Source organism: Treponema parvum, from assembly GCF_017893945.1.
In the GTDB taxonomy this organism is placed as follows: Bacteria; Spirochaetota; Spirochaetia; order Treponematales; family Treponemataceae; genus Treponema_D; species Treponema_D parvum_A.
Genome location: NZ_CP054257.1, coordinates 1,903,161 through 1,960,831 on the forward strand (window position 1 = coordinate 1,903,161; position 57,671 = coordinate 1,960,831).

General features: G+C 46.3%; 45 protein-coding genes and 1 tRNA gene (2 of these 46 cut by a window edge). 16 read left to right on the forward strand and 30 right to left on the reverse strand.

The features are described 5' to 3' along the window. On the forward strand, positions 1-1,007 hold the 3' portion of the coding sequence (locus HRI96_RS08410; protein ID WP_210116934.1) for a hypothetical protein. It extends 499 nt beyond the left edge of the window; the window shows 1,007 of its 1,506 coding nt (coding positions 500-1,506); its start codon lies beyond the left edge, outside the window; it ends in the stop codon at positions 1,005-1,007. An 85-nt stretch (positions 1,008-1,092) separates the two neighbouring features. Here HRI96_RS08410 and nagB read toward each other — a convergent pair whose 3' ends face one another. Beyond that, the gene (gene nagB / locus HRI96_RS08415; protein ID WP_210116935.1) at positions 1,093-1,887 is read right to left on the reverse strand and encodes a glucosamine-6-phosphate deaminase; all 795 of its coding nucleotides are present in this window, start codon (positions 1,885-1,887) and stop codon (positions 1,093-1,095) included. Between the two features lie 205 nt (positions 1,888-2,092). Between nagB and HRI96_RS08420 the strand changes: the two genes are divergently transcribed. Genes HRI96_RS08420 through HRI96_RS08435 form a run of 4 tightly spaced genes read left to right on the forward strand, consistent with a single transcriptional unit; the run spans position 2,093 to position 6,631 of the window. Continuing rightward, complete coding sequence (locus HRI96_RS08420; protein WP_210116936.1) at positions 2,093-3,124, forward strand: BMP family ABC transporter substrate-binding protein; 1,032 nt, start codon at positions 2,093-2,095, stop codon at positions 3,122-3,124. Positions 3,125-3,174: 50 nt separating this feature from the next. After that, positions 3,175-4,758: an ATP-binding cassette domain-containing protein gene (locus HRI96_RS08425; protein WP_210116937.1), complete on the forward strand. Its 1,584-nt coding sequence runs from the start codon at positions 3,175-3,177 to the stop codon at positions 4,756-4,758. Beyond that, on the forward strand, positions 4,755-5,807 hold the full coding sequence (locus HRI96_RS08430; protein ID WP_210116938.1) for an ABC transporter permease: 1,053 nt from the start codon (positions 4,755-4,757) through the stop codon (positions 5,805-5,807). The genes HRI96_RS08425 and HRI96_RS08430 overlap by 4 nt, the downstream gene beginning before the upstream one ends. Beyond that, a complete protein-coding gene (locus tag HRI96_RS08435; protein WP_210116939.1) occupies positions 5,804-6,631 on the forward strand; it encodes an ABC transporter permease in 828 nt (275 codons plus the stop codon). Before HRI96_RS08430 ends, HRI96_RS08435 begins: the two co-directional genes overlap by 4 nt. 137 nt (positions 6,632-6,768) lie before the next feature. Here the strand turns inward: HRI96_RS08435 and lysS are convergent, their stop codons facing one another. The 15 genes from lysS to HRI96_RS08510 form a co-directional block, all read right to left on the reverse strand. Then, positions 6,769-8,367 carry a lysine--tRNA ligase gene (lysS, locus tag HRI96_RS08440; RefSeq protein WP_210116940.1) on the reverse strand — a complete coding sequence of 533 codons (1,599 nt, stop codon included), beginning with the start codon at positions 8,365-8,367 and terminating at the stop codon, positions 6,769-6,771. A 38-nt stretch (positions 8,368-8,405) separates the two neighbouring features. Then, the gene (locus HRI96_RS08445; protein WP_210116941.1) at positions 8,406-9,476 is read right to left on the reverse strand and encodes an SPOR domain-containing protein; all 1,071 of its coding nucleotides are present in this window, start codon (positions 9,474-9,476) and stop codon (positions 8,406-8,408) included. 9 nt (positions 9,477-9,485) lie between these two features. After that, on the reverse strand, positions 9,486-9,812 hold the full coding sequence (locus tag HRI96_RS08450) for a hypothetical protein (RefSeq protein ID WP_210116942.1): 327 nt from the start codon (positions 9,810-9,812) through the stop codon (positions 9,486-9,488). A 247-nt stretch (positions 9,813-10,059) separates the two neighbouring features. Beyond that, positions 10,060-11,634 (reverse strand): glutamate--tRNA ligase, encoded by a 1,575-nt coding sequence (gltX, locus tag HRI96_RS08455; protein WP_210116943.1) that lies wholly within the window; start codon positions 11,632-11,634, stop codon positions 10,060-10,062. 182 nt (positions 11,635-11,816) lie between these two features. Then, the gene (locus HRI96_RS08460) at positions 11,817-13,481 is read right to left on the reverse strand and encodes an insulinase family protein (RefSeq protein ID WP_210116944.1); all 1,665 of its coding nucleotides are present in this window, start codon (positions 13,479-13,481) and stop codon (positions 11,817-11,819) included. Between the two features lie 6 nt (positions 13,482-13,487). Continuing rightward, entirely contained in the window at positions 13,488-13,679 is a 192-nt protein-coding gene (locus HRI96_RS08465; protein WP_210116945.1) for a heavy-metal-associated domain-containing protein, read from the reverse strand. 44 nt (positions 13,680-13,723) lie between these two features. Continuing rightward, a complete protein-coding gene (locus HRI96_RS08470; RefSeq protein ID WP_210116946.1) occupies positions 13,724-14,062 on the reverse strand; it encodes a metal-sensing transcriptional repressor in 339 nt (112 codons plus the stop codon). 9 nt (positions 14,063-14,071) lie between these two features. After that, positions 14,072-16,546, reverse strand: a complete 2,475-nt coding sequence (locus HRI96_RS08475) for a heavy metal translocating P-type ATPase (RefSeq protein WP_210116947.1) — start codon at positions 16,544-16,546, stop codon at positions 14,072-14,074. A gap of 180 nt (positions 16,547-16,726) precedes the next feature. Beyond that, positions 16,727-18,181, reverse strand: coding sequence for an ATP-binding cassette domain-containing protein (locus tag HRI96_RS08480; RefSeq protein ID WP_210116948.1), 1,455 nt, complete (start codon positions 18,179-18,181; stop codon positions 16,727-16,729). After that, positions 18,178-18,984 carry a hypothetical protein gene (locus HRI96_RS08485; RefSeq protein ID WP_210116949.1) on the reverse strand — a complete coding sequence of 269 codons (807 nt, stop codon included), beginning with the start codon at positions 18,982-18,984 and terminating at the stop codon, positions 18,178-18,180. Before HRI96_RS08485 ends, HRI96_RS08480 begins: the two co-directional genes overlap by 4 nt. Beyond that, positions 18,968-19,852: an ABC transporter permease subunit gene (locus HRI96_RS08490; RefSeq protein WP_210116950.1), complete on the reverse strand. Its 885-nt coding sequence runs from the start codon at positions 19,850-19,852 to the stop codon at positions 18,968-18,970. The genes HRI96_RS08485 and HRI96_RS08490 overlap by 17 nt, the downstream gene beginning before the upstream one ends. 8 nt (positions 19,853-19,860) lie before the next feature. Continuing rightward, positions 19,861-21,453 (reverse strand): ABC transporter substrate-binding protein, encoded by a 1,593-nt coding sequence (locus HRI96_RS08495; RefSeq protein WP_210116951.1) that lies wholly within the window; start codon positions 21,451-21,453, stop codon positions 19,861-19,863. After that, the gene (locus HRI96_RS08500) at positions 21,453-22,904 is read right to left on the reverse strand and encodes a hypothetical protein (RefSeq protein WP_210116952.1); all 1,452 of its coding nucleotides are present in this window, start codon (positions 22,902-22,904) and stop codon (positions 21,453-21,455) included. Before HRI96_RS08500 ends, HRI96_RS08495 begins: the two co-directional genes overlap by 1 nt. Then, positions 22,901-24,526, reverse strand: coding sequence for a formylglycine-generating enzyme family protein (locus HRI96_RS08505; RefSeq protein WP_210116953.1), 1,626 nt, complete (start codon positions 24,524-24,526; stop codon positions 22,901-22,903). The genes HRI96_RS08500 and HRI96_RS08505 overlap by 4 nt, the downstream gene beginning before the upstream one ends. Before the next feature lie 232 nt (positions 24,527-24,758). Next, a tRNA-Pro gene (locus HRI96_RS08510) sits at positions 24,759-24,832 on the reverse strand. Between the two features lie 378 nt (positions 24,833-25,210). Between HRI96_RS08510 and HRI96_RS08515 the strand changes: the two genes are divergently transcribed. Further along, complete coding sequence (locus HRI96_RS08515; protein ID WP_256729195.1) at positions 25,211-26,341, forward strand: 30S ribosomal protein S1; 1,131 nt, start codon at positions 25,211-25,213, stop codon at positions 26,339-26,341. A gap of 57 nt (positions 26,342-26,398) precedes the next feature. On the opposite strand, the gene HRI96_RS08520 is transcribed toward HRI96_RS08515, so the two are convergent. Beyond that, positions 26,399-28,537 carry a methyl-accepting chemotaxis protein gene (locus HRI96_RS08520; RefSeq protein WP_210116954.1) on the reverse strand — a complete coding sequence of 713 codons (2,139 nt, stop codon included), beginning with the start codon at positions 28,535-28,537 and terminating at the stop codon, positions 26,399-26,401. A gap of 238 nt (positions 28,538-28,775) precedes the next feature. On the opposite strand from HRI96_RS08520, the gene HRI96_RS08525 reads away from it, so the two are divergent. The 4 genes from HRI96_RS08525 (at position 28,776) to HRI96_RS08540 (ending at position 35,017) form a co-directional block, all read left to right on the forward strand. After that, positions 28,776-30,860, forward strand: coding sequence for a sodium-translocating pyrophosphatase (locus HRI96_RS08525; RefSeq protein WP_210116955.1), 2,085 nt, complete (start codon positions 28,776-28,778; stop codon positions 30,858-30,860). 6 nt (positions 30,861-30,866) lie between these two features. After that, complete coding sequence (rsgA, locus tag HRI96_RS08530; RefSeq protein WP_210116956.1) at positions 30,867-31,829, forward strand: ribosome small subunit-dependent GTPase A; 963 nt, start codon at positions 30,867-30,869, stop codon at positions 31,827-31,829. A 6-nt stretch (positions 31,830-31,835) separates the two neighbouring features. Next, complete coding sequence (locus HRI96_RS08535) at positions 31,836-34,301, forward strand: endonuclease MutS2 (RefSeq protein WP_210116957.1); 2,466 nt, start codon at positions 31,836-31,838, stop codon at positions 34,299-34,301. A 245-nt stretch (positions 34,302-34,546) separates the two neighbouring features. Next, the gene (locus HRI96_RS08540) at positions 34,547-35,017 is read left to right on the forward strand and encodes an arginine repressor (protein ID WP_210116958.1); all 471 of its coding nucleotides are present in this window, start codon (positions 34,547-34,549) and stop codon (positions 35,015-35,017) included. A 37-nt stretch (positions 35,018-35,054) separates the two neighbouring features. Here the strand turns inward: HRI96_RS08540 and HRI96_RS08545 are convergent, their stop codons facing one another. The 3 genes from HRI96_RS08545 to relB form a co-directional block, all read right to left on the reverse strand. Next, a complete protein-coding gene (locus HRI96_RS08545; RefSeq protein WP_210116959.1) occupies positions 35,055-35,924 on the reverse strand; it encodes a TatD family hydrolase in 870 nt (289 codons plus the stop codon). A 298-nt stretch (positions 35,925-36,222) separates the two neighbouring features. Then, entirely contained in the window at positions 36,223-36,483 is a 261-nt protein-coding gene (locus HRI96_RS08550) for a type II toxin-antitoxin system RelE family toxin (protein ID WP_210116960.1), read from the reverse strand. Continuing rightward, a complete protein-coding gene (gene relB / locus HRI96_RS08555; RefSeq protein ID WP_210116961.1) occupies positions 36,480-36,713 on the reverse strand; it encodes a type II toxin-antitoxin system RelB family antitoxin in 234 nt (77 codons plus the stop codon). Before relB ends, HRI96_RS08550 begins: the two co-directional genes overlap by 4 nt. 160 nt (positions 36,714-36,873) lie before the next feature. On the opposite strand from relB, the gene HRI96_RS08560 reads away from it, so the two are divergent. Beyond that, entirely contained in the window at positions 36,874-37,878 is a 1,005-nt protein-coding gene (locus tag HRI96_RS08560) for a class II fructose-bisphosphate aldolase (RefSeq protein ID WP_210116962.1), read from the forward strand. Between the two features lie 238 nt (positions 37,879-38,116). Here HRI96_RS08560 and HRI96_RS08565 read toward each other — a convergent pair whose 3' ends face one another. Continuing rightward, positions 38,117-39,400, reverse strand: coding sequence for an NCS2 family permease (locus tag HRI96_RS08565; protein WP_210116963.1), 1,284 nt, complete (start codon positions 39,398-39,400; stop codon positions 38,117-38,119). 581 nt (positions 39,401-39,981) lie between these two features. Between HRI96_RS08565 and HRI96_RS08570 the strand changes: the two genes are divergently transcribed. After that, the gene (locus HRI96_RS08570) at positions 39,982-41,394 is read left to right on the forward strand and encodes a D-alanyl-D-alanine carboxypeptidase family protein (RefSeq protein WP_210116964.1); all 1,413 of its coding nucleotides are present in this window, start codon (positions 39,982-39,984) and stop codon (positions 41,392-41,394) included. A gap of 21 nt (positions 41,395-41,415) precedes the next feature. Here HRI96_RS08570 and HRI96_RS08575 read toward each other — a convergent pair whose 3' ends face one another. From HRI96_RS08575 to HRI96_RS08585, 3 genes are read right to left on the reverse strand one after another with little or no spacing between them, the layout of a single operon-like run. Beyond that, complete coding sequence (locus HRI96_RS08575; protein WP_210116965.1) at positions 41,416-43,674, reverse strand: polysaccharide deacetylase family protein; 2,259 nt, start codon at positions 43,672-43,674, stop codon at positions 41,416-41,418. Continuing rightward, complete coding sequence (locus tag HRI96_RS08580) at positions 43,671-43,916, reverse strand: hypothetical protein (RefSeq protein ID WP_210116966.1); 246 nt, start codon at positions 43,914-43,916, stop codon at positions 43,671-43,673. The genes HRI96_RS08575 and HRI96_RS08580 overlap by 4 nt, the downstream gene beginning before the upstream one ends. An 8-nt stretch (positions 43,917-43,924) precedes the next feature. After that, positions 43,925-44,947, reverse strand: coding sequence for a peptidoglycan DD-metalloendopeptidase family protein (locus HRI96_RS08585; RefSeq protein WP_256729196.1), 1,023 nt, complete (start codon positions 44,945-44,947; stop codon positions 43,925-43,927). A gap of 263 nt (positions 44,948-45,210) precedes the next feature. On the opposite strand from HRI96_RS08585, the gene lepB reads away from it, so the two are divergent. The 4 genes from lepB (at position 45,211) to HRI96_RS08605 (ending at position 51,396) form a co-directional block, all read left to right on the forward strand. Continuing rightward, positions 45,211-45,720: a signal peptidase I gene (gene lepB, locus HRI96_RS08590; RefSeq protein ID WP_210116968.1), complete on the forward strand. Its 510-nt coding sequence runs from the start codon at positions 45,211-45,213 to the stop codon at positions 45,718-45,720. Continuing rightward, on the forward strand, positions 45,711-47,585 hold the full coding sequence (locus HRI96_RS08595; protein ID WP_256729198.1) for a penicillin-binding protein: 1,875 nt from the start codon (positions 45,711-45,713) through the stop codon (positions 47,583-47,585). Before lepB ends, HRI96_RS08595 begins: the two co-directional genes overlap by 10 nt. Then, positions 47,566-49,416: a motility associated factor glycosyltransferase family protein gene (locus tag HRI96_RS08600; RefSeq protein WP_210116969.1), complete on the forward strand. Its 1,851-nt coding sequence runs from the start codon at positions 47,566-47,568 to the stop codon at positions 49,414-49,416. The genes HRI96_RS08595 and HRI96_RS08600 overlap by 20 nt, the downstream gene beginning before the upstream one ends. 756 nt (positions 49,417-50,172) lie before the next feature. Beyond that, complete coding sequence (locus HRI96_RS08605) at positions 50,173-51,396, forward strand: HD-GYP domain-containing protein (RefSeq protein WP_210116970.1); 1,224 nt, start codon at positions 50,173-50,175, stop codon at positions 51,394-51,396. A gap of 287 nt (positions 51,397-51,683) precedes the next feature. On the opposite strand, the gene HRI96_RS08610 is transcribed toward HRI96_RS08605, so the two are convergent. From HRI96_RS08610 to argC, 6 genes are all read right to left on the reverse strand, one after another. Further along, the gene (locus HRI96_RS08610; RefSeq protein WP_210116971.1) at positions 51,684-52,448 is read right to left on the reverse strand and encodes an aldo/keto reductase; all 765 of its coding nucleotides are present in this window, start codon (positions 52,446-52,448) and stop codon (positions 51,684-51,686) included. A gap of 15 nt (positions 52,449-52,463) precedes the next feature. After that, positions 52,464-53,903: a glycine--tRNA ligase gene (locus HRI96_RS08615; RefSeq protein WP_210116972.1), complete on the reverse strand. Its 1,440-nt coding sequence runs from the start codon at positions 53,901-53,903 to the stop codon at positions 52,464-52,466. A 248-nt stretch (positions 53,904-54,151) separates the two neighbouring features. Continuing rightward, positions 54,152-54,946 (reverse strand): ABC transporter ATP-binding protein, encoded by a 795-nt coding sequence (locus HRI96_RS08620; RefSeq protein ID WP_210116973.1) that lies wholly within the window; start codon positions 54,944-54,946, stop codon positions 54,152-54,154. Further along, on the reverse strand, positions 54,946-55,860 hold the full coding sequence (locus HRI96_RS08625) for an ABC transporter permease (RefSeq protein WP_210116974.1): 915 nt from the start codon (positions 55,858-55,860) through the stop codon (positions 54,946-54,948). The genes HRI96_RS08620 and HRI96_RS08625 overlap by 1 nt, the downstream gene beginning before the upstream one ends. A 228-nt stretch (positions 55,861-56,088) precedes the next feature. Beyond that, positions 56,089-57,042, reverse strand: coding sequence for an ABC transporter substrate-binding protein (locus HRI96_RS08630; RefSeq protein WP_210116975.1), 954 nt, complete (start codon positions 57,040-57,042; stop codon positions 56,089-56,091). 252 nt (positions 57,043-57,294) lie between these two features. Beyond that, positions 57,295-57,671: the 3' portion of an N-acetyl-gamma-glutamyl-phosphate reductase gene (argC, locus tag HRI96_RS08635; RefSeq protein ID WP_256729199.1), read on the reverse strand. Its footprint extends 715 nt past the window's final position; only the last 377 of its 1,092 coding nucleotides appear in the window; its start codon lies beyond the right edge, outside the window; its stop codon occupies positions 57,295-57,297.

Sequence of the window (57,671 nt, forward strand, 5' to 3'; positions counted from 1 at the left end):
CAAAGTCGAGCGCAGTACGTTTCTTTCCGGGAAATTTTACATTCGAATGCGTTTGCTTTGACGATTCGCGGTTCTTATTTTCCGGCGCTTACACTTTTAAATACGGCAATAGACCGCTTATTAAAACAAGCCTTTCAGGCGGAAGATTTTATATCGAAGGCAAACAAGCGGATTCCTGGTTCGTCGATTCCAGAATGTTTTCTTCCGGATGGTACGACGGCGCAGTTTTTGAAATTCTGATTTCACTTCCCGCTCTGAAAAACCAATTTTCCGCAGGGATCCACAGAAACCCTTTCGGGAATTTCAGATCTTGGTTTAGAAATGAAAACAGAATGATTTTCGGCCCGTTTTTGCTAAAGACGGACTTGTTTGCAGCCGACAATTATATTTTTTCGGATGAAAAAGAAGGATTTTACGCAGCGGACGGCAAACTTAAAAAGACCGTAGCGCAAATAAGAATAAATCCTCAGATACGGCACAATTTTTCACCCGGCAACCTGCAACTGTGCGCGGGAATTGCGGCTGCAGCGGAAATCGAGCGGCAAAATCTTATGCCCATAGAACAAAATGTAAATTTAGGCACAAGCGCGGCGTTAGAAATAACGTCGAGAAAGTCTGCACTGGAATTCAATACAAGAGTCGACGGACTCCAAAACATGATTCCATGGGAAATCCCGCACGAAAATTTTAAAAATTCAAAAGAAAGCAAAACAGTTTACGCGATAGATCTTAAAGGCTCCCGTGCTTTTTCAAAGTGGAAGGCCTCAGCAAAAATAGGCTTTTCACGGACACAAAACGATTCGGGGTCGAAAGACGTTCAAAAATATTTTTTTTACGCCAGCTTTCCTAAAAAGTTTATTTCTTCAATATCGGCGGGAACCGTCGTCACGGATCAAACCAAGGAAAAAAAAGCGGACACGGAAATAAATCTTGCGATGAGAAAGGACGACGGAAAAATTCGTTTTAAAGGGAAACTGGGAATTATGCTTAGGCGGCAAATATTGTAAGAACCTGTGCCGGCGAGCAGCGCAATGCGGGTCGACAAAAATGCCGTGCCGACACAGGCGTCAAGTTTTCAAAACAGCGCCGGGACTAAAACTTTGAATCGCGTTCCATCTCTTTAAAATATTTTACAGTGTTCACTTTAAGCTCCCCAACGGCGTCTTCGTCGCAGACAATTATTGCATTTTTATGGAGCTGCAATACCGTTATAGGCCACATCTGAGAAACGGAATCCTCTACCGCATGCGCGAGCGCATAGGCTTTAGCCCGTCCCGTTACCAAAAACAAAAGTTCGTCCGCATCGCATATAGTGCCGATTCCTACGGTAAGAGCGCGCTCCGGAACCCTTGAAACATCGCCGCCGAAAAAGCGGGAATTCACAATTCGCGTATCTTCAGTCAAAAGCTGCACGTGCGTGCGAGAAGAAAGAGACGTACCGGGTTCGTTAAAAGCTATGTGCCCGTCGTTTCCCACGCCGCCCATAAAAAGCCTTATTCCTCCGGCTTTTTCAATCGCCTTTTCATAATCGCCACATTCTTTGGAAAGATCGGAAGCGCATCCGTTAAGCACATGAGTATTCGGCTTTTTTATATCGACGTGATTGAAAAAAGTGTGATCCATAAAATACCGGTAGCTTTGATCGTTATCGGGGGGCAGGCCCTCGTATTCGTCCATGTTGAAGGAAACTACGTCTTTAAACGAAATCTCTCCCGCCTTGCATTTTTTTATCAGGTTTTCATACGTACCGATCGGCGTGCTTCCCGTAGGAAGACCTATAACGAAGGGCTTACTTTCGGATGGACTAAAGGTTTTTATGACATGGGCGATATGGTCGGCCGCCCAAGAAGAGCATTCGTCATAATTTTTTTTGATGATTAAACGCATAGAATTTCTCCTTAAAGGATCGGGGCAAACGGCAGAAAAGTCAAACGCGTGTCCGGATCGGCAGGATAATAATACTGCTTGATAAACCCGCGAATCAAGTAGGTCGAATTATTGGCAGTAGGTCGAATATCGGGTTTTCAAAACTCGCCGTTGCTCGGGCTTAAAATGATTTGACATTTGTTTGATATAAAACTATATTTACCGTATGAAAAGAAAAATATTTTTTTGCAAAACAGCCGGCCGGAAAACCCTTTTATCGATTCTACTGATTTTATCGGCCTTATTTACCGCATGCAGCGGAAAAAAAGACAAACAGATATCCGTTGCCGTCTTCGCACCGGGCATCTTATCGGACAGTCCGATCTACCAAATGCTCGCCGACGGAGTAAAAGAAGCGGCGGATGAATACAACGGTAAAAAAGGGACTTCCGCCGTCTTAGTGACAATTTTGGAGGCAGGAACAAATCAGGCCGAATGGAGCAGCAAAATCACTTCGCTCGCGGCCGCAGGCAATTTCGACGTGATAATTTCATCAAACCCTTCTTTACCCGATATCGTCCGCCCTCTCACCCGTCAGTTTCCCAATCAAAAATTCATATTGCTTGACGCATACGAGCAGGGAAATCCAAGCGTGGCGACGGTACGTTATAATCAAAGAGAGCAGTCTTATATCACAGGTTACATGGCGGGCCTCATGTCCAAGACCAATAAGATCGGCCTTTTGGCCGCACAGGAATATCCGGTGATGAACGACGTCATCCTTCCCGGCTTTAAAGAAGGAGCTGAAAGCGCAAATAAAGACATTTCTGTGGATTTTAGAATTGTGGGAAACTGGTACGACGCGTCCAAAGGCGCGGAATTGGCGGCGGCCATGTACAATTCAGGATGCGACGTTATTCTTCCGATCTGCGGAGGCGCTTCACAGGGCGTAATATCGGCCGCAAACGAAAAGGGATTTTACATCACGTGGTTCGACAGCAACGGCTTTAACAAAGCTCCGGGAAGGGTAATTTCAAGCACTTCGATGAAGCAGCAACGCATGGCAAAAGAAATGACGAGTGAATTCCTTGAAGGGAAGACACAATGGGGAACGGCAAAAACTGTAGGAATTGAACAGGGATATATCGAATTCATACAGGACGATCCGCTTTACATAAGCGCCGTGCCGGAAGAAATAAGAAATAAAATGGCTAAAGTGATTCAATCATTGAACGACGGTTCGTTAAAATTACAGTAATATATTCCGCCGTTTAATTAACGCATTTAGTACCGATATAAGTACTGTTTATGACCGTTTCGCTTAAAAACATCACAGTGTCATTTCCGCGAAAAACTGCGCTGGATAATATATGCCTGTCGTTTACACCCGGCAAAATCCACGCGCTTTTGGGCGAAAACGGAGCCGGAAAATCAACTCTCGCTTCGATCTTGTCCGGCGACATAAGGGCGACATCGGGTCAAATCGTCATAGACGGCGCCGAAGTCGTGTTTAAAGACCCAAGGCAGGCGGCCGATAACGGAATTCAAATAGTTCGGCAACGCCCTCTTTTAGCCCGCGATATAACGGCGCTTGAAAACATACTTTTGGGAAGCGAGCAGTGCAATATTTCCAACCGTTTTATAAAAAGCCGGATAGAGACGTATAAAAAATCTTGGGCGCCGTCGCTCAAAACCAATTTGCCGGTACGCGACATGGGCGGCGATGAAAGATTTTTCACGGCGCTTTTATGCGCCTTATGCAGAGAACCGAAAATTCTCATATTGGACGAACCTTCGGTGTTTTTAAACACGGAACAGCGCAGCCGCCTTTATAAAAATCTCAGAGAATCGGCGCAAAAAGGCGTTACGATCATAGTGATCACTCACAGCATGAGCGAAGCGCAAAACAACACGGACACGGTCACCGTTCTGGAAAAAGGCAAAATCATCGCTCGCTACGAAAACAGTTCGGATTTTAAAAGAGGGAGCGCCGGGTACTCAGACTTTGAAGTGAGGGCCGAAGAAACTTCATGCCGCATAAAAAATTTTCCGTTCAGCAAAAATTTTATTTCATTAAGCGGCGTAACTTTGCGGCCCGTGAACCGCCCCGCCCTATTCGACGTTTCCTTGACTGCAAAAAACGGAGAGATAACTCTCGTACAGGGGCTTTCGGAAAGCGGGCTTGGAACTCTTGAAGATCTCATGCTCGGGATGGAAGACACGCGCGGCAAAGGGAAGTTCACGCTAAGCTGCAGTACCGGCTTAGGCAAAAGCCGTTTAACGAGCAGGCGCCGCACAGCCGCCGAAGCTAAACCTTCATTCATTGTCAACCTTGCAAAAAAAAATCTTACTTCGGCAATGCTGCGCGGAAAAAAATACGCGACGTGCGCGATGATTCCGTCGGACAGAGTTTTCAGAGCTTCAAATCCCGAACTCACCGTCGAACAGATTCTCACGGTCTATTACAAGGGAAATAATCCTGTGCAATACGCCGATTCCCTTATAAAAAAAGCGAACGTTTTTATTTCTCCGACGGAAAAGGCCGTAAATCTTTCGGGCGGAATGCTGCAAAGACTGATTTTAGCCCGCGAAATGGAACAAAATCCTGAATTTTTAATATTGTGCGAGCCGCTTCAGGGACTGGATTCGCACAGCGCCTCGGCTATGTGCGACAAACTTTTTAAATATGCCGAAGACGGAAAATGCGTAATAGTTTTATCGACACAGGATTTTCCGGAAAATTTATGCGGCCGCATATACGTACTTTCAGACGGAAGAATTAAACAAAAAATTCCAAGCCCTTTACGCGAAATTTCAAGCGGAGCTTCAAACAGAGCGCAGAACGCTACGCAAAACACTATAGACACAAATAATTCAGGATCTGAAAAATGACAAACTTTATCAAGTCGATAAAAAATTTAAAAGATAAAATCATAAAGACAAACATAAAAACAAGCGCGGCTGCGGTATCAGCGGGAATTATAATTTCAATCGCATTCCTTTTGCTTTTTTCAAAAAATCCTGCTCGGGCGGCGATAGATTTTGTCACGGGGACTGCGACTTCGCGCTATTACTTGGGGAGTTTTTTAAATACAGCCGTTTTATTAATCGTCGCAGGATTGGGCGCAAGCATCGCGGTAAAAGGCGGTAATTTAAACCTTGGGGGCGAAGGGCAAATATATGCCGGCGGTTTTTTTGCGGCGATCATCCTTACCCTGCCCCTACCGTCGTCCGCCGCAATTATCATACCTGCCGCAGTTTCAGCCGCGTGCGCCGCAGGCGCCTTTCAGGCAGTTCTTTCGGCCTTGCTCAGAAAGTTCAAAAAGGCGAACGTCCTTCTTACATCATTTCTAATCTCTGCAGCCGTAATCCCGTGCATAGATTCTTTGATCGCAGGAAAATTTCGGGATAAGACAGGAAATCTTTTAGCTACCCAATTCATTCCTGAAAATCTGCGGTTTGCACAGTTATTAAAACCTTCCCCCTTAAACATAAGCATTTTTGCGGCGCCCCTTCTTTGCCTGATCTTTCATTATTTTATCTACCGCACGGATGCGGGACGCAGATTGCGGATATGGGGAATAGCGCCGGAATTTGCGCGTTATTGCGGGTATTCGGAGGAAAAATCAATGTTTCTTTCTCTAGCCGCCTCCGGCGCGATGCACGGCCTTGCAGGAGCGATCGCCGTATGCGGAACATATTTTACATGTCATTCAGGATTTTATACCGGCATGGGTTGGAACGCCCTTTCATGCGCCCTCATAGCGCAATCGGAACCTCTTTTGCTGATTCCGGCAAGTTTAATTCTCTCATGGCTTTACACGTCGTCCGGCCGCGTTGCGCTGATGCAGGAAATACAGTTTGACATATCTTCGCTTATTCAGGGAATAATTCTTTTTTGCATCTCATTTAACTACGTTGCAAGGAGCCGACGCACATGAACTATGTTTACGGAATAATTTCTTTATCGGCGCCGCTGTTGTTGGCTTCAACAGGAGCCCTTATAAGCGAGTGGTCGGGCGGGATGGCCCTGTTTTTAGACGGAACGATAAACCTTGCGGCATTTTTATGCCTTGCAGGAACCGTGCTGTCCAAAAACTTTATCGGAGGGATCGCGTTATCTCTGACTTTTTGTACCGCATTTATTTTACTTTTTGCGCTGGCAGCCGAAAAATTCCATGCAAACCGTTTTTTAGCCGCCCTAGCTCTGAATCTCATATGTTCGGCGCTCACAAGCATATTGTCGTCCGTTTTTTTTAAGACAAGGGGAATAATAACTCACCCGGATTTTTACTTTTCAGCGGTAAAAACAAGACTCGTAACGACAATCTGCGCTTATCTTATGTTTTTATTGGGATGGGCGGCAATGAAATTTACAAGACAAGGTTTGTACATAAGAATTTCAGGCAGCGACGCTCCGGTTCTTCGCGCCAGAGGAATAAACGTATCGCATGTAAGGCTTTGGGCATGGGCGGCGGCGGCCGTGTTCGGAAGCGCGGCGGGATGTATCTTAAGCATGAGACTTTCGTCGTTTGTGCCGAACATTTCAAGCGGGACAGGCTGGACTGCCCTTGCCGCAGTCTTTTTGGGTAAAAAAAACACATACGCCATACTCGCCGCAGTCCTAATATTCGCCGCCGCCCAATACGTCGCAAACAACCTTCAAAATTTTTCGGTATTCGGTTCCGTGCCGGCGGCCTTTCTTCTTGCTCTGCCGTACATAAGCGCGCTGGTTATGATAGTTTTCGCTCCAAAAAAACCTTAAAGTCAAACTAAAGCAACAAGCGGCAAAGTCAGACCTCTACGGCGGGCTTTCGAAAATGGCCGCAGAATCATAGCAGTATATAACCAGGAAATCAGCGGCCTTATAAGTTATTCAAAAACCCGGCAACGGCAGCTTTTTTATAGATAAACTTCCAAAATGGACGCTAACTTGTCTTTGCCTATGATCTTCATAAAACTTGCAAGGCGCGGTCCCTGATCCTTTCTGATCAAAACCTGATACACGGCGCGGAACATTTCCTTCGGCTGCATGTTAAGCTCCGTCGCGATGTCAAAGATCTTTTGATTTAAATCGCTTTCATTCAGATCGTTCATCGAAGGAAGAACGTCATTGTACAATTTTTTTACGCAGCTTAGCTCGCCGTCGGAAAGCTCGGCCTTGCTTTTATCCGTGCAAAGAGCAAATTTAAATTCTTCGGGAGCGCATTCGGTCACCCAATACCACGCGCATTCGGCCCTTCGGCGCAAGGCGTCTTTTTGTTCCGGCTTTACACCGTTCAACGAAGCGATGACAGCGTCAATATCGCCGGAATAAGTCTGAAGCAGAGTAGTAAGAAGCCTGAAGCCCACTTGGAAAGGCATAACTTCGGGAATCTTGTTTTCAATCTGGGAAAGCATGTAAATTCTTTTTTCTTTGTTTAAAACATCGTCGTTCTTTGCTTTTTCAAGCTCCCAAACGATGCGCTCGGTCTTGTCGTAATCTTCGTATACTTTAATAACGTCCAGATCAAAACTTATGGAAAATTCCGTATTAGGCCGCGTACCGGCAAAGATGTAGCGTAAAACTTCAGGCTGATACACTTTTAAAGCGTCGGCAAGGGCTATGACATGGCCTTTGGATGAAGACATCTTTCCGGGAATACCTTTTAGCGTTACAAAATCATAACGCATTGTAACGGGCGCATCCCAACCATAGATCCTTTTTGAAATAAGCTTTGCGGTATCGTAGGAGCCGCCGGGGGAAATATGATCTTTTCCGCCGGGTTCGAAAACAACTTTTTCTTCACTCCAACGCATAGGCCAATCTACGCGCCAGCCAAGTTTAAAGCCTTTAAACGAACGAATATCGGCCGTCTCTGAGTGTCCGCATTCACATTTATATGAAAGATTGTATTCATCGTCGTAGCCGGTTATCGAAGTGGTGTCTCTATTGCACTTTGAACAAAAGGCGGAGACGGGCCAATATTCTTCCTGCATTTTATGATCTTCGTCGCGGTATTCGTTGAGGCAGTCTTTTATCACAAGGCGATTCTGCAAAGCCTTTTTCATGCCTTCCGAATATCGGTTAGCACGGTAACGCTCGGCCTGGTATAAAAACTCAGGCATGATTCCTACACGCGGCAATTCCCGCTCGATATCTACTTCATGGTGGCGGGCGTAATTTTCGTTTCGGCCCGTGGTGTCGGGTACCATAGTGATTGGAAAGCGAAGATATTTTTCAAGTATTTCAGGATCGGGCATGTTCGCAGGAATTTTACGGAAAACATCGTAATCGTCCCACGAATAAATAAAGCGGACATTTTTTCCGCGATCGCGCAAGGCGCGCACAACAAGGTCGACGGTAATTATCTCACGAAAATTACCTATATGCACGGTGCCGCTCGGCGTAATTCCCGATGCACAGGTGTATAAGGGCAAGTCCCCGCGCTCACGGATAATCTTATCGGCCATCTGATCCGCCCAATGGCACAAAAGCGGATTTTTATTTTCATTACTCATAATTAATTGATTATATTGAAATAAGGAAGGTTATACAATTACTGAAATACGGGATAACAGTCAAATCCCGCCGTACGCAGTTCGGAAGCGACGCTTCCGTCCCCGTAATCTACGGCGACAATGTAATAAGTAGTTCCGCTTTTACGCTTTTCGGAAAGTATTTTTGACGCGAAGCCCTTTTCGACGAGACGCGAAACAAGGGTTTGTGCGTTTTCTCTTTCACGGAACAGACCTAGCTGGAGATAAAGCGGCTTTTCGCTTTCGGAATCCGAAGCGGGGTCGCTTGCGTTCGATGAAGAAGCTGCAGATGCGGATAGCGTTTCGGTCGAAGCCGCCGATCCCGCTGCAGAAGATTTTTCGGCAGAAAATTCATCAATTGCGGAGTCCGTAATTTTTGAAAGCGCCAAAGGAGAATGCGGAACAAAAAACCAAAACGGCGCAGGCATAAGCTGAACCTTGCCGCTTACTATGGCCGCTTCCATGCTTGAAGGAAACTGCTTTTTTAGTTTTGCCGAATATTCTTCTTCTCCCGTAAGATACCACAAAGTCAAAAAAACGGCGGGACGGACCGTTTCCAATGACGGCATTTGAGCGTAAGCTTTTAAAAGAACTACGGTCTCGTCAACTTCAGAAGGCTTATCGGCCTTACAGAGGGAACTCCATTGGGAATACAGTTTTATATAGGCTTGAATTTCCTTGTCGTCGGAATTACGGACGGCCGAATTAAGATAACTGTCCGCAAGGGCTCCGTCGCCAAGTGAAAGAGCGCAGCGCACGGCATCCAAAACAAGCTGTTCATTGCTTTTTTTAGGCATGTTTTCAACGTCGCCCGCGGCAATTCCGGCGGCGGCGGCGTAAGATTCACGTGCCGAATCATATCGCGCAAGCTGCTCGTACAAAGAACCGAGAAAAATATACAAAGCGCGTTTGTCCGCCGCCGCCGTCACCTTGCGTAGGCTTTCTTCAATAAACTCGATTGATTTTTCTACGGTCGCTTTTTTCGCACTTTCAGCTGCAATTTCCGCCGCAGCGCCTTTCGCAGCTTCGCCGGCAAAAATCCGGCCCAGTAAAAAAACACAAGCGCACAGGAGCGGCAGTTTATTCTTCATACGCATCCGCTAAAAGTCCGCCTGATTCTGAATCGCGGACGGTTCCGTTTCCGACGCTTCGTTCTGTTTTTTTAAGTTTTTAGCATTTTTTTCGGCAATTTTTTCTTTCACTTTTCTTTTACCTGCATTATTTTCGGCCCTGCGTCGTTTTCCTATAGTGAACGGGATCATGAGAATCACTCCGGAAACGAAGGCTACCATGAGGCTGAAAAAAATGGGAACGTCGCTGAACTGCCTGAAAATCAAATTAACATTACATTTGTTGTCGATATTAAACCCTGCAAAAATAGTTACAAGGACAAGCAATATAACGGTTCCTACCAATTTAAGCGGCATACTACGTCTCCTATGGATTTACCGGCGATATAAAAAAGGCTTTTATTTTAGCCCTTTCCGGCAAAACAAGCATATTTTATTGTATTAGACTGCAATATGCGCGTCAAGCAAAATTACAGGTCGTGCCACGGAAGTCAAAGGAATCCTTTACAACTAAACGCGCCGACGGAGAATCTTCAATCTTAACATAAATCGCGCCTGCCTTCCGTCATGCATACGGGCTTTCGAATTTTTAAAAGCCCGAAATTTAAAAAACGCTCAGGGCTTTTTTTATCCTATTGATAGAACGCTCTACGCCTAAGATTAAAATCGAGCCTATAAGCGGCGGACTTACTTTGCTGCCCGTAACGGCCATGCGAATCGTCATCATAAAATCACCTAGCTTTACTTCCAATTTATCGGACATGGAACGGGCAAGTTCTTCCGCTTCTTCGTGGCTTAGAGCTGGAACCGCCTTAATAAAATCTTCGGCGGCCGTAAGGACTTCCTTTGTCTTTTCAAAGTCCAGCCGCTTAGGGATTATCTGGTCGCTTGACAGAATTTCAGGTTCTGAAAACAAAAAATGTACCATTTCGGCGGCGTCGGTAAGATAGTGCAGACGTTCCCTTATGAGCGGCATAAGGCGCATAAGAGCGTCTTTAACTTCCGCGCCGCTCATTTTAACAGCCTTGTCCACGCAAACAGGCTCGCCGTCGCTGTCCAACGCTATGCCGGAATATTCGGGCCCCACACGGGGAGCGGGAAATTCCTCCGAAACGTTTACGTCAAGGGCGGCATCCCCCGTTTTTGTAATAAACGGCAAAGTCAACTTGTACAATTCTTCATCGGAAAGCATCCGTATGTATTGACCGTTGTACCATTCAAGTTTTTTATAGTCAAAAACGGCGGGAGATTTATTTAAGTGCTCAAGCTTAAAAAGTTTTGCAAGTTCGTCAAGCGTGTACATGTCGCGCCCGTCTTCGTAAGAGCAGCCCAGCATAGCAACATAATTTATGATGGCTTGAGGAAGATATCCTCGCGCGCGGAATTCGTTCATTGACGTAGCGCCGTGCCGCTTTGAAAGTTTTTGGCCGTCTTTGCCGTTTACCATCGGCAAATGGCAGAATTCCGGATGCTCCCAGCCGAAAGCGCGATACATCTGCACGTGCAGCGGAGTTGAGGGGATCCATTCCTGCGCCCGCATCACATGTGAAATTTTCATAAAATGATCGTCGACTACATTTGCAAGGTGATAAGTAGGAAAACCGTCGCTTTTTAAAAGGACAGGATCGGGGCTTATGTCTTCGTTTTTCCACTCGATACCGCCCAAAAGACGATCGTTAAATTTTGTGACGCCTTCCATGGGAACTTTTAAACGTATGACAAACGGAGTCCCCTTGTCCATGGCGGATTTTACTTCTTCGGCCGTAAGGTGGCGGCAGTTTCTGTCATAACCCGGAGCCATTTTATTTTCCGTCTGAATTTTGCGTATGCGTTCAAGCCGCTCCGAATCGCAAAAGCAATAATAAGCTTCACCTTTTTCTACAAGTTCGTAAGCATATTTTTTATACAGCTCGAAACGCTCCGACTGAACATAGGGCCCGTATTTTCCGCCCTTTTCCCCGCCTTCGTCCCATTCAATGCCGAGCCATTTCATAGTATCGTACAAATTTTTTACGAATTTTTCGTCATAGCGGGTGCGGTCGGTGTCTTCCAAGCGAAGAATAAACTTTCCGCCTTTGGAACGCGCAAAAAGATAATTAAAAAGAGCGGTTCGAACGCCGCCTATGTGCTGCATTCCCGTAGGAGAAGGAGCATAACGAACTCTTACTTCATCTTGCATAAGATCCTCTATATAAAAATATCTTAAAATATACGGCAAATATTATATCAAAATAACGCCGGCGGGTAAATCGGGCGGGAAACATCATCAGATGGACTGTCAGCTATGTTAAGACTTTCGCAGCGCCAGAGATTTCCGGCTTTTATAGATTCTGCGGTCGATGCAACTTCATACTCCAAACGCTATTTTAATACGAACCACTCAATCGGAGCTTTTTCGATGTAGGTTTCAAACGCGGCAAAAACCTGAGCGGCGCTTACTTCATTGATCACGGAAGGCCTTCGGGTGTAAGCTTCAGGTAAAGATAAATATTCCCATGACCTTACCAGACAAAAAAGCTCTCTTTCGCTGCTTTCGCCTGCTCTCACGCTCTGAAAAACAAAATCGCGCTTATATTGGAAAAGAATTCTTTCAAGATCGGCTGCGGAAGGAAATGAAGTTTTCAAGCTGTTTACGGTTTCCATAACAGTCTCGGCGTCCTTTGCTCCGTAGACTGAAATTATTCCCGCCTGCGTTTTTCCCGGAAGCAAAGCGCACCCCGCCGAACGCGCGGCGTTTCCTACGCCCAAAAGCGAACGGCGTAACATATTATTAAAAACCATGACACAAAGCGCAAACGCAGGATAATCTTCAGATGAAAAAACGGGGGCCGCAAAAACGCCTGCCAAAAGTTTTTCATCGCCGCCCAAAGACATGACGCCTGCAATGTCCCTATCTGAGTGCAAAGCAGGATCTGTACCGGCATTTTTATCTGAGGGCGGATCATCGGGCAAAAAAGCGTCAAGTTCCGTATTCGTTTCTTCTAAAAAGCCGGCTCTATCGAATATCTTTGCGCCTGCGGCAATGTTCAAAGAAGTAAGAGCGGCCGGCAGGGGAGAGGTTTTTGAATGCGGGGTTTCACGGTCTTGAGGTTTCAAAGAAGCCGACGCGTCAGGCAAAGACGAACTTTCCGAACGCGGATTTTTACGATCATACACTTCCGAAAAAGGCGCGCCGCCGAACTTCTCAGCGGCAGATTCTAAATGCCGCAAATTTCCCAAAGATTTTTCCAATTCCGAAGTCAATAAAGCGGCTTGCTTCTCGTCAAAATTTCCCGTTGCGATAATTTTAAGCCGCGCCGGATCTTTCATAGCGGAATACCGGGCGTTGACGTCATTCAATTTTATGTTTTTTAAAGAATCGCAAGTCGGATCAGGTGAAAGCTCATACGGCGTTCCGGCAAAAATCTCTTTACGGACGGCTTGCATAAACCGTTCGGGCAAAAACCGCCTTGCGTTTGTTTTTTTATATTCCCGTTTAAAATCGGACAATTTTTCTTCGGTAAAGGATGTGTCCGAAAATGAAGTTAAAAAAGCCGATTTTGCAGTTTCAAAATACTTTTTTTCAGAGGAAAACCCGAAAAGCGAATAGTCCGGCGTACATTCCATAAACGGCCGCATTATATCCGTTTTCAGGGCTTCTCCTTCCGCGCTTTTTATGAGATCTTCCGCATTCGATAGGACAAGCGAAAATACGATTCTGTCCGTTCCCGCCGTAGAGTGAGATTGAAGTGAAGTTCCGCCTTCAATTAAAAGCGCAAATGCAAAACCGGCTCTGTCGCCGATTCCTTCTTTTATGACGACTGGAATTCCGTTTGAAAGATTTTCTTTAAAAAATCTCCCTTCGCGCATTTTGAATTTCGGATCGCTTCGAACGTCTTTTATGTCCGGTTTTGCCGACGCGCAAGAACCGAATGCGAAAAGCGCCAAAAGCGAAAAGCAAAAAGCAAAAAGCGGCGCGGCAGCTTTAACCCCTCCAAGCTTAAAATATAGGGCGGAGAATCTTCGATGATGACGGCGATAAGACATTACAGGTTATTTTAAACTTGCAGAAAAACCTATGGCATCAAGAACGGAACAGGCTTTTTCAACAAAACTATCGGCGACGTCTACCGTCTTTGTTGAAAGATCTACGGCTTTGTGTTCTATGCCTGCACTGTCAAGCGCCTTTGTTATATTTGCGACGCATTTTTCACAGCGCATATCCGGAACCGATAATGTTTTCATACTTCCTCCTGTAAAATTAAACATCCGTGCGCACTCTGCGCAATCTACTTTATAAACTTATACATCGTATTTATGAGCTCATCAACGGCCGAATCGTCTCCCGAACGCACGCTTTCGGCGACGCAGGAACGGACATGCCTGTCTATTATTTCATGCGAAAAACTCTTTAGCGCCGACTGCACTGCCGACGTTTGTATCAAAATGTCTACGCAGTAGCTGTCCTTCTCGATCATGCGTGAAATTCCGCTTATCTGTCCGGCGATCCTGTTAAGGCGGGAAACAAGAAGTTTTTTCGTTTTTTCAGAGCGGATCGTCTTTTTTTTACCCGACGCTTCGGTAACGGTTCGCTGAGACTCGGTGCAGCAATTCATTTTATCATTCATGAGCGCACCTTACAGTCTTTTGGTTTTTAGACGAAGCGCGTTTAAAACCACGCACACGCTGCTTAACGACATCGCAAGCCCGCCGAACATAGGCGTTAAAAGAATACCGAACGCGGGGAACAATGCTCCCGCGGCTATGGGTATCCCTACGACATTGTAGCAGAATGCCCAAAACAGATTTTCTTTAATGTTCGCAATTGTCATGCAGCTCAGCCTGATGGCGCGCGGAACATCCGAAAGAGAATTTCTCATAAGCACTATGTCGCCGCTTTCAACGGCAACGTCGCTGCCCGCCCCTATAGCCGCGCCGACGTCCGCCTGTACTAAAGCGGGAGCGTCGTTTATTCCGTCGCCGACCATCATCACCTTTGCGCCTTCTTTTTGCAGCTCTTCAATGATGCGCGCCTTATCCTGCGGTAAAACTTCGGAAATTACCTTATCGGCGTTTATCTGTGAACCTATGTAATCGGCGGCTTTTTTGTTATCGCCCGTCAAAAGAATAACACGGATTCCTTCTTTTTTGAGACGTCTTATAGCTTCGGCGGAATCGCTTTTAACCGTGTCCGCGACGGCGGCAAAACCCAAGACAAGGTTACTCTCGGCAACATAAACAATAGATTTGCCTTGTTCGCCGCATTCGGAGGCTTTTTTTTCAAAAGCGCTGACGTCGATGTTGTTTTCGGCCATAAACGCCGCGTTTCCGGCAAAAATATTTTTTTTGCCTAAAAGGGCCCTTACGCCGCGTCCGGGAATATTTTGTAAATCCGTGATATTTTCATCGGCGCCGCCGCTTGCTGAAGGCGCAGTTGAAACATTATCGGCCTCGCCGCGCAGCCCATCTTCAGACGCGCTGGAAATCCCCACGCCGCGCGCACCGCCAGCGTCGATGCCGCATGTGCTTTTTTCGCCACAGTTTTTTTCCGCCGCAAAAGTTTTTGCCGCATCGATCAAGGCTTCCGCGATAGGATGAACGGAAGTTTTTTCCAAGTCGGCCGCCAATTTTAAAAGCCGCTCTTTTTCTTCTTCCGTGCCGGAAGCCGTTATGACTTCGGTTACAACAGGCTTACCTTCGGTAACGGTACCCGTTTTATCCAAAACGACAGTGTCTATAAGATGCGTCGTCTCAAGAGCTTCGCCGCTTCGTATCAGAATTCCGTTTAAAGCGCCGAGTCCCGTGCCTACCATTATGGCCGTGGGAGTCGCCAAGCCGAGCGCGCACGGGCACGCGATCACAAGGATGCTCGTCATCACCCTGAGCACAAATCCGGCCGAAATATTCCAGCCGGACGGAAGCTGAATTATGCCGCCCGCTCCCAAAATGCCTATGACTGTCCATAAAAGCGACGCCGATAGAGCTATCCCTATCACAAGAGGAACAAAAACTCCTGCAACCCTGTCAGCAAGGCGCGATATAGGAGCTTTTTTTCCCTGCGCTTCCTCCACGAACGCTATTATCTTGCTCAATACGGTATCGCCTCCGGTCTTAGTCACCCGAACGGTCAAAAGACCGTTTCCGTTAAGGCTTCCGCCAATGACCGGGTCTCCCGATTTTTTTTCAATCGGCATGGACTCGCCGGTCAGCATGGATTCATCCGCGCTGCTTAACCCGCTTTCGACAATACCGTCCAAAGGAATTTTTTCACCGGCGCGGACAGAAAGAATCATTCCCGGTAAAATCGCTTCCACCGGAGTTTCAAGCACGGAACCGTCCGGCTGAATCACAAGCGCCGTATCGGGTACGAGTTCCACCAAACTTTTTATAGCTTCTTTTGTTTTTTCTTTGCTGCGTCCCTCAAGAAATTTTCCTATGGAAACAAACGCAATGACCACAGCCGCCGATTCGTAAAACAGGGAATGAACGATGTGGGAATTATCTTCGATTAGAAAGGTAAGAATGAGGCTGTATATAAAAGCGACGTAGCTTCCTATGGCAACCAGAGTGTCCATGTCGGGATTGCCGTGGAACAAGGCTTTAAAACCGCGAAAGTAGAACCTTCGCCCCAGGTACATTATCGGGAGCGCAAGAAGAAATTCGAGCAAGGCAAAATTTACCGGATGTGTGTGCATGCTGAAAATATCCGGCAGAGGCGCGGCAGGCGTCAGCATGCTGCCCATAGAAACGTATAAAAGGATTGCAGCAAAAAAAAGCGAAACCGCAAGGCTTATTTTTTGGTCTTTAAGCTCCTTCAAAGCCTTTTTTTCTTCTTCGTCCCTAGCTTTTTTACGCGACGCTGCAGCCTTATCGCCTGCAGTATTGTAAGAATCGTTTTTATAAGGCTTACAGCCGAAGCCTGCATTTTTTACTTTTTCTATTATCAGTTCGGGCGTGACCGAAGACGGTTCGTATTCGACGCTCATTTTATTGGTCGCCAGATTGACGTCGCTTCTGATCATACCGGGAAGTTTACGCGTTACGCGCTCGACAGCTGCGGAACAAGCGGCGCAAGACATTCCTTCGATTTCATAAATTTCTTTTACGCTCATGCGGCACCTCTTATATACCCTGACAGGGTATATAAGCAATATAGGTACGCGCCAGAAAAATGTCAAGCGCACGGCAACTTAGTGCGGCAACTTGACAATCGCCGCGCTTACAACAGCCGCAAAGTGCGCGCAAAGCAGTATGAATAGGAATTGTACAAAAATGCACAATTCCTACGGATCTCAGTTTCCGGTAAACTGACCGACCAGTTCCGGGAAATCGAAACTTTTTTCTACAAAGTAGCGAAGATCAAAATCCTCGTGCGTAACGATTACCAAAATCGTCGCGTGGACGGCAAGGTATTCTGAAATCGCCTGCATTACTTTAAGGCGGGTTTCAAAGTCTATATGCGCGAACGGCTCGTCAAGAAGCAAAATATCGGGTTTTGCCGTAAGAGCGCGCGCAATATCCATACGCTTCATCTCTCCGGACGACAGCTGATACGGATGCTCGTCAAGGTTTGCGCTCGTAAGCCCAACCTTTTCCAAGTTTTTCTCAAGCTCTTCGATCGTGCCGCCCTGACTTTCCGCAGAAATTTGTTTAAATGAATCGCGGATACTCAAATCGGGAAAAAACGAAAAGCGGGAATCCTGCTGTACGACCGTCATGCGGCGGCGGAAAGGCTTAAACGCCTTAGGATCCCTTCCCGTTTCCTTAGGTTTTAAAGCGACCAAATCGGAGTCTTCCATGAGAATTTGTCCCTTCGTGCTGTCAAGCAGACGGAGGATCGCCTTGATCGTCGTGGACTTTCCGCAGCCCGAAGGCCCTGTGAGCCCGTAAACGGTAGATCGCTCGAACTTTAGGTTCAGCCCTTTGAACGCCGTAAACGTGCGCTCGCCGAAAATACCGCGCTTAAAATAAGTTTGCGACACGTCTTTAAGCTCGATCGCCGTTCCCGACGCGCCTTTTTTAGCTTCGGGTTTTTCGTAGCCTTCCATTTCGGGAAGCTGATCCATCTGTCTTATGACGCCGTCCTGAAGCATAAAAGCCTTGTCCAGAGTAAGACGCTTTATAAAGTCAAGATCATGGCTTACCATGAGGAAGGTCTTATCCTTAGGCGCAAGAATTTCGTTGTTCAAAAAAGTCACAAAGTGCTTTCTGAGGTTTCGGTCAAGGTTTACGGTCGGCTCGTCCAAGAGAATTAAGTTGCCCTTCCGCGACAAAAGAATCATAAGCGTGATGCGCTGCATTTCGCCGCCTGAAATTTCATCGGGATAGAGGCGCGCAAAGGCTTCAAAATCGAGCGAAAAATACTTTTTAAGCCGCTCTACGATGACCGTCCTTTGTCCCGGCGCAAGCAAGGCGAGATTTTGATCGAGCGTAAGGGCGGGGTTCATAACCTGTGCTGTTTCCGCCGGTACGAACATAAGCCCCGACTGCGCGATCTGCGCCCACGCGTTAAAATCAAGCTTGCGTCCGTCATAAGCGAGAATGTCGTTTACCTTCATGCTTCCCCCAAACGTAAAAATCTTCGTGGAAAGAATTCCGGCTATGGACTTCAAAAACACGGATTTGCCCGTGCCCGTCGGCCCCATGATGACGGAGGACGAATTAGGTTCCAGAGAAAAACTGCAATCTTTGAGGAGTTCACGTTTGTCAAGATGTATGGAAAAATTATTAAGCGAAACGGGCGTCATGAGTTTCCTCCTCTGTCTTCATTCAATACGATCAAAAACGCAACGCTTATCGCTATAAGCATGATCGACGGAAGCCAAAACAGAATCGGGTCTCCGCCTTCAAACAAAGCGTCTCTGTGCGCGGCTATCAGCGCGCCGGGGCTCAAGTGAGCGGGCGTACCGTAGCTCCCGAAACCCAACTGAATGATAAAACCGAACGAACAATCCAGAACAAGCGTTTTAAGCAAAATGCCCGCCGCCACACGGCGGAACGTGCTGCGCATCAGATCGGTGCCCATAAGAATTGCAAGAATGCGCATTTTAGGAAATCCGTAAGAACGGAACGACAGGCTGTACTTTCTGTTATACAAATCGATGAGCGGAATGGCGATACTCCGCACGGCCTCAGGCAGCGTCGTTACCGTCGCAGCCAGCACGAATACGGTAAGCGACATAACCGTCGAAGCCGCGCTCGTGTGCCGCGCAAGGTAACCGGATACCGGCGCATAGCAAAAAAGCGCCACAAGGATGGCCGGAATAGATTCCACCGCGTTGAGGATGTTCGCAAACGTCCTTCCTACGCGCATACTCAATACGCTCAGATAGCCGAGTATAAAACTTAAGAGCATCGCAAACAGCAAAGTCGCCGTAAGCGAAATCGAAAGTTCCTGAAACGATGAAAAAAATGAAGCTAAAAACCCGGATTCGACAATCCGCGCCGGCACGATTTTTGCAAAGTATTCCGACGGTAGCCATGAAAAGGCCAAAGGTGACACTAAAAGAATTATGCAGACAATTTTAAGAATATTAAATAGCTTTTTCATACCACCTCGGATAAATCAGGAATAGAATAGTCTTTACTAAAAACGCCACCACCGCATTCACGCACAAAAGAATAAACACCGAAGCCACAAGCAAATCTGTGTTTGTTGCAAGCAGAGCGTCGAGCAGCGTGCTGCCGAGTCCCGGAAACGAGAACACGATTTCCGCGATCGTCACTCCGCCGATAATAGCCGGAACCTTACCCGCAAGATACGGAATAAAGCGCGGCAGACTGGATGAAAAAAGATAGCCGGAATACGTATTCGGCATCGGGAAAAAGCGCCCCAGACTGTGACCCAGCGTCGAAAACACGATTGCGTGCGTCGAATTGACCTGCCTGAGCATATCGGTTTTAAGAAAGTTGGTAGCATCCCACGAAAGCCCGCCTAAAACTACGGTTATAAACGCGATGATGATGAGCGGAGCGTTGCTCCCGAAAACGTTGGCTAAAACCCAAAAACCGATAAACAGCGGCACCGCCGCAAGGACGGATATGACCAAATTCATAAATTTGCCGAAGCGTTCCGCTCCGACATATTCATGGTGTTCGGCCATGTACTGTCCGGTTACGGCGTAAGCAGATCCTGCAAGGGCAATTACGGCCAAAATACACAGCGAAAACAGCGTCAGCGGTAAGGTGACGGCCGCTCCCGATGCGATAATCTGGCCGGAACTGAAGCCCGGGTGCACGATGGAAAAGTCTTCCGAACCCGAAATAAGCAACAAAAAGGAACGCGCCGCTTCAGCGTAGCTTTCAGCCGGAGCGCCGATCGAAAGCAAATAAAACGCCGAAAGCAGCAGGGTTCCCGCTACGGCAAATATAATGCCGTGCAGGATAAATTCCCTAAGTAAAAAGCGGAAAAAACGCATGGCACTTCCTATTTGAGCTTCCAGTTTTCAACTGAAAGGAACGGATTGTCGGTTGCGATCGCAACGTTTTCCAAACCGCGGGAATACACGTCTTTTTCCAAAGAACATAAAAACAATGCGGGTGAAAGCTCGCAAATGCGTTTGTCTATCTGGAGGGTAAGATCGATCCAATTTGAAGTGACAATTTCTTTTTCCCATGCGTCAAAGAGCGAATTCAATTTGCTGTCGGCCACGCCGGTAATGTTTTTTTCGCCGTTTGAGCGGTACCAGTCGCCCAAACTCGAATACAGGTTGTCAAAACCTTCGCAGTAAATAAGCGCAAGTTCGTACGATTTTTCAGTATTAACCATGCGGGAAAAAACTCTATCGCCGGTTCTTTTTGCTTCAACATTCAAGCCGATCGCCGCAAGCTGACTAACGATACCGTTAGCCATTTTATCGCCGAATTCGCCCATAGAATCGGGATACAGAAGAATCGCATTCTGACCGGCAACTCCGCCCGAAGAAGCGAGAAGTTTAGCCTTTTGAATATTGTACGGGATATTGTTGGGCATAGGACGATTTACATATTCCGGAATATTGGCCGAAAACAGGTTCGACGGGAAAGGCCCGTAATTCAAAATAACGCCCGTATCCCTGTCGGTGATCGACGGAATAAGAGACGGTCTGTCCAAAGCCATAGCCATAGCCTCGCGCCCTTCGGCATTCGGAAACAGTTTTGTGTTTATGGCAACTTGATAAAACGCATACGGAATGTATGAATTCACGTCGACGTTCGGAATTTTTTCGACTTCGGCCCTGTCCATCGGGTTCGTTTCAAGAATCAAATTTACGCGGCCCTGACGCATTTCGTTTATGCGGATAAGCGGGTCTATAACGCGTTTCATAACAAGACTTGTCGTCTGCGGCGTATTTTTAAAATACATACCGTTAGCTTCAAAAGTAAGCCATTTTCCGATTTCCCACGTCGCAAGTTTAAACGGACCCGTTCCGACCGGAGCGGTGGCGAATTTGCGTTCGTTTTCGCCTGCCCTCATGTTTACCTGCATTTCATACCCGTTATATCTTGCCGGAATAATCTTAAACGTAAGCACCGGATACGCGCGGAATTCGGGGATCGGATTGATGAATTCGATCTTTACCGTTTTTTCATCCTCCGCCGTAACGCTCTTGATAAAAGACGTAAGGTAGTCGCGTTTGGGAGAATTGTTAGCTTCATCCGTATATGCGGCAAACGAGTAAACGACGTCTTCGGAAGTAACCGGAGTATTGTCGTGCCACATTACGTCGCGCAGCACAACCGTATACGTTTTTTTGTCTACGGGATTCTGCACGATGCTTTCGGCAAGGGCGAGATCTGAATAAAGCGAACCGCTGGCTTTATCGACTTCAAAATTCACAAGACCGTCGAACAAGAGTTCGTCGGCGTTCAAACCGGATATATTTTGCTCCAATACAGGATTTAAGGAGTCAGGCAGCGTAGAAACCGCGACCGTAGCTCCCTTAGGCTGCGCTCTCCAAATCAAGAACGCAGCGGCAGAGCCCAATACGACAAGGGCTATAATTATAACGGCAATAATGCCTTTTTTACTGAACTTCATTAACGCATCCTCACAATAAATGAACTATAGACGACAACTTCGCCTTCGTACTCGTTTGTTTTACCTTTTTGAATTTCAAAGAAGTATTTGTTGGTCGTCAGCTGATTGCCCGCGTTGAGCACCGGCCACGAATTTCCGACCTTTGCGCTGCGGTTGATTAGATCCTTCATGTTGTTTCTTTCGATGAGTCTGCCGCTCTTGGTATTTTCGGCAAATACGCGGACGGTACGGTTATCCTTCAGTGTAATAACGAGGTCGTTCATCGTTCCTCTGGGAATGGAAACCATACCCCACCAGTACTCGTCGCCCTTTGCGTTCTTTGCGCTGAATTTTGCAGGGCGGCTCCTTTGGCTTTCCGCCGTCGAACGCGGGTCGGGGTTAAAAAGACCGATCATAAGAGGCATAACGACTTTACCGCGGCTTGCAATTTCCTGAGCGGTGCGGATTTCAGAGTTAACCTGAGCGATTTTCGCTTCAAGGTCCTTTTTCTGAGCGTTTATATCATCAAGGATGTCTTGGCCGATGTCGTTCGGATATTTCGCCGCAAAACCGAGCAAATCCTGATAAGTAGTTTCGATGTTTGTCTGAACGGACTGATAGTGAGCAAGAATCGCTTCGAGAGACATCTTTCCGCTGTCTCCGCCGTTATCGGGCGTGCGGGCGAATTCTTCGTCGATTTTAGTCTTATACTCGTATGCGCGCTCACGGATGGTTGAAGCGCGTTCGATGGCAAGATCCTGGCGGAGCTTTTTAAAATTGCGGATATTCACAGAAACGCCCGCTGTTTTTGCAACGCCGGCGGAAGCTGCAGTCGCATCCAAGTCTTTTTCCGCCTTTGCATAAGAAGCGATGGCCGAATCGTATGCGGCTATTTTGTCTTCAAACGGCTGATCGGCACGAGCCTTGTCCGCTTCAGGTTTAAGAGCGTTCTGTCTTGAATATACGGCGCTGACTACATCGATTTCTTTGTGCGCATTGACAAGGTCATCGCTCGTTCCGTACACCTTTACAGTCGAATCGTACAATTTTCTTGCCGCAGTCAATTTTCCTGACGCTACAAGAGCGTCGAGCCGCTTCGCCGAAAGAGCGACACCTTTGTCGCGAATACTTTGCGAAAGATTTAAAGCGGGATCAAGTGCGCTGAATTTATCCAAAGCCGTATTGCAAGCCGCAAGCAGCTTGGCTTCGTTTGTAGCCTTAATAGAATCGGTGCTGTCAAGAGCCTCGACGCCGGCTTTATACAAATCAATATAATTCAGATATTGCTTTTGTAATTTTCCATCTTCAATCATATTCCAATATGTTGCGGCCGCTTCAGGTTCGCGGCTGTTCCACGCTTTTACGCCTTCGTCGATCGCTTTTTGATCAGCGGTCGCCTGATCGGGAGCGCTGGCGCAGGATATCAATATAACGGCTAAAAGCGCCGAAATAATGCTCATACATTTTTTCATTCGGAAACCTCCTTAACTAAACGGAAGCCGACATCGGCATATCCATTTTGGCTGTCAATATTTCGAAAATTAGAAATACGCAATTCGGTCGGACCGTCCATCCACGAACCGCCCTTTACGGTGCGAAGATTCGTTTCGCCTTCAATACCGTGAGAGGACGACGTCCACTCCGCCACGTTTCCGGCCATATCCGTAAGCCCCCAAGCGTTATTGCCGTTTTCATAGGACCCTACGGGCGACGGTTTTGAAAATTTACCGTTACCCTTGTAGTTCGCTCTTACGCCATCGGTAGGGCTTTGATCTCCCCACGGATAAATCACGTCTTCTCCCGCGCGGGCGGCTTTTTCCCATTCTTCTTCCGTAGGAAGTCTATAAGTGACTCCCAGTTTTTCGGAAAGCCATGCCGCATACGCTTCCACGTCTTTAAGGCTGAGCCCTACTACCGGCTGTTTCCCCTGATTGTAATCGGGGTTATCAAAGTAATCGGGAGCGTTATCGCTTTGCGTAAGATAAAGATACGCCCCGTAGCGCGCATTGGTTACCGGCGTAAGATCGATAGCGTAGGCGCCTGTAGAAGCTGTGCGAGACGCTTCTTTTTTCTGCGCTCTCGTATCCTGCGGAACCGCTCCGGCGTTAAATTCGCCTTCCGGAATATCTACGGAAGGGAACGAAGCCGCCAAATCTGTAAAATGCACGTAGCGGCCTTCCACCGCGCTTTGCGCATCCAGTTTTTTAAGCAAAGACAGTGACGGAAGCTGGCGCGTTAAAGCGCTCGTTACGGTAAGCATAACGGCTCTGTCACGGAAGTCTTCGGCAACGGGATAATCTATAACCGCATTGCCGAGCGCATCGGTTTTAAAAATTGCGCTGACGCCGCCCTGAATATCGATTGAATCGGCGTCGGCAGGAACGTCGGGAATTTCCCACACTGCGGAAACGGAAAATCCTGCAGCGGCGTTGCCGGAAGAATCTGCAACCTTAACCGCAAACTTGGTTGAAGGGCCGACAAAACCGTCTTCTACGGAAAGCGTAAATACAAGACTTTTGCTTACGTCCGAGCAAAGCGTTTCGGCTCTGCGTGAAAGAAGTTCGGTGCCGTCCGGCTGAGCGGAAAGCAAATCCGTTTCGCCTTCGTCAATAAGTCTTATAAGAACTTCAATGGCGCCGGTAATCTTATCGGCAGGATTCTTTTTATTCCTGCTGCTGTTGAGCTTCGCCGCCAAATCTGAGCGAAGATTGTCCGTATAGACTTTTTCTCTCTTTTCCCAATCGGCGAATTTTATTCTGTACGTAACCGCAGGCGGCTCGTTCTTTTTAGACTGAGCGTACGGCTTAACGTCCGTAAGGCGCGCCTTTACGGATTCGTCGCTCAGTTCGAGCTTCGGCGACCTTACGTTCGCAGCTTTTAACTCCGCGGCTAAGGCGTTTTCTATGAGGTCGCGTTTTGCCGCCATATCGGCCTCAGCCATAGTAGAACCCTTACCGTAGCCGTAATAAAAACCTTCTTCCTGTTTTACAAGTTCGGGGACAGCTTTTTTAGCAAAAACCGTCCAATCAGTCAGAACAAAAAAAACGGAAAATAAAAGAATCGCAAGTCGATTCCGTTTCATCGCTGTACTCATTTTACATCTCCCATAAAAAAAAATTTATAGCAATTTAGTCAATTTAAAAACAATTTTTCAAGGCGTGGCTATTATACCGTCAAGTCCATTGACATATCAATCGAAATACATACTTTTTTTAAAAATTGCAGCAGAAAATACGGATTACAGGCTTATTTTACGAAAAAAACGGTTTTACTACAAAAAAAAGGCATAAAAAAAGCTGTCCCTAACGTTTGGAACAGCTTTTAAGTCGGGCAACCGGAATTCGAATCCGGGACCTCGTGCCCCCCAGACACGCACGCTAACCAGCTGCGCTATTGCCCGATGTTCTTTTAACTATACCGAAAAATAAGCTCCCGGTCAATAATTTATGAAAAGCTTTTTTGCATCTTATCCTTCGACTCTCGCACAACTTTCGCAAGCGCGATACGCTCTACTCTATCGGTTTTGTCAAAAAAAGGCTCTTCAAAAAATTTAAGAGAATTTTATCACAGACACGATTTTATTTAAATGCTATATTTTTAATGAACGTTTAAATTGAACGTCTAAAATATCGCCGTTCAATTTAACTTCGAGTTTCGGACAATGCCGAAACATCGCTTATCAACTGTGCGCAAAAAGCGCATGAATTCAACAGTCTCCAAAATTGATATTTTGTTCGACTGTTGAATTTTAATGAACGTTATTTTTAAGGAAATAAACATGAATGAAGCTGATCTTGAAAAATACGAACAAAGAAATTTGAAAAAACTTTCTCCCGGCCAGGAAATTTCCACCGCCGTAGCGGCAATTTCGGGAGATACCGTATTCCTTGATTTAAACGCCAAAAGCGAAGGGATCCTCGACGCGGCGGAATTAAAAGACAAGGAAGGAAATCTTACAGTAAAAGAAGGAGACGTCATAAAGGTTTTTTACATCGGCCTTAAAGACGGCGAAATGCAATTTACTACAAAAATCGCAGGGGATAAGGCGGATAATTCCCTGCTTGAAAACGCCTACAAAAACGGAATTCCCGTAGAAGGATACGTGGAAAAAGAGATCAACGGCGGATTTGAAGTGAAAATAGGAAATTCAAGAGCCTTTTGTCCGTATTCGCAGATGGGCTTCCGCCAAAAGGCCGAACCTTCCGAATTTACAGGTAAAAATTTAACTTTTATGATATTGGAATTTAAAGACGGAGGAAAAAATCTTTTAGTTTCAAACCGCAAAATTCTTGAAAAAGAACATGAAAAAAAGCTTGAAGATCTTTCTCAGACTTTAAAATGCGGAATGACCGTAACGGGAAAAGTAACGGCTCTGCACGATTACGGCGCTTTCGTAGACATAGACGGCTTTCAGGCTCTTCTGCCGATTTCTGAAATTTCGCTCGACCGTATTTCCGACATAAATTCCGTTCTTAAAGCAGGACAGGAAATAAAGGCTGAAATAATCAAGACCGACTGGAAAAATGAACGCATATCGCTGAGCATAAAAAGTCTTCTCGCAGATCCGTGGGAAGACGCCGTGAAAAAATATCCGGTAGAATCGAAACATGAAGGAGTGATTTCACGCATAGCGGACTTCGGACTTTTTGTAAACCTTGAGCCGGGGATCGACGGACTCATCCATATTTCCGCGCTTGAAAACGTCGAACGCAATTCAAACCTGAAAAAAATGTACAAGACAGGGACAAAAATGACAGTTAGCGTTAAAAGCGTGGACACTGTAAACCGCCGCATCGCGCTATTACCCACAACTTCAACGGAACAGGACAAAACGGCCGCAAAATACATGGACAGCCAATCTTCCGACGGAGAATCTTACAATCCGTTCGCAGCGCTTTTAAAAAAATAGCCGCCCAAGCCCCGCACATAAGCCGTGCGGGACCGGCGGCATTAGCCTCGTCCGATTTCAAACTGTAAATTGGTCGATCTGATTTCCTATGTGGCTTATGGAATTCTCGATTTTTTCGGAGATGAGCTGCAAAGCGTCGCCCGCTTCGGCGATCTTTTGAGTGCTGCTTTTTCCTATGTTCATTTCGCTCATAACCGCAGCGGTGCTGTTTTGAAGGTTCTGAATTTCTTCAAGAATCGATTTGTTTCCTTCGCTCATTTCGGCGGAAGCCGTCTTTACTTCGATAGTACTGTCGTTCATCGAGTGAAGGGCGTCGCTTATCTGCGAGGATCCTTCTTTTTGTTCGGTCATGGCGTTTTCGATCTGGCGCACAAGCTCGTCCGTTTCACGGATCATGCCCGATACGGATGAAAACGCTTCGCTCGATTCGGCGGAAGCGACCACTACGGTGTTTATCGAATCGCGTATGTTTTCAAGCTGCTCGCCGATCGTCCTGGACTGCGCCGTCGACGTTTCCGAAAGTTTTCTGATTTCGTCAGCAACTACGCTGAATCCCTTACCTGCGTCTCCGGCGTGCGCCGCTTCGATCGCAGCGTTCATAGCAAGAAGGTTAGTCTGAGACGCGATATTTGCGATCGCCTGGTTGGCTTCACCGAGCATTTCCGACTGCTGCTTTATGAGATCGATGCGGTCGTTTACATTCTGCTGCTTGTCGGCGCCCTTGCTTGCCTGCTCGAGAAGGTTTCCGAACGCGGCGACCATTCTCTGCGTTACCTGATCTACGGACTTGATGTTGCCGATCATCTCTTCCACAGCGGCGGAAGCCTGAGATACGCCGGAGGATTGAACTTCTATCATTTTTTCAAGGGAACCTATGTTAGCCGTAATTTCGTTTATGGCGCCTGCCGTTTCTTCAACGCTTGCGGACTGGCTTTCGATCTGTTTGTAGACGTTTCCAAAATTCTGCTGAATCTGCTCGATTGCAGCTGCGGTATCCTGCGCGCTTGACTGTAAGTCGTTCCCCACTTCCGCAAGGATATCTTTGGACTGTTTTATGTCACGAACTATGCCGTGCAGTCTTCCGGTAAACATATTAAAACCTTTTACCACCGAACCGATTTCGTTGTCGGATTTGACTTCTATGCGTTTAGTAAGATCCGCGTTGCCGCTGGCAATGTTTATTATCGCTTTTTCCACAACCTGGAGCGGCTTGAGCGTGACGCCCAAAACAACGGACAATATCAGCAGCATCAAAATCAGTGTGATGACGCTTGTTAATATAAGCTGATACAAAATAGTTCCGGCAACGGTATATACCTGACTGTCGCTGAAAGCAAAGGCAAACGTCCACGTAGTTTTTTCGACGGGACTGTACACAAGAAGATCTTTGGCGGAGCCGGGTTCGTCGGGATTGCTTATCCAGTTAGTTCCGGCATTTCCCGATTGAATATCCTTAACTACGTCAAGAGCCGCCCCCTGCCCCTTGGACATGTCGGCAATGAAATTTCTTTTCATCACAAAATCTTTGTTTTGGTGATAAAAGATAGTTCCGTCGCTGGACATTAACCAGCAGGAACCGTGTTCGCCTAAGTCGATATCTTTAAGAGAAGCTTCTATCAGATTCAAAGTTACGGCGCCGGCAAACATCGCGACGTTCTTTCCGCCAACTCTTACGGCTCTGGCAACGTGGAACACGATCTTGCCGGTAGTTCTGGAAAGAACGGGATCCGCAATGTAAAAAGACTTGTTTTCTTTAAAAATAGCTTTGTAATAAGCGCGGTCTGAAATATTCCCCGACTGTCCCAAGTCCGTGTAAAAATTTCCGTCGGGATCGCACACTAAAACAAAATCGAAACTGTGACTTCTAACCGAAGCGCGGGCGGTCATCCATCTCACCATAGCGCGGATGTCTCCCGTATAGGCGGCGTCGCTTTCGGTGTACATCGACATTTCGTTTATATACCCTTCCACAAGGTTCATCAGCGATTCGGAATAAGCCGCCGCAATTTCCGCCCGGCTTTTTTCATAACTTGATCCCGTAGCGTCTCTCACAGTCCGATAAACAAAAAGCGCCTGAAGGACGTTGCACGCCAGCAAGACGGTTCCTATGAGCGCCACAAGAAAAGAAACTATTCTTCGTTTTTTATGTTTTTCGGCAGAGGCGCCGGCAGTTTCGCGTTTGTTTTCCGTATTCATAAAGATAACGCCTCCTTAAATTATGCACAAAATACTTTACAGCCGAAAAACCTTTTGACAAAAGGTTTACATAAAATAACTATGTGTTTTTAATATATTTAATATATTAGAGTTATTTTACTACAGTTAACCGTTTCTGTAAATATGCCGATTTTATCTTCTTTTTATTGCACGATTGTTTAAAAATATTATAAAATTGGTATAATGAAGATCTGATTTATACGCAAGGAAGTAAATTATGGCAAACTTGTTTTCGTTCGGTTTTATAGGCGCTTTTACGGCGCTGCTGTTCGCAATAATTCAACAAAAAAGAGTGATGCGTTTTTCCGAAGGAACGGATAAGATGAAAAAGATCGCCGCCTCAATAAGAAAAGGCGCCAACGCGTATTTGAAACAACAGTACATGACCGTTTTTAAAGTCTTCATAATAGTTTTTATCATACTGCTGGTTATGGCTTTCGTTTCAAAAGGAAAAATGCTTACGATTTTCACTCCGTTTGCGTTTTTGACCGGAGGAATATGGTCCATGCTCGCAGGCCTAATAGGAATGAAAATCGCTACGCAGGCAAATTCCCGCACGGCTCAGGCGGCTTCCGAAAGCCTTAACAAGGGACTGAGAGTCGCTTTTTCGTCCGGTTCGGTTATGGGATTTACCGTAGTGGGACTTGGAATGCTCGACATTTCAATATGGTTTCATGTTTTGTTTTATCTGTTCGGCATAAAGGATGTTTCTCTCCTTGCGAACATAATGGTGATGAACGGAATGGGAGCTTCTTTTATGGCGCTGTTTGCGCGCGTAGGCGGCGGAATTTACACGAAGGCTGCGGACGTGGGGGCCGACCTTGTAGGAAAGGTGGAAGCCGGCATTCCCGAAGACGATCCCAGAAACCCTGCGACCATAGCGGATAACGTTGGCGACAATGTGGGCGACGTAGCCGGCATGGGGGCAGATCTTTACGAATCCTATGTAGGATCGATTCTTGCGACATTCGCGTTGAGCGCCGCCGCAGGATACGGATTTTCAGGCATGGTGCTGCCGATCCTAATAGCAGTATGCGGCATCGTATGTTCGATAATAGGCTCTTTTTTTGTTAAAACAAAAGAAAACGCAACTCAGCTCTCTCTTCTTAACTCCTTGCGCACGGGCACGTACCTTTCGGCAGCTCTGTCGGCGGTTGCGGCGGCGCCGCTCACCTACCTTACCGTAGGAAACTGGGGAATCTATACGGCCATTCTGTCCGGACTTTTGGGTGGAGCTGCGGTAGGATATTTTACCGAATATTACACGTCCGACAATTACAAACCCACGCAAAAACTTTCCGCTTCGTCGCAGACGGGCTCGGCTACAGTGATAATAGGCGGCCTGTCTTTAGGAATGAAGTCTACGGCGGCTTCAATACTCATAATCATAGCCGTCGTCATCATAAGTTTTTTTACATCCGGGGGAAGCGTAAACTACAACAGCGGTCTTTACGGAATAGGTATTGCGGCCGTAGGAATGCTTTCCACATTGGGGATTACGCTTGCTACCGACGCTTACGGCCCCGTAGCCGATAACGCAGGGGGAATAGCGCAGATGGCGGGTTTACCCAAAGACGTGCGAGACCGCACCGACGCGCTCGATTCCCTCGGCAACACTACGGCGGCGACGGGCAAAGGCTTTGCGATAGGCTCCGCTTCTTTGACGGCTTTAGCGCTCTTGATCTCTTACGTAAACATCGTAAAAGAAAAAGGCTACAGCATGGACTTGTCGCTTACAAACCCTGCGGTAATGTCGGGACTCTTTATCGGCGCTATGGTAACATTCGTTTTTTCGGCTTTTACAATGAGCGCGGTTCAGGCTGCGGCGCAATCGATCGTAGTGGAAGTGCGAAGGCAGTTTAAAGAAATAGCGGGAATAATGGAAGGAAAGGCGGATCCCGATTACGCAACGTGCGTAAGCTTATGCACAAAGGGCGCCTTACGTGAAATGGTCGCGCCGGCTGTTCTGGCTATAATCGCGCCGCTTGCGACAGGTTTCATACTCGGCCCCGAAGGGGTGATCGGGCTGCTGGGCGGCGTTTCGGTTACGGGATTCGCTATGGCCGTGTTTATGTCCAATTCCGGCGGAGCGTGGGACAATGCAAAAAAATACATAGAATCCGGCAACTTCGGCGGAAAGGGCTCCGACTGCCACAAAGCAGCGGTTTCAGGCGATACCGTAGGGGATCCTTTTAAAGACACTGCCGGTCCTTCGCTTAACATATTGATAAAGCTGTGTTCTACGGTTTCCATAGTGTTTTCAGGCCTGATAATCTCATTCAACCTTATGAATCTTTTGTAGACGGATATGCAGGGACTGGTTCTTGACGGATCCAACAATACTTTCACGGTAGAATGCCGCGATAAAACAAAGCGGCAATGTTCCCTGAAAGGCAAAAAGTTAAAGTCCGACATAAAATATTACAATCCGCTCGCTCCCGGAGATATCGTATCCGTAGAAATCGACAAGCTCGATGATAAAAGAGGACAAATACTGGATCTTCAGCCCCGAAAAAATGTTTTTGTCCGCTGGAACGTAAAGGGGCGCGCTCCTCAGCTTTTGGCCGCGAACCTCGACCACCTTATCCTGGTGACAACCCCCGACGAGCCTCCGTTCAGGCCGCGTTTTGTAGACAGAGAATTGGCTCAGGCGGAATATCAGAACATCGAACCTGTAATTCTCTGCAATAAATACGACTTAAAAGCCGCTTCGGACATAGATCTTCAAAGCAGGCTTTCCGGCTGGGAAGGCTTGGGATATACGGTGATCCGCGTTTCGGCAAAAACGGGTGAAGGACTTTTCGACCTTGTAAAGATTCTTAAAAACAAGGTCTGCGCCTTTGTGGGACAATCGGGAGTCGGCAAGTCAAGCCTTATAAACGTGCTTGACGATTCCTGCGTTTTAAAAACCGGAAGCCTTTCGCAAAAATACGGGCGGGGAACCCACACTACCACAAAGGGCAGCCTTTTAAGGCTGCATCTAAACGAATCGCTTACGGGCGGCATAAAAAATGTAGAAACTTCGATAATAGACACTCCGGGTATAAGACGCTTCGTTTTAAATGATATTCACCCGGACGATCTTGCATTGTATTTTAGGGAATTCAAACCGCTCATAGGCAAATGTTCGTTCGGGATGTCGTGCAAACACACTACGGAACCCGGCTGCAAAATTCTTGAAGCCGTAAACGCTGGAGTCATAAGCGAAGAACGCTACGAAAGCTGGTTAAGAATCCGCGAAGAGATGATCACGGGCAACTGGGAAGACTAGGTATTGATGAACATAAAAACTCTTACCGAATTGGATTATTTTCGCGTGCGCGATATTATTTCAGGATATTGCGTAAGCGAAGAAGGCGCTCTGTCGCTTAAAAACCGCACGCCTCTCGCCGATGCGGAAAAAATAAATACATTAAAACTTTACGGGCGCGAGTGGTATTCATATCTTGCTTCAGCAAAGCAGGCGGCGATGTCGCAGTGGAATCCCGTTTCAGAAATTCTGCCTGTAATAAACACTCCCGGAGCGGCCGTCACGCAGGAACAGGCTTTTTCGCTGCTCCAATTCTGCGAAGCTCAAAAAAAAGTAAAATCGGCGATAGAGAGCGCAAAAGATGTTTTAAACTTGGAAAACCTGTCAGAACTTGTCCAAACATTGCCTGATCTTTCCGCTCCGCACTCGCAAATTTCAAGCGTGATAGATCTGACCGGAGAACTTAAAGACCTTCCGTGCCTGCGCTCTATAAGAGCGAGGATCTCAAGTTTTAAACGCGAAATCAATAATTTAATGAAAAAATACACAAGCGATCCGAACCTTTCCGGCGCGCTTGAATCGAACGTTCCGGCCTTTAGGGCAAACAGGCAGGTTTTAGCGGTAAAGTCCGGCAGAAGAAGTGCGGTCAAAGGCATTATCCATGAAATGTCGCAGAGCGGGCAAACGGTTTATATCGAACCTGAAGACGTAGTACGAAAAAACAACGATCTGATCCAAGAAGAATTTAATCTGCAGGCGGAAATAAAACGCATATTCCGCGAACTTACGGCCGGCCTGATGCCCCATGCAAGCTCATTCATGCTCGCCCTGCCGATTATGTTGGAACTGGACATAAGCTGTGCCGCCGCAAAATGGGGAAAAGAGAACCGCTGCCGCTATGCCGCAGACTGCGCTAAAGACGGCGGCGAACCTCCTCTCATATTAAAGGCGCGCCATCCGATCCTGGGAGAAAAGGCTGTTCCAATCGACGTCCGCTTTATGGGCGGTAAACGCGTCCTCATAATAACCGGGCCTAACACAGGCGGAAAAACCGTAACGCTTAAGACAATCGCGCTTTTTGCAATGCTGAACCAAAGCGGATTTCCCGTTCCCGCCGAAGAAGGAACGCGGCTTCCGATATTTTCAAACGTTTTTGCGGACATAGGCGATTCTCAGTCCCTCGATCAGTCACTTTCTACTTTCAGCGGACACATGAAAAACATCGCGGAATCGTTGGAAGGCGCCGGTAGCAATTCCCTGATTCTCTTGGACGAACTCGGAAGCGGAACCGACCCGCTTGAAGGCGGCGCCATAGCCATGGCCGTTTTGGACGCCCTTATCGAAAAAGATTCCTTTGTCCTTGTTACCACTCATCACGGAATATTAAAAAATTACGGCTATACACATCCGTCATGCGTAAACGCCAGCGTGGAATTTGACCCAAACACGCTTTCGCCCACATACCGCCTTATCATGGGAGTTCCCGGCGAAAGCCGCGCTCTCGATATAGCGAGCCGTTCCGGGCTCGGCGAAAAAGTATGTAAAAAAGCGCGTTCCTACATTGCAAACGAAAGCTCCGACGTTTCGTCTTTGATCAAGGGACTTATAGCAAAGCACACGGAATTGGAAAATATTTACAAAGACCTGAACGATAAAAAATGCGAACTTGTCGAGCAAAAACGAAAAGCAAGTTTACATGAGCTCAAATTGCGGCAAAAAGAGGCGGAATTAAAAAAAGAAGGCTATAAGGAATCGCAAAAATTTTTGTCCGAAAGCAGAAAAAAACTGGAAAATCTTGTGCGCGAAATAAAAGAAGGCGAAATAACGCGCGGTAAGACTTTGAGCGTAAAGTCGTTTATAAACGATCTTGAAACGAACGTTTACGCACAAGAGCAGTCGATAGAAAGCGATGAAAAAGAACTTTCGCAAAACCTTGCCCCGGCGGAAAGCCCGTCTTTAGAGGAATTTCGCGCCGCGCAAAAAGACATGGCCGCACAAAAACTTGAATTTAAATCCGGCGCAAAAGTAAGCGTAAAAAACATAAAACAGCCGGGAATTCTGGTGCACGAGGAGCGCAAAGGCACTTGGAGCGTCCAGATGGGCAACGTCAAAATGAATATAAAGCAAAAAGACCTTACCCTTATTCCCCCTGATGAAGATGTAAAAACACAGCTTCCTTCAATAACGGTGGATCTGGCGGACAATACGAAAAACGGCGCAGGCGGCGTCTATTTTAAAGGCGGCAAACCTCAGTTCGAACTTAGACTTTTGGGACTTTACACGGACGAAGCGCTCAAACTGCTTGAACGCCAGCTTGACCTGTGCACCGTCCATAACTTTAACCGATTCAGCATAATTCACGGGAAAGGGAGCGGAGCCTTACAGCAAGCCGTGCAGGATTATCTTTCGCATTATCCGGGAATAGCTAATTTTTACTTTGCGCCGCCGGAAGAAGGCGGAACAGGTAAAACCTACGTGGAAATGGCAAAATAAGTTTTATCCGTGCGGAAGCTCGATCTCCTGAAACAGCTTGTGGCTTTGCTGTAAATCTACGGCGATGTTGCCGATTCAAGGAATAGCGCGGCAGCCGGACGGCGTCTCCTGCGGATTACACGTAATTTTCGACATAACACGGCAAAATAACATATGACTCGACATTACGCCTCGCTCCTTGACACATTCCGCATTTTTATCCATATTTATGTTATAAATATTCATTTTTTTAAGGAAACACAAACGTGAAAGAGCGCCTTACGCGGCTGAAAAGCATCCGTAAATTTATAAAAAATTACCGTATCGAAAGCCAAGAAGCGCTTTTGGGGCACTTGCAAAAAGAAGGATATGAAGTAACCCAGGCTACCCTTTCGCGAGACCTGAAGCTTTTAAAAGTAGGCAAGGTTTCAGACGGCCGTTCAGGCTACGTGTATACATTGCCGAGCGAAGACGAAAGGCAGGATTCCGAGCAAATTTTTGCGCGGGATTTTTTGCGCGGATACATAAGCATAGAATACAACGGCAATATCGTTGTGATAAAGACCTTTCCGGGCCATGCGGATTCCGTTTCAAACGCTTTGGACAGCCTCAACATGGACGAGCTCATAGGCACGATCGCAGGCGAAAACTGCATCTTTGCCTGTCTCAGGCAGGGCGTTTCAGGCGAACAGTTTCTTGCCTCTCTTAAACAAAAAATTCCCGAAATAGAAGAATGATTTTGTCCGCATATAAATCAAGAAAAACCTTCGGATTTTAAGACAGCCGGTTTTTAAACAGAGCCCTGCAATTCCTATCTACCAGACCGCATAAATATTCCGTTTTAACGCCGCGTATCCCAGCTATAAAATCATAAGTGAGATTTATAAAATTCGGCGTATTAGGTTTTCCGCGGAAAGGAACGGGAGCAAGATAGGGCGCGTCCGTTTCCAAAAGAAGGCGGTCTTCGGGAATGTAGCGGACAAGATCGATCAAATCGTTCATCTTCGCTTTTTTAGTGTATGTCAGCCCGCCGCCTAGGGCGATGTACCAACCGCGCCCGACAAAGACTTTGGCAGCTTCAAGATCGTACGAATAACAGTGTATCACTCCTCTGTCATAATTTGAATTTTTTATGCAATCCACGGTCTGCACAAAGGCGTCGCGGCTGTGAACGATTACAGGCAGAGAAAGCCGCTTTGCAAGATCAAGCTGCATTTCAAACAGTTTTTCTTCGGCGGCAAAGTTAAAGTCTTCGGCTTCTTCCTTGTTCCAATGATGATCCAAGCCGCATTCGCCTACGGCCGAAATCTTTTTTAAAAGCGGATCTTCGGAAGAAAGCGCTTCAAGTATGTTCGTTTCAAGAATTTTTACCTGATCCGCCGCTGCAAGGGCGGCTTGTCTTGAAGGCCATATGCCGGCGGAAAAGTGAATAAATTTTTGAACCTTTTCTTTCAGCTCCGTTTCACATATATTATCGAGGGCGGTCCTGACACATTGAATTCTTTCGCCGAGATCGCCGCATTCGGTTCCTATGTCCAAAGCAAAAAAAACATCGTTTAACGCCATTTTAGAAAGCTCATCGCTTCCGTCGAAGGCGTGATCCTTTACCATAGATCGAAAATGAAAATGAGTATCCGAAAACATAAAGTTATTGTATCGTTTACGGCAGAATTTTTACAGTGAACAAACAAAAGTACCGAGGCATCAAAATTATTAAATCGCTTGCATTTAATGCCAATGACACAATTTGCCTTTTATGCTATTGACATGTCCTCCTGCATCATAACCGTAAGTAACTTTTCCTCTGTCAGGATATGTGATGCTCTGCATTCGGCCGAGGGGTCGCTTACATATTCCATTAACTGATCAGAAATCACTATTAAAAACAATAAATATATTTATTAAAACTGCAGGTAAATAATTTTATCTTTCCTATCGTTATTTATTCATCGTATATTTCTCGGCGATGCCCTATTCTTAAAACAGTTATCAAAAGCTTATCATCTTTTATCTCGCAAATCATTCTGTAGTCTCCTATGCGGTAACGCCACAAACCTGCAAGATTACTTTTAAGCCTTTTTCCTCTTGTCCTTGGATCCTTAAGACCTTTAAGCTCATGGATATATTTTAGTATCTGCTTTTGAATGCTGCCATCCAGTTTCTTTAATGTTTTAAACGCAGTTTCAGAGAATTCTACTCTCATATCCCAAGCTCACTTTCTACTTCAGAGAGTGAATATACGGCTTCCTTTCCGCTTCTTACGTTTTTTACAATTTCTTCTGCAAGAAATATATCCTCCAGATCATCCAGATATTCATTAAGCAGATAGTTATAGAAAAATGAGGCAGGTCGTTTTGTAAGTTTTGCAAGTTTTTCTATTCGTGATTTACATACGGGATTTACCCTAAAATTTACTGTTGCAGTATTAGTCATATTTAGCTTCCTTTTTTGTATTACATTGTATCACAAATCTGTTTTATAGGCAATAATATTTCCGGTTATCATTGCCTTTAGCCGCGGCACTTTTACTTGCAACTTTACGTATTTTGCCATAGGATATATAAAACAAGTCACAAATGATACGGAGGCAATCATGGTAAGTTATAAAGAGTTAGGACTGGTGAATTCTATCGATATATTTAAAAAAGCTATGGCAGGGCATTATGCGATTCCCGCTTACAACTTTAACAATATGGAACAGTTGCAGGCTATTATTCAGGCCTGCGTCGAAACAAAATCACCCGTAATATTGCAGGTTTCAAACGGAGCGCGTAACTACGCGAACAAATACCTTTTGCGCAATATGGCGCGCGGCGCAGTGGAATATGCCCATGAGCTTGGCTGCGATATTCCGATCGTGCTGCACCTTGACCACGGAAGTTCTTATGAAATGTGCGTGGATTGTATTGAAAACGGATTTTCTTCAGTGATGATAGACGGCTCCGCTCTTCCTTACGACGAAAACGTTGCGCTGACAAAAAAAGTCTGCGAATACGCTCACTCGCGAAAAGATTATGTAACGGTGGAAGGCGAGCTTGGCGTGTTGGCGGGAGTTGAAGATGAAGTTTCGGCGGAAGAAAGTCATTATACGAAGCCGGAAGAAGTTCAGGACTTTGTAAAAAAGACGGGCGTAGATTCCCTTGCCATTTCGATAGGAACCAGCCACGGCCGCTGCAAATTCACTCCGGAACAGTGTACCCGCACGCCCGACGGTGTTTTAATTCCGCCTCCCTTGGCATTCAATATCCTTGAAGAAATTGAAAAAAAGCTTCCGGGATTCCCCATAGTCCTTCACGGCTCTTCTTCGGTGCCTATAAAATATGTCAGAGAGATTGAAAAATTCGGTGGAAAAATTCCCGATTCGGTGGGTATTCCGGAAGAGCAGCTCCGTAAAGCAGCAAAGTCAGCGGTCTGCAAGATCAACATAGATTCCGACGGACGCCTTGCGATGACAGCGGCGATTCGCCGGGTTCTTGCGGAAAATCCGGGAGAATTCGATCCCAGAAAATATTTGGGCCCCGCCCGCGACGAACTTAAAGCCATGTATGCGGAAAAAAACAAGAACGTCTTAGGTTCCGCAGGCCACGCTTTAGACTGATAAAAATTCTTCATTTAAATTCAACAGTCGAACAAAATATCAATTTTGGAGACTGTTGAATTCATGCGCTCTTTGCGCACATAAAAAACGGCGGCAAAATCTTGCCGCCGCGTTTTTTTTAAAGCGAAGCCGGACTTACCGGCGCAGCCCGCCCTTAATCAAGAATCTCGCCACATATTTGCAGTGAAGCTTCGAGCTGCGCCGAGGTACGGTTTTCAATGCCCCGCACGAATAAAAACTATTTTAACACCCATCGCAAAATGAAGATGAAAAACAAAATCCATCCGACGATCGTCACTGACTTGGCCTTTCCTGTTACAACTTTAAGGATTACATAGGAAACAAGTCCCCAAACTATACCTTCGGCAACCGAATATGCAAAAGGCATTGTGATTATACAGATAAAAGCCGGAATTCCTTCCGTAGGATCGGCAAAGTTTATGTCTACTACGCAGCGGAGCATAAAAAAGCCGACTATTATCAAAGCGGGCGCCGTCGCAGCGCTCGGCACAAGAAGGAAAAGCGGGCTTAAAAACAGCGCCAGGAAAAACAGAATTCCCGTTACAGCCGACGTAAGACCTGTGCGTCCGCCTGCGGCTACGCCCGACGTGCTTTCAACGAAACTTGTAACCGTAGAAGTTCCAAGCATCGCTCCGGCAACCGTTCCGATTGCGTCCGAAAGCAAAGCCTCTTTTACGTGCGGAATTTTTCCGTTTTTCGCAAGGCCGGCTTCGGTAGTAACACCAACTAAGGTTCCTATCGTGTCAAAGACATCCACAAAAAAGAAAGTAAAAAATACTGTAAAGAATTTTATGGTGAAAATTTGGCTGAATTCGAATTGGCAGAAAATGGGCGCCGCGGGAAGAGAAAACGGCGTGAAATTTTGCGGAATTTTCGTAACTCCGAAAGGAACGCCGATTACGGTGGTTATTATTATTCCCAGAAGAATGGAACCGGGAACCTTGCAGCAGTAAAGGATGCAGGTTACGGCAAGCCCTATCACAGCGACAAGCGGCGCTCCGCTTAGATCCGCAAAACCTATGATCGTTCCCGTTTGTGACGAAACGATTCCCGCATTTGTTAACCCTATCAGGGCTATAAAAAGTCCTATTCCGACGGAAATCGCTTTTTTAAGACCGTTCGGGATTGCGTCGATTATTTTTTCTCTGATATTGAAAAATGAGAGAATTATAAACACGATGCCTTCGATAAAGACCGCCGTGAGGGCGAGCTGCCAGCTGTAACCCATTCCCATGACAACCGTAAAGGTAAAAAAAGCGTTGAGCCCCATTCCCGGAGCAAGCGCTACCGGAAGGTTTGCCAGAAACGCCATAACAAGGGTTGCGATTCCCGCAGAAAGAGCCGTCGCCGTAAACACGCCTTTGATCGGCATGCCGGTCTGCGAAAGCATTCCCGGGTTTACCGCTAAAATGTACGCCATCGCAAGGAACGTGGTGATTCCTGCAATCACTTCGGTGCGGACTGTAGTTCCGTGCGCCTTTAGTTTGAACATCTTCTCCATTTTTAAACTCCCATAAAATTGCACAGCAAGTAAATCGTCAGATTTAGGAACCGGGCAATTCGTGCGCTCTTTGCGCACAGATAATAATCGATGTTTCGGCTTTGTCCGAAACTCGAAGTTAAATTGAACGGCGATATTTCAGACGTTCAATTTAAACCTCCCTTAAAATTCAACAGCCGAACAAAATGTCAATTTTGGAGGCTGTTGAATCAGTGCGCTCTTTGCGCACAAGATAATAAACGATGTTTCGGCTTTGGCCGAAACTCGAAGTTAAATTGAACGGCGATATTTCAGACGTTCAATTTAAACCTCCCTTTTCGTTATTTTAAATAAGAAGTTTGTGTCCGGCTATCCGTTTGGACGGCAAAGTTTTGCCGTTCGCGCTCCGGGCAGCCGCTTAAAACCTCAAATAAAAATAACGAACGATCTTTGTCGTTAATAAAAGATTTTTTATTATACCACGATTTATCATGCGGTGGCAATCCGAGTTTTGACGAGTTTGGAGCGCGGACGATGGAATGCGAACGGCAGGACGCGGAGCGCTTTTTGTTTTTAGCGTTTTTCAGTAAAATCTTCCTATTATGAATAAACATCCTGCTGAAAAAATTACCGAAAACCATGCAAAACGGCGCGCCCGTTTTTTATACATTGCAAACACGTTTTTCGCACTGCTCGTTCTGGCAGGCGCCTTATTTTTCTTTTACGTGCGCTCATTCAAAATAATTAAAGAACCTGCGGCGCTTACAACCGAAGAGCAAAACACGCTTGAAGCCGCGCTGGACTCGGCATTCCACGAGCGGCTCAAACACATACATCCGCTGCCGTATTCCGTCATACCTGCAAAGATTCCCGTTTCGGCAAAAAACGCAATCCTTGTAGACGCCGCGACCGGCTCCGTTTTATTTGAAAAAAACGCCGATGAAAAAGTTCCTCCGGCTTCGATGACAAAACTTGTGGTCATGTACATAGTCTTTAAAGAAATCGAAAGGGGAAGAATTTCTTTGTCCGACGTCGTGCCGCTGCCGCCTGAAAGCTGGGCAAGGAATTTGCCGCCGGACGCTTCGCGCATGTTTCTTGACCAAGGCCAGACGGTTACTCTGGAAGATTTAATGACGGGTCTCGCCGTTTCTTCAGGGAATGACGCCGCCGTGGCAGTAGCCTCATACATAAGCGGCGGCGTAAAAGCCTTTACCGACCGCATGAACGAGGAAGTTTTAGAGCTGGGGCTTTTAAACACGCATTTTGAAGAACCGTCCGGCTACAGCGAAAAAAACATTACAACCGCGCGCGAATTCGCTTCTTTTTCCCGCGTATATATCGAGCGTTTTCCCGAATCGCTTGAAAAATTTCATTCCAAAAAAGAATTTGTTTTTCCCCTCGAAAAAAATCTTCCCTCATGGCAGACGGCAAACGCGGAAAAACTCGCCGTCGCTCAATACAATACCAACAAACTATTGTGGTACTTGGACGGCTGCGACGGATTAAAGACGGGATTTATTTATGAAAGCGGTTACAATTTGGCGCTCACGGCAAAGCGGGGACAAACGAGATTCTTATCCGTAACCATGAACGGCGCCGGAAACGGAACCGCAGAAGGCAACGGCAACAGGATAAAAGACGGTGCGACTCTCATGGAATGGGCTTTTTCAAGTTTCGCGGACTATTTTAACTCCGAAGCGCTCCGTTACACAGTAGCCGTACCGGGCGGAAAGTTAAAATTCGTAAACCTCGTGCCCGCAATCGACGGTTCGGCTCTCACGGTTCCTTTTATTACGGGTTCAAGTCCGCAGGAAGCTGCGGCAAAAGTGACCGTAAGAGCTGAACTTCCGCCCTACATTCTTTTTCAAACCCGCGCGGGGCAAATTCACGGCAAACTTGTTTATTCCCTTGAAGGAAAAGATCTTCAGACTATTCCGCTCGTGTGCGACAGAACTGTAAAAAAAGCTTTTTTTCCGTTTGATATTTTTGGAAAATTCGCTTCGCTGTTTTTGTAGCATTTGCGGCGCAGAGTCGATTTACAGCCCCAGAGCGCTCACGGGCACAACTTCATATCCTGAATCAAGCAAAAGACTTATCAGAAGGCCGAGCTTTTCGTATAAATAGTCGCCCCTAGTGCCGTGCAGAATTCCTACGGAAACGGGAATAATAGAAGCGGACGCTCCGCCGGATGCCAGTTCTCTCATGTAGTCTTCAATTAATTGCGCGGCGCTTTTATAGTAATCCGAAAACTGCTCAAAAACCACGCGGTCGCGGTTCCCGCCCGGAACATCCACATATGTGTAGCCGGCTTTCTGCCCCGTGCGTCTTATAGCCGAATCGCTTTTAAAAAACGGCGCATGCCAAAACAGGGTCAATTCTTTACCGGTACAGGCGTAAAAATCGTCTTCGTTTCGGGCGAGCCCTTTTCGTATAAAATCTTCGTCCATCACAAATCTTTTTTCGGTAAGATCCGAAGCCGTATGAAACATGGAAGCGCATTCAAAACCGCTTTTCGCTATTTGAAGAGTTTCGCCCGGATATCGGCGGATAAATTCTCCGTTTATAAAAAACGTTGCTCTCACGCCGCGCGCACTGAGGGCGGAAAGAATTTCAGGTAAACCGTCTGCGCAGTCAAGCGCGTCAAAAACGACGGAAACTTTTTTGGGCGGAGGAGCGTTTCGTGAGCTTTCTCCGATCAATGGGAAAGTGTACGCCTTTCCCGCCATAGACCGTACATATAAGGCGTTTTCATACTTTCCGTTTTTGGCGTCGGCAATGTACGCTCTAAAACGGCCGTTTTGAACGATGCTTTTGTCGGGGAACGGATGAGTCGTATCTGGCTTCCATACTTTTTTTTGTTCGTCGTAGGAATATACGGCGAAAGACGTTTTTGCCTGAACTGTATTCGCTTCGGAATTCCAAAGGACTTTTTCTGCGGAAGACAAAAACAAGGTTTTACAAGTTTTACCCGAGTCGTTTTCCGCCGCAGCCTTTTCTAAAACATTCCACAAACGCACGGTCTCTTTGCCGCCTAAAATCAATGTACCGCTATCCTTCCATAGCGCGCATACCACATGTTCCGACGGCATAACCGCCGTGCGTTTCCAATTCGACGTATCAAAAACGCAGACAAATCCTCCGGAATAGTAAGCCGCCCTGTTCCCTGACGGATTTACGGCAAAGCACGAAGGATTTTCCAAGGAAAGGACTTCGCGCAATGCGCCCGAGACGCCGTCAAATGTGTAAATTTTAAAGCTTCTTTCGTTTTCGGCAAGCGAAAGAAGTTCAAGCTGCAGAACCGGAAGCGACTTTTTGCCTTCAGGCCAAATAACGGCTGCTCCCAGAACCGTTGCGGAATTTTTTAATAGAGAACCTGTATATTCCACATTTACGTATGAAAACCTGTCCGCCTTTATGCTGTAATAAGAAACGCTCTTGTTGTTTTTTATCACGACAAATCGGGTTACGTCGTCGTTTACAAAAAAACGGTCTCTCCCGGGCATATATGTTTCAGGTAAGCGCGCAACGGCCGTTCCTATTCCCACATATGAAGAATAAAGTCCCGCAGTGTGCAGTTCTCCGGTTCTTAAGCAATAGACTATATCGCCGTCAACGTACACAAGTTGCCGTCCTCGCGTAAATGAAACGGAATTTATGTTTCCCTTTACGACCGTGCGGAATTTTTCATCGATTTGAATCTGCTTTAAAGCGGCGTCGGGATCGGCAAAACAAACGGAATCTCCCCTTTCGTACAAAACCACGGAACTGTCCGAAGACCATTTTACGGGAACTTCGTCATAGCTGAATTCCGCGTTGTCCGAAATAATAACGCTCCGGCCGCTTTCCGTATTCTGCAAAATAAGCTCGCCTGAAACAAATCCCTTGCGCCTTATAAAACAGCTCCAGCGTCCGTCGGGACTTACCGAAACTGGCGCCGGCACGGGTAAAACAAAGGTGTTAAAGTCCGTCTTCTCAGAATAAATCAGCGATGAAGAAGCGAACGAATAAAGCGCCGTTCCGTAGCGGTTTCGTATACGCAATATTGAATTTTCTGAAAGCAGCTCCATCTTTTCAGGAAAGCAGGTGAGAATTTCATAAGATTTTGAGGGCGCCCCGTTTTCAAGCCGCGTGCGAAAGGCCGTGCGGTACGGATAAGTTCCCGCCGCTTTATTTTCTACGGTGAATAATAATTCATCGTCCTTATTCAGATCGGGATTGTCGAATACAACTCCCGCAAAACAGCGAAAAGACAATATCCAGATTAAAAACACCAAAAAACGGCGTCTTCCTTTCATTTATGCATCTCCGCGCTCAAAACAAGGCTGTCAAGCTCTTTTTCAAGTTCATCAAGCTGCTCATGCATTTTTGCAATTTTATCTTCGTTGGCAGAATCTTGCAAAGCGGATGATTGTTTTAAAACGGCGTCGAAAGATTGCGGAACTTTGTCTTTTATGCAAGAAATTCCGCACCAAGGGCAATATATAAAGCCGCCGTCAATCGTCCGTCCGCAGCCGCAGCACACATGAACCTTAGTCATTATTTACCTCAATTTTTAAGAACTGTCAAAGGATCTACAAGCTTACCGTTTTTATATACCGTAAAATGCAGATGCGGGCCGGTGGAATATCCGGTAGAACCTACAAGCCCTATTTTTTCACCTTGATCGATACGGTCGCCCGTCTTTGCAAGCGATCGTGACAGATGGGCATACAAAGTTTGATAACCGTTGCCATGATTTATTATAATGTAATTACCGTAGACGTTTGTAAAGCCCACGGCTGCTACTTTTCCGCTCATGGAAGCATAAACCGGGCTTCCGGTAGGCATTGCCATGTCAAGCCCTGTATGAAAAGACCTTACGCCCGTAAACGGATCGGAGCGGAACCCGAACAGAGACGTTCTTCTCCACTTTCCTTTTAGAGGATATATGAACATTTCGCCCATGGCAAGGCGGATAGCGTCGGAAGAAAGCTTCGCTCCGGGAATAAAAAGCTTTGCACCTATCAAAAGGTTGTGACTTTCAAGATCGTTCACATCTAAAAGATCCTCTACGGGCACATGATATTGTACGGAAAGCGCGTTAAGGCTGTCTCCCGATTTTACCGTATGCACCAAACCGTCCATCGACGGAATAACTAATTTTTGACCGAAGCGCAGGCGGCGGACGTTCGCAATATCGTTTACTGCGATCAAAGTGGAAATATTCGACAGTCCGAAACGCCGTGTTATGCCTAATATGGTGTCCCCTGACTGCACAACATAAGTTCGATAAGAAACGGGCTGGCGGAAATTTATTTCGGAAGGCGAATATGAAAAACCGTCCGCATTTAAAACATCGCCGTTTTCATCGAATTCGTTTGAACGCTCCAAGGCAAAATCGGCCATAATTTTGTTGAGTATTTCAAGTTCTTCCGCCGGAACGTCTTCCAAGACGAGAGGATTTGCAAAACTCGATAAATATGATGAGGCGGTTTTAACGGCATATGGTATGACAATGCAGCAGAGCAAAAGGGCTATCAGATGTAAATTGCGGACAAGAGCGTCGGCAAGATCGCCTATATTGATCAAAAATCCGCGAAACGAAAATTCCTGCTTTGCGCGAAAAGACGGTACACGAAAAGCCGCAACGTTTGCGCTAAAAGTTTTTTGTTCGGTACTAAACTTTTTTGAACGTGCATAAAAAAATTTCGGGAGATCCGCACATATCGGACGGATGAACGCCAAAGTGTTGAAAAAACGACCAGGGCCGTGCCGATTACTTACCGCACAATTAATTATTTCCATAAATTATCTATCGACATAAAATTAAGCTCATATTAGAATAAACCGTTATGCCTAAGAAAAAAATGAAGTTTCCGGCGTTGTTTTTGCTCATGTCCGGCATAATAGTCGGAATAGTGTTTAAATTGTTCGTCATCGATTTTTTGAGAGTCTCAGGCACATCTATGGAAAGCGCAATACGGAATAATTCGATAATTGCGGTAAACAAACTTGCTTTCGGCATTGCGCTGCCGTTCGGCGACAAACTGCTTTTACAGTGGAACACGCCTAAGCGCAACGACGTCGTCATCTACCTGTATGACAATAAAATAGTTGTAAAACGCTGCATCGCCGTATCGGGCGACCGTTTGGAATATTCGGCAGAGCCGGAATACAGTCTTTTGTCGGAGGGAAAACAAGTAAGCTTATCAAAAGAGCAGTATGAACAGATGAAAACCAATACGCTCGTGCCTGACGGTTACATACTCGCCGTAGGCGACAATTACAAGCAATCCATAGATTCGCGCACTTACGGTTTCGTTCCCGTAAAAAATGTTTTAGGAAAAATTTTATGGAAATGAACGATTTCTTTAAGAAGACTAGGCTTTGGATATCCGCTTCGGCGGCCCTTATTTTTATGGCCGTAATAATAGTGCAATATGCGCGCATAGCCCTTACCCCCGCGCAGAAAATCACCGTGCGCCAAGTTTCGTCGGAGCGCGGTTCTATCGTAGACAGAAACGGTAAGCCTTTAGCAGTCCAGACAAATTTTTATCACGTGGGAGTTACTCCTTCTTCGGTAAAAAATACGGAAAAGCTGGCTCACGACTGCGCCCTGGTCTTAGGTATGGACGAAACTGAAATACTAAACAAAATAAACGGAGCCGAAAATTCACCGTTCATATATATCAAAAAAAAGATTTCGCAAAACACTTATGACGAACTGAGCACTCTGATAAACGAAAAAGGATATACCGGCATCAGGTTCGATAGAATCCCCGGCCGCGCCTATCCTGAAAATGCGCTGGCTTCGCAGCTCATAGGTTATATGGGCGATGACGGCAGCGGCCTTGCCGGCATTGAATACTCCAGACAAAACGTCCTAAGCCCGGTGCAGAAACCGGGAGAAGCGGCGGTACACGGAAACAACATATATCTGACCATAGACGCAAACCTTCAGTATAAACTTGAAAAAATTGCGCGCAACACCATGGAAACTACGCAGGCCGCAAACATGATGCTCATAGCCGCACAGGCAAAGACAGGCGAAATACTCTCTTATATCAGCCTTCCTTCCGTAAACCTTAACGAATACGCTACGGCTTCGCGGGAAGAAACTATAGATCGTCCAGCGATGACAGCCTATGAACCCGGTTCCGTATTTAAAATTTTCACGGTCGCTTCTGCGCTCGACGCGGGAGCCATAAGTACGAACGAAATATTTGTGTGCGACGGCATATATGAAAAAAAACTGCCGTACGGCGGGCATATTCGCATAACCTGTCTCGGCAGGCACGGTCCTGTAACCGCAAGGGAAGCGCTTCAGTATTCCTGCAACGACGCCTTGGCGCAGATCGCCGAAAAAATGAATACGGACAACTTTTTGGGAAGGCTGCGCTTGATGGGTTTCGGTTCGAGAACTGGAATAGAATTGCCGGGAGAAACGGCAGGCTCCGTAAAAAGTCCGAACGATAAACTGTGGTCGGCGCGTTCAAAGCCTACGATGGCCATAGGTCAGGAAATAAGTGTTTCCGCACTCCAGATGGTACAAGCCGCAACGGGCATTGCAAATGAAGGAATCCCCGTAAATTTAACCGTAATACACAAGATAACGGATAACGAAGGCAATATTGTTTTTGAACACACTCCCGTCTATAAAGACAGAACTTTCGGAAAGGCCGCCGCCGACTACGTTTTAAGCTGCATGGAAACTACGGCGGAAGCGGGAACGGGTTCGCGCGCCCGGCTAGGCGACATTTCAATAGGCGTAAAAACGGGAACTGCGCAGATGGCGGACACTGTGCACGGAGGTTACAGTACGACAGACTTTCTTTCAAACTGTCTTGCAATCTTTCCGATTGAAGATCCTGAGATAATTTTATACATAGTGATAGAAAAAGCAAAAGGCGAAACTTACGCGGGCAGAATCGTAGCTCCCGTTATCGCTGAAGCGGCCGATACTATCATAGACCATCTCGGGATAAGCCGCGGGAACGCCGCGTCTCTGGCGCATTCGGGAAGAGTGTCGATAAAAGACACTTCTCCGGCCGTACTCGGAACCACCCTCCCCGATTTTAAAGGAATGTCCAAACGCGACCTCATCCCCATCCTCGAGCGAAAGGATCTTCAAGTGCGCATAAGCGGAACCGGTTGGGTGGTAAGTCAAGAGCCGCCGCCCGGAACTCCAGTAACGCAAGGTATGAATATTGAACTCACTTTGGAATAAAAACAAGAACCTTTTTTTTACCCGTTTTCCCGCGTTAGCCTCTTCCCTAGAAGATCAAATAAAAAAGGCGGAAACCGATTTTTCGGAAGGTAAAAATCCTTTTTCCTTTTGGTCGATAGAAGACGCCAAAAACGGCAGTTTTACGGTTCGCGAAAACGGAATGCTTTTACACTCATCTTACGATCCGCTAAAAGAGGCGAATCAGACGGCGGCTTCTTTTAAGGAATCGGATACGGGCGCGGCGGTTTTTATGTCGTTCGGGCTCGGCTATTTGCCGTCCGCCTTTGCAAAAATGCACAAAAACATGATTCTCGTGCTCATAGAACCCGACGCCGTGCGTTTTTTAGCCTCGATGTGTTTTCTCGATTGGGAAGACATATTAACTCATGCGGAATGTGTTTTAGCTCTAGCTTGCCGGCAGGATGAAATAATAAAAATTATTGACCGAATAGGAATAAATAATTGCGCGTTTTTTTCACAGCGAAGTCAAACTTCTCACGCCATAGAATATTTTGACTCTTTACAAATTCTTTTGGAGAGGAACCGCAAAAAAGCACAGATAAACGCCAGCACACTCGAACGCTTTGCGGGTCTTTGGCTTCGTAACGGCTGCCGCAATTTACGATACTTGGCAAAACTTGACGGGATAGATCTTTACAAAGACAGGGCGAAAAATCTTCCGGCGGTCGTCCTTGCGGCAGGGCCTTCTCTAAACACTATTCTTCCGCATCTGGCTGAAATAAAAAAACGTTCCGTCGTTATCTGCGTAGACACGGCGCTCCGTTCCTGCCTTAAAGCAAAGGTGGAACCGGATTTTATCATCCTGATCGACCCGCAATATTGGGCGGCAGCGCACATAAAGGATCTTAGGTCTCCGTCTTCAGTTCTCATAACCGAGTCGGCAGCCTATCCTTCAGTTTACCGCTTTGAATGCCGCAAGATCGTCCTTTGTTCGCCGCTTTTCCCATTGGGAAAATATTTTGAAAAACAGCTCGGCGTAAAAGGAATTATAGGTGCGGGCGGAAGCGTTTCTACAAGCGCGTGGGATTTTGCGCGCATTATCGGCGCCGAAGAAATTTTTATGGCCGGGCTTGACCTAAGTTACCCCAAAAAAAATACGCACATAAAGGGCTCGACTTTTGAAGAAGACGCCCATAAAAATTCTTTGCGAATATCTACTGCGGAAACTGCCGGAGTGCGCTCCTTGTATGCGATAAATTGCGAGTACGCAGAAGATTATACCGGCGAAAAAGTTTTGACCGACAGGCGCATGAAACTTTTTGCATGGTGGTTTGAAAGCAGGCTTGCGTCTCCCGACGCCGTAAAGACATTCACATTCTGTCCGCAAAACCTAGCAGTTCCGGGTATAAAAGTCGCACGCCTCGAAGATTTTTTAAAAAAACCGGAAAAAATTGAAGAGCGCAAAAAATTCTTTAAAACAGCCGAAGATCATTCTTTGTCCGAAGAAAAAATAATGCAAAACGAACTTAATTTCGACCGCATCCTTAAAACGCTGATCGATTCTCTGTCCTCCCTTCATAAAACGGCCAAAGATTCGATGCAGCTGTGCAACAGAGCCCTGTCGTATTCAAAAAACGATTATTCGGACGTTTTTCAAAAACTTTCGATCGCGGATAACACAATTATGGCCAGCGGTACTAAAGAGATAATCTCTCTGATTTTTCCCGCGAAGGACAAGCTGGAATCCATATTTGCAAACGAAATTTCGCCTAAAGAAGCGGCAAAGGCTTCGATTTTTCGTTCCATGATAATTTACAGGGAAATTTGCCGCGCCGTAGATGAATATCTGAAACACCTTGCAGAAGTCTAGTCCGCGCAAAGCTGTAAAAGCTCGTTGGCGTAAACAGGCTAAATCAAGCTGCAGCTTTCGCTTACGAACAAACGCCGTGAATTTGCCGCACACGGACGTGTACTTACAAGTAATATCGACAGCGGCGAAAAAATACCGCAGCAAGGCAAAAACACGGAAGATCGCAGTTGCAATAGACTGTGATTTTCGATTTTTTTAACTTTTTTTTCAATCACAGCTAAACTTTTTGCATAAAATTCCGATATTAAAAATGTGCAGCGCATATATTTTGCGGGCGGTTGACATCCAGACGCCTGCGTATGCAGAGTCTGCTCCATGATATTTTTAAAGTTGAAAAACAGTGTGAGGTTTTTCAACTTTTTTTTTGCCCGGACATTGTGTTTCCCAAGCACACCGCTTCATTAAACAACAAGAGAGCCGGAGAATTCCCTATTCACACATAATTTTAATATTTCATTTATTCGTTATATTTGATATAATTGACATAAGAGCGATTTTAAGAGGCTGCGGCGTTTTCCGGCAGCTTTTCTTAAACCCATTTGCGGCGTATTTTAAATACCCGCAGCGCACGAATTCAACAGTCTCCAAAATTGATATTTTGTTCGACTGTTGAATTTTATAGGAACATATAAACACTGTGTAAAAAAGCTTTTTGTGACGATATTTTAAAGAGAAAACGTTAGCTAAAATAGAACGTCTGGATTAGCACCGTTCAATTTAACGTACGTTTAAATTCGGGAGTCGTATACACTATAGATGAATACATTTAATACAGATACCCTGCAGGAAGGCGTATATTTTACAGATAAAGTGTTTCTCGACAAGACGTTTTTGCTGTTCGACTCCGCGACGCCCATAACAAAAAAACTTCTTGAAGAGCTTGATCAATGGGGTTTTAAACAGATTTCATGCGAAGGAATGATCAGCGTCGCAAATATCCCCAAGGAACCGCCTCCTGAAAAACCTCAGGAAAATAATACTAAAACGGCCGAAAAAACGGAAAACGAAATAAAATCCATACTGGCTCAAGCAAACGATCTGAGCCGTTTTTCCGATGAAGACCGCATAAAACTGGCGGAAAAGGTTTACAACGGCTATCTTAACTACATAACAAATATCTACACGCACTTTTCAACACACATGGAATTTGATATTGAGGACATCACTCAAAAGATCAAAGAGCTGTGCACGTTCATAGACGATAACGGCAAATACATCCTGCGGGTAACACAGAGAAAAGACGCGCCTTCACGAACTTATCTTGTAAATCATGCGCTGCGCTGCATAGTCCTGTCTCTCGCGATAGGTTTGCAGTTAAGAATGTCTCGTCAAAAACTTGTAGAATTGGGTGTTACGGCCATGCTGCATGAAATAGGAATGCTCCGCCTTCCTCCTCAGCTTTATTTGACCGACAAGCCTCTAAAACCAAAGGACAAGAACCAGCTTATGACGCACCCGCTGCTCGGTTTTCAGATATTAAAAGATTCCAATTTTCCTTTAAGCATTCAGCTCGGAACGCTTGAACACCACGAACGCGAAAACGGAACGGGATACCCGCGGGCGCTTACCGGTGAAAAAATATCCCTTTACGGAAAGATAGTTTCCGTTACCTGTGTTTACGACGCGATAGTTTCGCCTAGGACGTACAAAATACAAAAAACTTCGCATCAGGCCATACTTGAACTTCTCCGGAACGAATCCCGCCAGTTTGATCCGACAATCATAAAAGCCCTTTTATTCTGCCTGTCGTTGTACCCCATAGGCACTTACGTTTTTATGGAAAACGGAAAGATCGCCATGGTTACGGACGCAAATCCTCTAAACTTCAAAAACCCTGTGGTTCAGATCGTGGGAGAAACCGACCAACAAGGCAATCCGCTTACGATCCAGACAAACGAAAACATGAAAATAAGTCGAGTTTTGACGGACAAGGAAATAGAAGATTTAACTTCGGCCGCTGGAATATCGCGGCCTAGTTAAATGTCGAGTTTCCCTTCGGCAAACGTCGCCTATTATAACTGTGCGCAGAGTGCGCACTAATTCAACAGCCTCTAAAATTGATATTTTGCTCGGCTGTTGAATTTTAGGGAAGATTTAAAAGACGCCGCTAAATAGGCGCGGCGCTTTTAACTTAGGGTTTCCCTTTGGGAAACCCGTTTACAACTGTGCGCAGAGTGCGCACGAATGCGGCACTTTCGAAAATCGATATTTTTTGCAATGCCGCATTTTATAAGAAGATTTAACTTCGGCCGCTGGAATATCGCGGCCTAATTGAAAAAATCGCTTAAACGCTTTAATTCCGCTTTGAAGTTGTCGTCTATGACAGGCGGGTGAGATGCAAAGTAAAGGATCTGCTGCAATTCGCTGCCGGTGCGGACGCCCCATACGGGAACAACGTTTTCAAATTGATGTAAAAACCCGAATGCCAGCGAAATATTTTGCACAAGCCCCGAAAAAAGCGGCTTCATGGCTATAAACCCTACGTCGCGTTCTCCGCAGTTTTTAACTATCCCGGACGCGGTTTCACCGAGCAATAAGTTAAAAGGATACTGCAAAGTTTCAAAAAGGGAACTTTCGGCGATCATCCTTGAAGCTACCGCTTCAGTCTGCGTGGTAAGCCCTATGTTTAAGATCTTTCCTGCCGAGCGAAGTTTTTCCAATTCGTCGTAAATTCCGTCGGCTCCATCCGGAGAAGGAATGAGACTTTCCGTTTCATACTGAAAAAGATCTATGTAATCCGTATGAAGCGCATCAAGGCTTTCTTCAAGATCGCGCGCAAGCTGACTGGCGTTTGGAGCGGAACTTTTGGTTGCAAGTATAACGTCCTGTCTTATACCGTGCAGGCAATCGCCCAAAAGCTTTTCGCTCTCCGGCACCGAATGCGACGTGTCGAAAAAATTTACGCCGGCCTCGTACGCCTGACGCACAAGAATGGCGGCGCTCTCTTCGTCGCCGGCATCTTTTAAAGACATCGCGCCGAACGCTGTGCGGCTCACCATCAAATTAGATTTGCCTAAAGCTATGTAGTCCATTTATTTCCGGTCAATTCAATAATTGCGTACGAATTTGTACGATTTTATCGCTTTAAACAATTCGTTTACCAGATCCTGCCTTTTTACGCGGATCTGTTCCATAGAATCGCGGAAGCGAATCGTTACGGTATCGTCGTCTTTTGTCTGATAGTCGACCGTTACACAAAAAGGCGTTCCCACTTCATCCTGACGGCGGTAGCGCTTTCCGATCGTTCCGCTTTGATCGTAATCGGTTACAAAATCTTCTTTAAGCTCGTGCTGAATTTCTTTTGCTATTTCCGCAAGTCCGTCCTTTTTCATTATAGGAAGAACCGCAACGGTTATGGGCGCAAGGCGCGGATCAAGGTGAAGAACCGTCCTGTAGTCTTCCGTTCCGTCGGATGCGACGTTCTGCTCTTCATACGCTTCGCACAAAAACATGAGGAAGTTGCGGTTTAATCCGGCGGAAGTTTCAATCACATAAGGAATAAAGCGCTCGTTGCCGTTATCCTGATCGATATAAGACATATCCTTTTTACTGTATTTTGAATGCTGCGACAAATCAAAATCCGTGCGGTTATGAATTCCTTCGATTTCTTCAAAGCCGATCGGGAAATTATACTGAATATCGTAGGCGTCCTTTGCGTAGTGGGCAAGTTTGTCGTGATGGTGCCACGCAAGATTTTTTTCCGAAATGCCGTATTTTAAATAAAAATTCCAGCGATCGCGCCGCCAGCGTTCAAAGGTTTCTTCATCCGTTCCGGCCTTGCAAAAATATTCCATTTCCATCTGCTCGAATTCGCAGGTGCGGAAAATGAAATTTTTAAAAATGATTTCATTGCGGAACGACTTTCCTACTTGAGCCACGCCGAAAGGAATTTTCATGCGGTTAGACTGGACGATATTCTTAAAATCCACGAAAATTCCCTGACAGGTTTCAGGGCGAAGATAAACTATGCTGGTGTCGTTTTGAACCGGGCCGAGATGAGTTTTAAACATGAGATTGAATTCCCGAACGTCGGTGTAATTCTGTTTGCCGCAAACGGGACAGGCGATTTTATTATCTTCGATAAAAGCTTTCATTTCTTCGTGGAGCATGGTATCCACCGGTTTTGAAGGAGAAACGGCGTTTTTGCTGCAATATTCTTCGATAAGCTGATCCGCACGGAAGCGCGACGAACACTCTTTGCAGTCGATCATCGGATCCGAAAAATGCGCTACATGTCCCGATGCTTCCCAAGTTGTGTGATGCATAAAGATTGCGGAATCCAGGCCGACTACGTCGTCGTGCAGCTGGGTCATTTCCTTCCACCAGGCCGCCTGAATGTTTTTCTTTAAATCCACGCCCAAAGGCCCGTAGTCCCATGCTCCGGCTTGCCCGCCGTAAATTTCGGAAGACTGGTAAACAAAGCCGCGCCTTTTGCAAAGACTTATAATCTTGTCCAACGTGCATTTGTGTTCGTCATCTTTTGCCATATCATTCACTCCTATAACCTTTAGACAACCTTTAGGCCGATCGCATATAAAAAAGGTTAGTTAAAATAAACTTTTTAAAATCGGAATTTTTAAGACTTTATCATAAAAAGAAGACGATGTATAGCGATTTTTTACGACTATCGCCGGCAAGCGATTTTTCGCGCTTTAAAACTAAAAACCGCGCAAATTGTATGTGTGCGTTGCACGTACGGCGCGCCGCAAAAACAAAAATGTGCGACAAAAGCCTTTCAGCCCAATATCATCCTGTCGTTGGCAAAGCCGCCGCCGCTCACGGTTTCGAATTTTTTAAGAAGATCCGCAACTTCAAGTTTTTTCTTTTCTTCCCCGCGAACATCGTAAATTATACGGCCTTCATTCATCATGATAAGCCTGTTTCCTAAACGTATAGCGTCTCGCATATTGTGCGTAACCATAAACGCGGTAAGTTTATCTTCCAAAATAAAGGACTCCGTAAGTTCCAAAACCTTGCGAGCGGTCTTAGGGTCAAGGGCGGCGGTGTGTTCGTCAAGCAAGAGAAGTTTCGGCCGCTGCAAGGTAGCCATAAGAAGCGTAAGCGCCTGTCTTTGGCCGCCGGACAAAAGACCTACCTTATTTTTCATTCGGCTTTCAAGCCCCAGCCCCAAAAGAGAAAGCTTTTCTTTGTACAAATTGCGTTCGCTCGATCGTATTCCCCAAGCAAGACCGCATCTTTTTCCGCGGCGCATGGCCATCGCAAGGTTCTCTTCGATCTCCATATTGGCGGCCGTTCCCATCATAGGATCCTGAAAAACACGGCCGAGATATTTCGCCCTTATATGCTCCTTTACCACGGTTATATCAATACCGTCAAGAATTATGGATCCGGAATCCGCAAAATGGACTCCCGCTATGAGATTAAGAAGCGTAGACTTGCCTGCCCCGTTGCCGCCGATCACGGTAACAAAATCTCCGTCTTCAATCGTGAGGTTTATTCCGCTAAGCGCGTTTTTTTCGGTGATCGTTCCTTTTCCGAAAGTTTTTGAAACATCTTTAAGAACAAGCATCACATACCCTCCTGCGAGGGGGAGATATTCTTTGCGCGCTTTTTTACATTAGAGCCTATAACCGGAAGAGCAAGAGACGAGGCGACTATAACGGCCGTGAGGAGCTTGAGGTCCGTAGATTTAAGGCCGAGCTGCAAAACTACCGCAATTATGATTCTGTACACAACGGAACCGAGCACGACGGAAATCAAATAACTGTAAAATGAAATATGCCGTCCTCGCAAAACTTCGCCAATGATAATGGAAGCGAGCCCTATCACTATTGTTCCGGTTCCCATACCTACGTCGGCATATCCCTGACTTTGCGCTACAAGCGCGCCGGAAAGAGAAACCAAACCGTTGGCAATCATAAGCCCGAGAATTTTCATCAAATCCGTGTCTATGCCGAGCGCGCGCACCATATTTTCATTGTTTCCGGTTGCCCGTATGGCGCTGCCTATTTCGGTGCCGAAAAACCAGTATATTATTCCGATGATGAAAATACAAAAAATTATTCCGACCAATAACGACGCCGTATTCGGAGAAAGGCCGAACTTTTCCTGCAGACCGTTCATAATCGTAGGAACCCCTATGATCGGAGTGTTCGCCCTGCCCATGATACGGATGTTGATCGAATACAAGGCTATCATGGAAAGAATACCCGAAAGTATAACGGGAATTTTCAATTTGGTGTGCAACAGTCCCGTGCAAAGCCCTGTGATCATTCCAACGGCAAACACAAATACAAGCGAAAACAGCGGATTCATTCCCCGCACGATCAAAACCGCAGTTACCGCCCCGCCGGTGGCAAAGCTGCCGTCAACCGTCATGTCAGCTATGTTAAGAATTCTAAAAGTTAGAAGGACCCCCAGAGTCATAATTCCCCATAGAACGCCCTGGGCGACAGCCCCCTGCATTGCAAGTAAGATTCCCATATCGTATCCTGTTTATAGAGACAAATTTAAAACTAATTAGCCCTAACTTTTAATTTTCGGGCGGCTTTTTGCGATAAAATCGCAAAAACCAGGCTTTTCGGGGCTACGGCTTTCGCCTCCGAACAAACGCATAGCGTTTGTTTTCGCTCCGCTCACCCCTACAATCCTTGCCGCATTTGCCGCACACGGAAAATTTTGCGGCCTCTGAAAAGCGCCGTTCGGCAAAGACTACTTTAAATCCGCAGGAACGGTTATTCCTATTTTCTTGGCAGTCTCTTGATTTATTTTAAGATCGCATACTGAAAGATACTGAATCGGCATTTCATCGGGCTTTTTCCCGTTTTTTAAAATATCTACGGCCATCGAAGCAGTCTGCTTGCCGAGTTCATAATAATTTATTCCGTAAGTGGCAAGCCCTCCGGCGTCGACCATTCCTTCTTCCCCGCAGATAGTGGGAATTTTATTTTGGTTTGCAACCATCGCAACGGTCGCCATTCCCGCAGAGACCATATTGTCCGTAGGAATGTAGATCACGTCAACCTTTCCTGCAAGACTTTGCGCTACCTGCTGAATTTCATTTGAATTTGAAACCGTCCCGTCAATGTATTTCAATCCGAGTTCATCGCAGGCGGCTTTTGCAATGGCAATTTGAAAGAAAGAATTCTGTTCGTTTGAAGAATACATCATACCGACGGTCTTTGCGTCGGGCACAAATTTTTTAATCAGTTCCATTTGGGCTGCGCACGGAGTAAGATCGGACGTTCCCGTCACATTAGTGCCGGGAGAAGCGTTCGACTTTACAAGCTTTGCGCTTTCAGGATCCGTTACGGCCGTCACCAAAATCGGGATGGTCTTTGTCAGATTCGCTACGGCTTGCGCGGCGGGGGTCGCGATGGCAAGGATCAAATCATCTTTGTCGTTGATAAGTTTTTGCGCAATGGTTACGCAGTTGGCCTGTTCCCCCTGCGCGTTATGATGATCGATTTTTATATTCCGTCCGTCGACAAAACCGGCCTCTGAAAGTCCGTCGACGAATCCCTTATAAGAAGCGTCAAGAGCCGGATGTTCCACAAGCTGAATTATACCTATTTTGATCACTTTTTCACCGGAAGAAGCCTTGCAGCCGGCCGCAAATAAAAGTACCGCAGCGGCTAAGCAAACTAACGAAATCTTTTTTTTCATATACACTCCCCTTACCGCGCTTCAGAGGCGGCTTTTATACTCTATTTAAAATTGTGCCTTAAAATTGCGTCGCCGAAAAGGTTTTAACCATTCAAGGCTTAATCGAAGCCTATAATAACTATACATGAATGAAAAAGCCTGCGTCAATAAGACGGCCGACATACAAGGCACAGGCAGACTCCTGACGTTGCGCGGAAAACTTTGCGCTTTGTGTCCGTTGCAAGTCGCCGGCCGCACCTGCCGCGGGAGAGCTTAAAACGACGACGGAATAAAATCTATCCCCGAAGTTTCTTCAAAGCCGAACATCAAATTCATATTCTGCACGGCCTGCCCCGAAGCGCCTTTGACCATATTGTCAAGGGTCGAAATTATTTCAAGCATCTTTGAATCGTTTACGGTATAGACTTGAATGTCGCAAAAATTGGTAAAACGCACGTTTTTGCTTTGCGGATCCGTGCCGGGCGGCAGAATGCGCACAAATGGTTCCTTTGCAAAAAAATCCCTGTACATATTACGTACGACGTCTGCAGCGCCTATGTCCGCAGTCTTTGCCTGAAGCGCGATGCGTTCCGAAGCCGGCACGGTAAAATTTGCATAAACGGTGCTTACGATACCGCGGCTCATAGGCA

Excerpts from the sequence above, each read along its gene's own strand:
- nagB (WP_210116935.1), bottom strand. The coding sequence starts at position 1,887 with ATGCGTTTAATCATCAAAAAAAATTATGACGAATGCTCTTCTTGGGCG.
- HRI96_RS08420 (WP_210116936.1), top strand. The coding sequence starts at position 2,093 with ATGAAAAGAAAAATATTTTTTTGCAAAACAGCCGGCCGGAAAACCCTT.
- HRI96_RS08425 (WP_210116937.1), top strand. The coding sequence starts at position 3,175 with ATGACCGTTTCGCTTAAAAACATCACAGTGTCATTTCCGCGAAAAACT.
- HRI96_RS08430 (WP_210116938.1), top strand. The coding sequence starts at position 4,755 with ATGACAAACTTTATCAAGTCGATAAAAAATTTAAAAGATAAAATCATA.
- HRI96_RS08435 (WP_210116939.1), top strand. The coding sequence starts at position 5,804 with ATGAACTATGTTTACGGAATAATTTCTTTATCGGCGCCGCTGTTGTTG.
- lysS (WP_210116940.1), bottom strand. The coding sequence starts at position 8,367 with ATGAGTAATGAAAATAAAAATCCGCTTTTGTGCCATTGGGCGGATCAG.
- HRI96_RS08445 (WP_210116941.1), bottom strand. The coding sequence starts at position 9,476 with ATGAAGAATAAACTGCCGCTCCTGTGCGCTTGTGTTTTTTTACTGGGC.
- HRI96_RS08450 (WP_210116942.1), bottom strand. The coding sequence starts at position 9,812 with ATGCCGCTTAAATTGGTAGGAACCGTTATATTGCTTGTCCTTGTAACT.
- gltX (WP_210116943.1), bottom strand. The coding sequence starts at position 11,634 with ATGCAAGATGAAGTAAGAGTTCGTTATGCTCCTTCTCCTACGGGAATG.
- HRI96_RS08460 (WP_210116944.1), bottom strand. The coding sequence starts at position 13,481 with ATGTCTTATCGCCGTCATCATCGAAGATTCTCCGCCCTATATTTTAAG.
- HRI96_RS08465 (WP_210116945.1), bottom strand. The coding sequence starts at position 13,679 with ATGAAAACATTATCGGTTCCGGATATGCGCTGTGAAAAATGCGTCGCA.
- HRI96_RS08470 (WP_210116946.1), bottom strand. The coding sequence starts at position 14,062 with ATGAATGATAAAATGAATTGCTGCACCGAGTCTCAGCGAACCGTTACC.
- HRI96_RS08475 (WP_210116947.1), bottom strand. The coding sequence starts at position 16,546 with ATGAGCGTAAAAGAAATTTATGAAATCGAAGGAATGTCTTGCGCCGCT.
- HRI96_RS08480 (WP_210116948.1), bottom strand. The coding sequence starts at position 18,181 with ATGACGCCCGTTTCGCTTAATAATTTTTCCATACATCTTGACAAACGT.
- HRI96_RS08485 (WP_210116949.1), bottom strand. The coding sequence starts at position 18,984 with ATGAAAAAGCTATTTAATATTCTTAAAATTGTCTGCATAATTCTTTTA.
- HRI96_RS08490 (WP_210116950.1), bottom strand. The coding sequence starts at position 19,852 with ATGCGTTTTTTCCGCTTTTTACTTAGGGAATTTATCCTGCACGGCATT.
- HRI96_RS08495 (WP_210116951.1), bottom strand. The coding sequence starts at position 21,453 with ATGAAGTTCAGTAAAAAAGGCATTATTGCCGTTATAATTATAGCCCTT.
- HRI96_RS08500 (WP_210116952.1), bottom strand. The coding sequence starts at position 22,904 with ATGAAAAAATGTATGAGCATTATTTCGGCGCTTTTAGCCGTTATATTG.
- HRI96_RS08505 (WP_210116953.1), bottom strand. The coding sequence starts at position 24,526 with ATGAGTACAGCGATGAAACGGAATCGACTTGCGATTCTTTTATTTTCC.
- HRI96_RS08515 (WP_256729195.1), top strand. The coding sequence starts at position 25,211 with ATGAATGAAGCTGATCTTGAAAAATACGAACAAAGAAATTTGAAAAAA.
- HRI96_RS08520 (WP_210116954.1), bottom strand. The coding sequence starts at position 28,537 with ATGAATACGGAAAACAAACGCGAAACTGCCGGCGCCTCTGCCGAAAAA.
- HRI96_RS08525 (WP_210116955.1), top strand. The coding sequence starts at position 28,776 with ATGGCAAACTTGTTTTCGTTCGGTTTTATAGGCGCTTTTACGGCGCTG.
- rsgA (WP_210116956.1), top strand. The coding sequence starts at position 30,867 with ATGCAGGGACTGGTTCTTGACGGATCCAACAATACTTTCACGGTAGAA.
- HRI96_RS08535 (WP_210116957.1), top strand. The coding sequence starts at position 31,836 with ATGAACATAAAAACTCTTACCGAATTGGATTATTTTCGCGTGCGCGAT.
- HRI96_RS08545 (WP_210116959.1), bottom strand. The coding sequence starts at position 35,924 with ATGTTTTCGGATACTCATTTTCATTTTCGATCTATGGTAAAGGATCAC.
- HRI96_RS08550 (WP_210116960.1), bottom strand. The coding sequence starts at position 36,483 with ATGAGAGTAGAATTCTCTGAAACTGCGTTTAAAACATTAAAGAAACTG.
- relB (WP_210116961.1), bottom strand. The coding sequence starts at position 36,713 with ATGACTAATACTGCAACAGTAAATTTTAGGGTAAATCCCGTATGTAAA.
- HRI96_RS08560 (WP_210116962.1), top strand. The coding sequence starts at position 36,874 with ATGGTAAGTTATAAAGAGTTAGGACTGGTGAATTCTATCGATATATTT.
- HRI96_RS08565 (WP_210116963.1), bottom strand. The coding sequence starts at position 39,400 with ATGGAGAAGATGTTCAAACTAAAGGCGCACGGAACTACAGTCCGCACC.
- HRI96_RS08570 (WP_210116964.1), top strand. The coding sequence starts at position 39,982 with ATGAATAAACATCCTGCTGAAAAAATTACCGAAAACCATGCAAAACGG.
- HRI96_RS08575 (WP_210116965.1), bottom strand. The coding sequence starts at position 43,674 with ATGAAAGGAAGACGCCGTTTTTTGGTGTTTTTAATCTGGATATTGTCT.
- HRI96_RS08580 (WP_210116966.1), bottom strand. The coding sequence starts at position 43,916 with ATGACTAAGGTTCATGTGTGCTGCGGCTGCGGACGGACGATTGACGGC.
- lepB (WP_210116968.1), top strand. The coding sequence starts at position 45,211 with ATGCCTAAGAAAAAAATGAAGTTTCCGGCGTTGTTTTTGCTCATGTCC.
- HRI96_RS08595 (WP_256729198.1), top strand. The coding sequence starts at position 45,711 with ATGGAAATGAACGATTTCTTTAAGAAGACTAGGCTTTGGATATCCGCT.
- HRI96_RS08605 (WP_210116970.1), top strand. The coding sequence starts at position 50,173 with ATGAATACATTTAATACAGATACCCTGCAGGAAGGCGTATATTTTACA.
- HRI96_RS08610 (WP_210116971.1), bottom strand. The coding sequence starts at position 52,448 with ATGGACTACATAGCTTTAGGCAAATCTAATTTGATGGTGAGCCGCACA.
- HRI96_RS08615 (WP_210116972.1), bottom strand. The coding sequence starts at position 53,903 with ATGGCAAAAGATGACGAACACAAATGCACGTTGGACAAGATTATAAGT.
- HRI96_RS08620 (WP_210116973.1), bottom strand. The coding sequence starts at position 54,946 with ATGCTTGTTCTTAAAGATGTTTCAAAAACTTTCGGAAAAGGAACGATC.
- HRI96_RS08625 (WP_210116974.1), bottom strand. The coding sequence starts at position 55,860 with ATGGGAATCTTACTTGCAATGCAGGGGGCTGTCGCCCAGGGCGTTCTA.
- HRI96_RS08630 (WP_210116975.1), bottom strand. The coding sequence starts at position 57,042 with ATGAAAAAAAAGATTTCGTTAGTTTGCTTAGCCGCTGCGGTACTTTTA.